Source organism: Pseudomonas sp. 1, from assembly GCF_056626735.1.
In genome coordinates this window covers 169,568-227,238 of the sequence record NZ_JBWXMQ010000005.1, presented here as the reverse complement: position 1 = coordinate 227,238, position 57,671 = coordinate 169,568, and the positions used below count along the sequence as shown (strand labels likewise).

Here is a 57,671-nt window from a genome sequence, read left to right as displayed (position 1 = left end):
GGCGAGAGCATCATCAAACCTGCCGACGGGCCGGTCGAACACTTCTACATCGTCAAGCAGGGCCGGGTGGTCGGCGAGCGTCCGCATACGGCCAAGGGCGGCACCGAAACCACGTTTGAAATCACTACCGGCGAGTGTTTTCCCCTCGCCGCGCTGCTCGGCGAACGGGCGACCCGCACCGAACACCTGGCCGGCGAAGACACCTTCTGCCTGCAACTGAACAAACTGGCATTCATCAAACTGTTCGCCCTCTCCGGCACCTTCCGTGATTTCGCCCTGCGCGGGGTCAGCAGCCTGCTCGATCAGGTCAATCAGCAAGTCCAGCAAAAAGCCGTGGAAACCCTCGGCACCCAATACTCGCTGAACACCCGTCTCGGCGAATTGGCCATGCGCCATCCGGTGATTTGCAGCCCTGCCACCCCACTGCGCGAAGCAGTGAAGCTGATGCACGAACAACAGGTCGGCAGCATCGTCGCGGTGGACGAACACAAGGCGCCGCTGGGGATTTTCACCCTGCGCGACCTGCGGCATGTCGTGGCTGAAGGGGTTGGCGATTTCAGCGAGCCGATCGAACGGCACATGACCCGCTCGCCGTTCTATCTGTCGCCGGATCACAGCGCCTTCGACGCGGCGATTGCCATGACCGAACGGCACATCGCTCACGTATGTCTGGTCAAGGATCGACGTCTGTGCGGCGTGGTTTCCGAGCGGGACCTGTTCTCGCTGCAACGGGTCGATCTGGTGCACCTGGCACGGACCATTCGCAGCGCCCAACGGGTTGAACAACTGGTGACCCTGCGCGGCGAAATCGGCCAACTGGTGGAGCGCATGCTCGCTCACGGCGCATCTTCCACCCAGATCACCCACATCATCACCCTGCTCAACGATCACACCGTGAGCCGGGTTATCGAACTGACCCTAGCCGAAAAAGGCGATCCGGGCGTGCCATTCAGTTGGCTGTGCTTCGGCAGCGAAGGCCGGCGCGAGCAGACCCTGCACACCGATCAGGACAACGGCATTCTGTTCGACGCGCGGGATGCAGCGCATGCGGCGGAGATTCGCGGCAAGTTGCTGCCGATCGCCCAGCAGATCAATAACAGCCTGGCGCAATGCGGCTTCACCCTGTGCAAAGGCAATGTCATGGCCGGCAATCCGCAGCTGTGCCTGTCCCGCGCCGAATGGGCCCGACGCTTTGCCGCGTTCATTCGCGAGGCGACGCCGGAGAACCTGCTGGGCTCCAGCATTTATTTCGACCTGCGGGTGGTCTGGGGTGATGAACAGGGCTGCGAGCAATTGCGCCGGGGAATTCTCGATCAGGTCGGCGACAACCGGCTGTTCCAGCGGATGATGGCCGAGAACGCCTTGCGCAACCGCCCGCCGGTCGGCCGCTTCCGTGAGTTCGTGCTGACGAAAAAGAACGGCGAGAAAGCCACGCTGGACCTGAAAATCCAGGGCCTGACCCCCTTTGTCGACGGTGCCCGTCTGCTGGCGCTGGCCCATGGCATCGACGCCAACAACACCCTCGAACGCTTCCGCCAGCTGGTGGATAAACAAGTCATCGACCGGCTGGATGGCGCCGCGTACGAAGAGGCCTACCATTTCATCCAGCAAACGCGCATGCAGCAGCATCAACTGCAGAGCCGGGAAAACCTGCCGTACTCGAACCGGGTCGATCCCGACAGCCTCAATCATCTGGACCGGCGCATCCTGCGTGAATCCCTGCGCCAGGCCCAGCGCCTGCAAAGCAGCCTGACCTTGCGGTATCAGCTATGAGCCTGTTTTCGTGGATGCGCCCGGCCAGCCCCGTTGTGCCGGTCGACTTGCAACAACGCCTGACGAAACTCCCGGCCATCGGCGAACTGCGCGAATGCAGCCTGCGCGAACAGCGCTGGGTGGTGCTGGATCTGGAAACCACCGGGCTGAACCTGAACAAGGATCGGGTGCTGTCGATCGGCGCGGTGGTGATCGAGGACGGTGCGATCGACTTCAGCCAGCAGTTCGAACGCACCCTGCAATGTCGCGAGCTGAAACTCGGCCCGAGCGTGTTGATTCACGGCCTGGCCCCGAGCGCGATTGCCGCCGGCAGCGAGCCCACTGAAGCTCTGGTCGAGTTGCTGGAGTTTATCGGCGACAGTCCGGTGCTGGCGTTTCACGCCTCGTTTGACCAGCACATGCTCGGCCGCGCATTGAAGGAACATCTGGGGCACAAGTTGCAGACGGTGTTCCTCGATGTGGCGCAGATCGCTCCGCTGCTATGCCCGCAGGCACACATTCGCGAGGCGGGGCTGGACGAGTGGATCGACTGGTTCAAGCTCGAAGTGTTCGAGCGTCACCATGCAAGTGCCGATGCGCTGGCCACGGCGGAACTGGCGCTGATCCTGTTCAGCCGGGCACGCCAGCAGCAGATCCATAGCCCGCTGAATCTGCAGCAACGCCTGAGTCAGTGGAAACGCCGCCAACAGACGCATTCGTTCTGAATCCGGGTTGTCGCCCGACAACCCGACCGGTGGCCAATTGCTAACCATTCCCACCTCTGCCACAATCGCGAACAATTCTCGTTAGTTAACACTTCCCAGTCGGTGTCGTCGTGTCTTCAGCCCAAAGCCCTCACAGTGAGCTCGTCGGTGCGTTGTATCGCGACCACCGCGGCTGGCTGCTGGCCTGGCTGCGCCGCAACGTGGCTTGCCCGCAACGCGCCGAAGACCTGAGCCAGGACACCTTCGTGCGCCTGCTCGGCCGCGACGAGTTGCTGACGCCCCGCGAGCCCCGCGCGTTTCTGGTGGCAATCGCCAAAGGCCTGCTGTTCGACTACTTCCGCCGTGCAGCGTTGGAACAGGCGTATCTGGCCGAACTGATGCTGATCCCCGAGGGCGAACAGCCCTCTGTCGAAGAACAGCAACTGATCCTCGAAGACCTCAAGGCCATCGACCGCATGCTTGGCAAGCTGTCGACCAAGGCCCGCGCCGCTTTCCTCTATAACCGTCTCGATGGCCTGACTCATGCCGAGATCGCCGACAAACTCGGTGTGTCGGTCCCGCGCGTGCGCCAATACCTGGCCCAGGGCATCCGCCAGTGCTACATCGCGCTGTACGGTGAGCCGACATGAGCCCGGCCAGTTCCCGACCGGTTCCGGCCCATGTGCTGGACGCGGCGATTGCCTGGCAATTGACCCTCGATTCCAGCACGCCACTGGAGCGCGAAGAGTTCGCCAAATGGCACGCGGCCAACGAAGAACACGCACGCGCCTGGCGCCAGCTGGGCATGCTCGACCAGCGTTTGAGCGTGGCCAATGGCCCGGCGCGCAGCGCATTGCTGCAATCGCGCGAAGGCATTCGCCGTCGGGTGCGCAAGCTGGGCAGCGGGCTGGCCAGTGTTGTCGCGGTGATCGGTCTGGCGTTGTTTGCCGGCGAACGTTATCTGCCGCTGGATTACTGGCTCGCCGACCAACGTACCGCCACCGGCGAACAGCGCACCGTGCGCCTGGCCGACGGCACCGTGCTCAACCTGAATACCCACAGCGCGGTGGATGTCCGCTTCAATGAAAAGCAGCGGCTGATCGTGTTGCAGGAAGGCGAAATTCTCGTCGAAACCGGGCACGGCGATGCGCGGCCGTTCATCGTTGAAACCGCCGAGGGCAGCATGCGCGCCCTGGGCACGCGGTTCCTGGTCAAGCGCGAAGACGCCGGCACCCGTCTGAGCGTGCTGCAATCAGCGGTCGCGGCGCATCCGCAATCCGATCCGAAGGAACAGATCCTGCGCGAAGGCCAGCAAGTGCTGATCCGCCACAACGGTCTGGATTCGGTGCTGGCGCTCAACCCCGGCGCCGATGCCTGGACCCGCGGCATGCTGGTGGTGGACAACGCGCGCCTGGAAGACCTGGTGCATGAACTCGGTCGTTATCGTCGCGGCCATCTGGGTATTGCGCCGGACGTTGCCGACCTGCGCATCACCGGCAGCTTCCCCCTGCACGACACCGACAAGGCGCTGAACGCCTTGCTGCCGACCCTGCCGGTGCAGATCGAGCAGCACACACCGTGGTGGGTGACCGTGGCCAAGGCTGATCCGAAGCCCTGACACCACCGCGTTGCCTGCTCGCCCCCATGAAAACGGACTTTCTGCTGACTCGCGCAGCGATGTCGTTCGCTAATCGAAATTATTTTCATCCAGCCCTATCACTTTTCGAATCTCGTCCGGCACACAGGCAATTGAGAAATATTTCCATTCAGGAGCCGCCGTATGTCCCGTTCGCTAGACACCTTGTTGCGCCCCAGTTTGCTGGCGGTCGCCATCGCCCTTTGCACCCCGCTGGCCAGCAGCCAACTGATCGCCGCTGAACAGGCGTCGAGCATGCGCGCCTACAATCTGCCGGCGGCCCCGCTGTCGACCACCCTGAACCAGATCGCCAGCCAGGGCGGCCTCACGCTGTCGCTGAACCCCTCGCTGGCGGCGGGCAAGACCTCGGCGCCGGTCAACGGCCAATATGACGCGGCCGGCGCCCTGCGCGCGGCCCTGCGTGGCACCGGTCTGCAACTGGAACAGAGCAGCGCCGGCACTTACACCCTGGTCGCCGTGCCGGAAGGCGTGATGGCTCTGCCGGAAACCTCGGTGATCGGCGTGGAAAACTATGAAAGCGCCTGGGGCCCGGTCGAAGGCTACACCGCCACTCGCACCGCCGCCGGCACCAAGACCGACACCGCGCTGGTCGAGGCGCCGCGTTCGATTTCGGTCGCCACTCGCCAGCAAATGGAAGACCGTGGCGTGCACAGCCTCGATGACGCCGTGCGCTACATGCCGGGCATCACCGCCAGCAGCTACGGCAGCGACACCCGGATCGACTGGCTGCGCGTGCGCGGTTTCGAACCGACCCAATTCCTCGACGGCCTGCCGCTGCCTCGCGGCATTTATGCCAACCCGAAACCGGAAACCTGGAACCTCGACCGCCTCGCCCTGCTGCGCGGCCCGGCTTCTTCGGTATACGGCCAGACTCCGCCGGGCGGACTGCTGGACATGGTCAGCCGTCGTCCAAGCGATGTGCAAAGCAGCGAAATCCAGTTGCAGTACGGCAGCGACAACCACCGTCAGATCAACTTCGCCAGCACCGGCAAGATCGACGACGCCGGTCAGTTCCTGTATGGCATCAGCGGCGTGGTGCGTGACAGCGACACACAGATCGACCACATCGAAAACAAGCGCTACAACATCGCCCCGAGCCTGACCTGGAACATCGACGAAGACACCAGGCTGACCTTGCTCTCGCAGTTCACCCGCGACGATACCGGTGTCACCAGCCAGTTCTACCCGATCCAGGGCACCAAGATCGGCATGCCGTTCGGCAAGATCTCCCATCACAAGAACCTGGGCGATCCTGACTACGACTTCTACGACCGCACTTACTACGCGCTCGGCTATGCCTTTGAACACCGCATCAACGACGTTTGGCAGTTCAAACAGAATCTGCGTTACACCAAGTCCGACCTGTCGTTCCAGACGGTAACCGTCAACAGCTACAACCCATCCTTCGCCGGCTTCACCGTCGACGATCAGGGCAATGTCGGTCGCGGTACCACCAACGTCGATGAGGACATCAGCCAGTTCGCCGTGGACAACAACTTCCAGGCGGACTTCGCCACCGGCGATATCCGTCACACCTTGCTGCTCGGTCTCGACCATCAGCGCAGCAACGACAACTACACCTCGATCTTCGGCTCCGCACCGGACATCAACGTCAACAACCCGGTCTACGGCCAGACGATCATTCGTCCACCGCGTTCCTCGGCGTTCTATGACTACAACCAGAAAACCTACCAGAGCGGCCTCTACGTGCAGGACCAGATGGCCCTGGACCAGTGGCGCCTGACCCTGGGCGGCCGCGAAGACTGGGTGCACACCAGCACCAGGTTCTTCAACAAAGGCGACGCCACCAACACCCAGCGTGACAAGGCGTTCAGCGGTAACGCGGCGATCAGCTATGTGTTCGACTCGGGTTTCGTGCCGTACCTGTCGTACGCCGAATCCTTCCAGCCAACCAGCGGCGCCGATGCCACTGCCACCGACTCGTTCAAGCCGACCGAAGGCAAGCAGTGGGAACTGGGTATCAAGTACCAGCCACCGGGCAGCAAGACTCTGCTCAGCGCAGCGGTGTATGACCTGACCCAGAAGAACGTCTCGGTCAACTCCATCGTCAACAACGTGACCATCACCAGCCAGACCGGTGAAGTGAAAGTCAAAGGCCTGGAGCTGGAAGCCGTCTCCGACGTTACCGATAACCTGAAAGTCATCGCCGCCTACACCCTGGCCAAATCCGAAGTGCAGAAAGGTGTCGACAAGGGCAACCGTCTGCAACTGATGCCGAACCAGCAAGCCTCGCTGTGGACCGACTACACCTGGCACAGCGGCGTGCTCGACGGCTTCGGCATCGGCGGCGGTGTGCGCTACACCGGCAACACCTACGGCGACAAGGCCAACACCTGGCTGGGCAAGGCGGACGCCTACACCGTGTTCGACGCCGCTGTGCATTACGACCTCGGCCGTCTGGACAACAGCCTCAAAGGCGCGTCGCTGGCACTCAACGCGACCAACCTGTTCGACAAGGACTACATCTCCACCTGCGACGGCTTCTATTGCTACTACGGTGACCAGCGTAGCGTCATCGCCAGCGCCACCTACAAGTGGTAAGCGCCTGAGCTGAAACAGGCCCTGCAACCAGGCCGTTCCTCGTGGACGGCCTGGGTGTTTTTGAAGGTCATGAAATGAAAAGTAAAACAATCCGTCGCTGGTCCTTCGTCCACACCTGGACCAGCCTCATTTGCACCGTGTTTTTGCTGCTGTTGGCCCTGACCGGCCTGCCGCTGATTTTCCATCACGAAATCGACCACCTGTTGGGCGATGCGCCCGAGTTGCGGGTGATGCCGGCGGACACGCCGCATCTGAACCTGGCGCAACTGGTCGAAGCGGCGGAGAAGCATCGGCCCGGTGAAGTCGTGCAGTATTTCGGCTTCGAAGACGACGAGCCGAATGCAGTGCTGACCATCATGGCCAAGACCGCCGGCACCGAGCCCAACTCCTCGCACACCTTCATGCTCGATGCGCGTACCGGCGAAGCGCTGGAGATGCCATCGGCCAACGGGGGGTTGATGCTGTTCATCCTGCGTCTGCACGTCGACATGTTCGCCGGGCTGCCGGGCAAGCTGCTGCTGGCGTTCATGGGCTTGCTGTTCGTAGTTGCGATCGTGTCCGGCACGGTGTTGTACCTGCCGTTCATGCGCCGTTTGAAGTTCGGCACGGTGCGCCAGGACAAATCCACCCGCCTGCGCTGGCTCGACCTGCACAACCTGATCGGCGTGGTGACCCTGACCTGGGCGCTGGTGGTGGGTGTGACCGGCGTGATCAGCGCCTGCGCCGATCTGCTGATCGCCGCATGGCGCGCCGATGCGCTGACCACCCTGATCGCGCCCTACCGCGATGCCCCGCCGCTGACGCAACTGGCCCCGGCCACCCGGGTGCTGGACATCGCCGCAAGCGTCACACCGGAGATGAAGCCGGACTTCATCGCATTCCCCGGCACCCGCTTCTCCAGCGAGCACCATTACTCGGTGTTCATGAAAGGCGGCACTCACCTGACCTCGCACCTGCTGACCCCGGTACTGATCGACGCCAGCACCCTGCAAGTCACGGCGGTGGCAGAACGACCGTGGTACATGGACGCCATGGGCATGTCGCAGCCGCTGCACTTCGGTGACTACGGTGGCATGCCGATGAAAATCCTCTGGGCCACGCTGGACGTGCTGACCATCATCGTCCTCGCCAGTGGCGTGTATTTGTGGGTGGTACGGCGCAAGGCTGCGAAACCGGTACTGGAAGCGGCGGAGGCCTCTGCATGAAGCCGCGTCAGTCGAATTTCTGGAAGGTCTTCAGCACGCCGCTGGTGATCGCGCTGCTGAGTGCGGCGGGCCTGTTCGCGGCGCTGCTGGGCGACGGGATCTGGGATGGCTTGAGCTGGATTGGCCTGGGCGTTCCGGCCGCCATTGCCCTGCGCGGATTGCTGCAACGTCGCTGAACGGCTTGAGCCTGACGGGCAACGCGCTATGCTGCCCGTCATTGCCCCTGACCGAGACCCTGCCGATGTCCGCTCCCAGCATGACCCTGTTCCACAACACCCTGTCCCCGTTCGTGCGCAAAGTCATGGTGCTGCTGCACGAGACCGGCCAGCAGGATCGCGTCGCGCTGCAGGACTGCGTGCTCAGCCCTGTCAGCCCGGACGCCGCCCTCAACGAAGACAACCCGCTGGGCAAGATCCCGGCCCTGCGCCTGGCCGACGGCAACGTCATCCATGACAGCCGGGTGATCCTCGATTACCTCGACCACCAGCACGTCGGCAACCCGTTGATCCCCCGCGACGGCTCGGCCCGCTGGCGGCGCCTGACCCTGGCCTCGATGGCCGACGGAATCATGGACGCCTCGGTCATGGTGCGTTACGAGCAAGCGCTGCGTGCCCCGGAAAAACACTGGGACGAATGGCTCGAGGCCCAGCGCGAGAAAATCCGCCGCGCCCTCGCCCTGCTGGAGCGCGACGCGATTGCCGAGCTGACCTGCCACTTCGACGTCGCCTCGATCAGCGTGGCCTGTGCGCTGGGTTATCTGGATCTGCGCTTCCCGGATCTGGGCTGGCGTGACGCCAACCCGCAGCTGGCCAACTGGTTCTTTGAAGTGAGCCAGCGGCCGTCGATGATTGCGACCATGCCGAAGGTCTAGGCCGACTGTTCCGGCCCCTTCGCGAGCAAGCTCGCTCCCACACTGGTCCTGGATGCGACGGAGCAATCTGAAGCAACACCCTTCCTGTGGGAGCGAGCTTGCTCGCGAATGCACCAGCGCGGTCCAACTGGCAGAAACCCGATAATCCGCGTCATCAACACCTCGGCCTCCCGCTGCTCCTCACGCAACCCCACGAACCGGCTCATTGCACCGCTCCGATATCGAATTCCAGCGGTTTGGCCGGTTTCTGCCCGATCCCGTACCAGTCCAGATTACGGGTCAGCACCATGAACACACCGAGCAGACCGAACAGCAGCAACGAGCCCATCAGCAGCGCGTAATCCTCGGCACTCAGCAGGCCATAGAGCAAACCGTACAACGCCGCCAACCCCGCCGAAAAACTCAAGCCATGCCGCACGCTGCGCAGTACGTGGCAGACATAGAAGCCGATCAACAGCACGCAACCGCTGGCCGACAACAGATACGCCAGGGCAAATCCGATGTGCTCGGACAACGACAGCAACAACAGATAAAAGAACGCCAGCGCTACACCCACCAACGCGTACTGCACCGGGTGCACCGCCAGGCTTTTCAGCACTTCGAACAGGAAGAATCCGGCGAACGTCAGAACGATGAACAGCAACGCATATTTGATCGCCCGGTCACTCTTCAGATATTGATCCACCGGATCGATGAAGCTCACGCCGAAACTGCGCCCGTTGAACGCCTCGCAATCATTGCCCGACACGCAACGGCTCATCGCTTCTTGCAAGTTGGTGGAGAAAAACGAGGTCTGCCAATCGGCGGTGAACCCCTGATCCGTGATCTCGCGCCTGGCCGGGAGGAAGTTGCCGATGAAGCTTGGGTGCGGCCAGTTGGCAGCGAGGTTAACCCGGCTGGTCTTGCCCACCGGCAGCACCTGCAACGAGCCGGTGCCTTGCAGGCGCAGGTCGAAGCCGAAGGCCAGTTCCGTGGTCCTGCCGGTGTCCAGCGCCGGCAGCGTCACTCGCACCCCCTCGCCCAGCCAGCCGACCTGAGTGCCGGGCACGAAGTCCAGGCGTTGCGCACCCAGTTCCAGCTTCAGCGCGTTTTCGATCCCGCGAATGTCGCTGATGCCGACCGCCAGGAATGGCGCATCGAAGGTGTAATCGACGAAGTCTTCCTTGATCCCCAACTGTGCCGGCAGCGAAAAATGCCCGCTGATGCGGTTGTCGGCATGGAACAGCCGCGCCTCATAAATGCCCCGGGCGCGCAGCTCGGTCTGCACCTGGCCGTCGAGCTCAAAACGCTCCGGCAGGAAATACAGGCGCCCACGTTCTTCGCCGATTTCCTGGTATCGCTCGTCGCTCTTCTCTTTGGTCTTCCAGGTGCGCACCACTTTGCGATACGGCACAACCATCACCGGCCCGCTGAGTTGCTGGCTGTAGCTCGAGCTTCTGGCGATGTCTTCCAGCACACCGTCACGCAGTTGCTGGCGATCATCGATGATGCCGTCGATCATCAGCAGCGGCACCAGCAACACCAGGATCAGCAGGGCAATGGCCCCGAGTTTTATCGTCAGACTTTTGTTCATGGGACTCTCCCTGTTTCGATGGGCAGAGTCTGCAAAGGGGATGTGGGGGTTTTGTGGGAGGAATGTGGAGTTTGTGTGGAGACTACAACTGCAGAACGACTTCCACCCCGCCTTCAACGTTGCCGATGCGCAGCGAACCACCGTGCAACTTGACCACCTCTTCGACGAAGTTGAGCCCGAGACCGGTGCTTTTACGTCCGCTGTCCGGACGGGGCAAAGAGTAGAAGCGCTCGCTCAAGCGGGGTAAGGCATAGTCGGGAATCGGCGTGGTTTCGTTGAACAGTCGAAGCACGATCTGCTCGCCAACCCGCTCGGCACTGAAGCGCAGCAAACCGTTTTGCGGCGTGAAATCCAGCGCGTTTTCCAGCAGATTGGCCAGCGCCTGACGCAGCAGAAACGGCTCGCCGATCAACGCCAGATCCGGCGCGATAGTTTGCTCGATCCGCAGTTGCCGGCCTTCGATACGCGCCATTTGTGCCTGTAGCAACTCATTCACCAGCGCTGCCAACGGCACGGCGACGCGCTCCTCAAGGCCCTGCCGCTGCTCGACCTGGGCAAGGTTCAGCAGGCGTTCAATCAACTGCTGCATGCGGGCACTTTCACTGTCGATATTGCCGACGAAACGCAGGCGCTGATCCGTCGGCATCTCGCCCTGCAACAACTCGGCGGCACCGCGAATCGCCGCCAGCGGGCTCTTCAATTCATGGGTCAGGGTGTGCACATAGCGTTCGACGTAGGCCTTGCCTTCGAGCTGGGTGCGCATCTGTTCCACGGCGGTCGCCAACTGCTCCAGCTCGCCACCGCGATAGTGCGGCACCGCCACCCGACGGCCCTCGCTCACCGCCTGGGCGTACACGGTCAAGCGGTGCAGCGCGCGGCTCAGCCACCACGACAGCACGGCGCCCAACAGCAGGCCGAGGCCGATCAACCCAGCGCCGTAACCGAGCAAACGCCGTTCCGTGCGATCGACATAGGGTTGCAGTGAACTGTTGGGTTTGGCCACGGTGACCACGCCGATGATCGCGCCGTTGTCGCGGATCGGTGCGCCGACGTGCATCACTGAAGAGTTCGGGTCATTCGGGTCGCTGCGGCTGGAGCGTGCGCCGTACTCGCCGCGCAGGGTCAGGTAGACGTCGTTCCAGCGCGAGTAGTCCTGACCGACGGCCAGACCACTGGAGTCCAGCACCACAATGCCCTTGGCGTCGGTGACGTAGATTCGGTGGTTGACCTGGTTCTTCGCCAGGCCCCAGATTGTCGCCTTCGGCTGGCGCTCACCATAGGCGCGGAGCAATTCGGGCCAGCGGTTCTGATTGAGCGTGCCGGCCTTGAAATCGTCCCGCAGGATTTCCGCCATCAGGTTGGCGGTATCGACCAGGGTTTCTTCGGTGGACTGGCGCACGCCGGGGCGGATTTCTTCCATCACGGTGTTGAGCACGAAATACCCGGTCAGGCCGATGAACAGCACGTACACCAGGAAAATCCGCAGCCCCAGCGACATCAGCTGTGCCCCGGGCTGTAGCTGTAACCGAGGCCGCGATGGGTCTGGATCGGCTCGGCCTCGGCGCGCACCAGACGCAATTTGGCGCGCACGCTTTTTATATGGCTGTCGATGCTGCGCTCGTAACCGGCATCCGCCGCCACGCCCAGCGCATCAAGCAGTTGCTCGCGGCTGAACACCCGCTCGGGCTGTTCGAGCAGGCATTGCAGCAGGCGGAATTCGTGGCGGGTCAGGCTCAGGGGTTGGCCGCGATAGCTGATCTGTACGCGCTCGGGATCGATGCGAAACACTCCCGACCAGGCATCAGCTGGCGGACGTGGCGCCATGCGTTTGAGAATCGCCCGGACCCGGGCCGCCACTTCACGGGGGCTGAACGGCTTGACCACGTAATCGTCGGCACCGATCTCCAGCCCCACCACGCGATCGATTTCGGCGTTGCGCGCGCTGAGAAACAGCACCGGCACTTCACTGAAACGACGCAACTGCTTGCAGGTTTCAAAGCCGCTGATGTCCGGCAGACCGATGTCGAGGATGATCAGATCCGCCGGGGTCTGGCGCTGATGCTCCAGCGCCGCCGCACCCAGATTCAGCCAGGTCGTGGTGAAGCCCTCGCCCTGCAAGGCAAAAATCAGCGTGTCGGCAATCGCCGCTTCGTCTTCGACAATCAGGATATGAGGCATGGCGTCCGAGCCTGTGGATTAAGTGCGCGAACGGTGCCCCAAGCCCGGCGTTACGTCAATGAGACCACCAGCGTCGCGTCTCACAAGTGCGTTCCTTTTTTGACGAGTGGCTGTTGTCGTCAGGCAAGGCGCCGCGACCAGTCATAGCCCGCTATGGCGAGGAGCGGCAACGCAGCATGACGGCAACAGACACCATCAAGAAGGAACAGCATTTGCGAGACACGACGCTCGATCAGCAATCAGGTTTGTCCGCCGTGAAGCGCCGCGCCGGGTTCACCGCCGCGCCAAACTCACGCAGAGCCTTGGCGCCGATCAGCAACGGGTAGTTGAAGTTGCTGCGGTCGGTCAGGTTGACCTCCACGGTACGCTTGACGTCGCCCAGGCACAGCTCCAGATCGACCACCGGGCGCTTGGCCACTTCGGTGCTTTCGCCCTCGTCTTCTTCATCCGAGCGGCTCTTGATCTTGCTGATCCGCGCGACCTTGTGTTCGTACACCTTGTTGCTCGCGTCCTTGGTGGCCAGGCGGAAACGCACCCAGTCTTCGCCGTCGCGTTTGAACGTCTCGATGTCCTTGGCCGACAGCGAGGCGGTCAGCGCGCCGGTGTCCATCTTGGCCTTGAGCACTTCACCGCCGATTTCCGGCAGCGCGATGTATTCGTAACGACCGTACAGGGTCGGCTCGGCGGCGAGAACCGGCAGGGCGACGAGGGAAAGCAGTGCAAGGAGGGATTTCACGTAAAGGCTTCCTTGGGAAATGGGGGCGTCAGACGCGAGATTTTAGACCGTTGTTTACTTGATCGTTCCCACGCTCCGCGTGGGAATGCATCAGGTGACGCTCCGCGTCACAGGGACGCAGAGCGTGGGGACGATCAGGCTAACGCGCCAAAGGTGAAACATTCGTCACCGGACGATTTGGCCTGCTGGCCGAAGCCACTTATCATGGCGCGCCCATCCGTTTTCCAAGAGTTGCTTATGCGCCGCTTGCTCACCGGCTGTCTCGTCACCCTGCTGCTGTTGTCCAACACCCTCGTGCTCTTCGGCCCGCTGATGGTGTTCGCCCTGCTCAAGCTGGTCCTGCCGGGGCGCTTTCGCGACTACGCCTCGTGGGCGGTGATGTGGATCGCCGAAACCTGGGCAGAAATCGACAAGCTGATCTTTCGCCTGTGCATCCCCACCCAATGGGACATTCGCGGCGGAGAAGACCTGCGCAGCGACACTTCCTACCTGGTGATCAGCAACCATCAATCCTGGGTCGATATTCCGGCGCTGATCCAGACCCTCAACCGGCGCACGCCGTTCTTCAAGTTCTTCCTCAAGAAAGAACTGATCTGGGTACCGTTCCTGGGCCTGGCCTGGTGGGCGCTGGATTACCCGTTCATGAAGCGCTACACCAAGGCGTTCCTGGCGAAGAACCCGGAGCTGGCCGGCAAGGATCTGGAAATCACCAAGGCTGCGTGCGAGCTGTTCAAGCGCCAGCCGGTGACGGTGGTGAATTATCTGGAAGGCACGCGTTACACGGCTGCCAAAAGCACTCAGCAGCAGTCACCGTTCAGCCACCTGCTCAAGCCCAAGGCGGGCGGCGTGGCGTTCGTACTGGCGGCGATGGGCGAACAGCTGGACGCGATTCTCGATGTGACCGTGGTTTATCCACAGCAGAAGATTCCGGGGTTCTGGGACCTGATCAGCGGCAACGTGCCGCGCGTGATCATCGACATCCAGACCCGCGAGCTGGATCCGGCCTTGTGGCAGGGCGATTACGAAAACGATCCGGTGTTTCGCGAGAAGGTCCAGAACTGGGTCAATCAGCTCTGGACCCTCAAGGATCAGCGCATCAACGAACTCAAGGACGAGCGCCGCTGAGTCAACCGTTGGTGCCGGTGCCCCAGATGCTGCCCAGGCTTTGCAGCAACGAACCACCGACACCCTGCTGACCAAGGTATTGAAGGAGGATCGGGGCAAACTGGCCGACCATCCCGCTGTCCATGCCCAACGCACCGAAGGCGTTGTTCAGGTCATTGGTGTCTTTGACGTTGCCCAGCGCATTTTCCAGCCCGGCTGACTTGCCCGACGAGCCGAGCAAGCCGCTCAATGCCGCCAGACTGCCAGCGCCGCCCGACAATTGGTCGATACCGGGCACTTCCTTGGCCAGTTCGGAATAATCAGTGCTGCTCAATTGGTTCTTCGCCAGGCCCAACATGGCACTGGTGCCACCCACGGCTTGTTGGGGCGTCAGGTCCAGCGCGCTCAGCGCACTCAACAAGCCAGCGGTTTCCGAGGTCGGCGCTGCGGTTGCAGCCTTGTCCCCGCCCTGCATGCCCGATACCACGCCGGCCACGTCGTTCAAACTGAAACCGGCAAACACCGGTCCTGCCGCCAGGGTCAGGAGCGATGCCAGGGCAAAACCGCGTGAAATCTTCATTCAGACATCCTCTTGAAAAACGGCCACCGGACAACGGCGGCGAAACTTCCGATTTGACCGGGGATATGGCGGCGCGTTCCGGTCATTCCAATTCGAAGTCTGAGTTATTCCAAATGGTTTCGAAAAACTGTCAAACCTGACAGTTACCGGCTGAATTCAAGTGAATTACATTGAATTCGAGACAAGTTTGCCGCGGATTTCTAGGGAGATGCTGCGATGGAGAAGCGATTGGCAGACCGCGACGACTCGATCATCCCGCCGGCGAAGAATCCGTCGAAGGACGATACAAGGAAGATGAATGCCCAACCCTCACCAATCGTCTTTTGCATTGATTCTGACGATCCAATCATTGGAAAAATCAGGGCCGGAGGAAAGGTCAGTCATGAAGTGATGAAAAGTGATACAGGGCAGGATTACGCAATCAACGTTCAACTGGTTCGCGACAAAACTACAGGGAAATCCTGGTCGTGAACGGTGAAACCGTGGCTTCGGACAGCAAACAGGATGCATGGAAATGTCAAACAGACAAAACGGCACTGTAAAGTGGTTTAACGAGGCAAAAGGCTACGGCTTTATTACCCCTGATGGCGGCGGCGGCGATCTTTTCGTCCACTTCCAATCCATTCAATCGGCTGGATTTAAAACTTTGCAAGAAGGACAGTCTGTGACCTTCATTGCTGTGAAAGGAGAGAAGGGAATGCAAGCGGAACAAGTTCAGTACGTATAGAAATCCGTTCAAAAAGTACGGCGCCTCAATGGCGTCGTTTTCGTACTGCGTAAGCCCTGCGCTGCATTTATTCCAATCAGTGCTAAATAAATACGGGAGCATAGTGAAGCAACATAATCAACTGTCACTTCTGACAGGTGCCAAAACAACCGCCACTTCATAGCATGAATGCTCCATTTATCAAAAAAGGAACTTCCCATGCCACTTTCCAATGATAAAAAGAGTGCATTGAAAGGCACAACGCTGAGCATCTTCGCCATGTTCACAATGGTGATCAGCACTTATACGCTTGCTGAGAGCTGCCCCCCATTAAGTTCGATATCCTCGCAAGACGTCAACGGCACCTTTCACTACTCCGCTGGTGCATTCAAGGGCTCAAATGCGGATACGGGCGTGGAACCAGAAAATGTCGACTACTCAAAGAAAAGTGGAGTCAAGTTCACAACGGCTACCCTCGCACAGCGTAAAGTAGGATCAGAGGGAGAAGATCCGGCAGATAAGCCTGGTAGCATTATCAGTTATGTCAAATGTGATTACGAAGGCTCTGGGGCCGACGACCGTGTACGTCTTTCCCAAAGAACGACAGCATTTGCTACCGAAGCCAAAGGCACTTGGGAAAAAGACACACAGGAAAACAGTGCTAATACTCATAACAAAAAGTGTAGTGCATCTGATGTAACCGACTGCGAGTTCAACCTTCCTTAATCACCACTGGAAATAAAAAACGGCGCCTGACCAGGCGCCGTTTTTTTGTTGGCTTACGCCGCACTGAACAACTTGTGCGGATCAATCACAAACTTCTTAGGTACACCCGCATCGAATTCGCCGTAGCCTTCCGGCGCCTGGTCGAGGCTGATGACCTGCACGCCCACCACTTCGGCGATGTTGATGCGGTCCCACATGATCGCCTGCATCAGCTGGCGGTTGTACTTCATCACCGGGGTTTGTCCGGTGTGGAAGCTGTGGGATTTGGCCCAGCCAAGGCCGAAACGAATGCTCAGGCTGCCCATTTTCGCGGCGGCATCGACAGCGCCCGGATCTTCGGTCACGTACAGGCCCGGAATACCGATCTTGCCGGCGACACGCACCACGCCCATCAGCGAGTTGAGCACCGTGGCCGGGGCTTCGGATTTGACGCCGTCGTGACCATGGCCGCGAGCTTCGAAGCCGACGCAGTCCACCGCGCAATCCACTTCAGGCTCGCCCAGCAATGCAGCGATCTGTTCGTGCAACGGGGTGTCTTTCGACAGGTCAACAATCTCGAAACCCTGAGCCTTGGCGTGGGCCAGGCGGATGGTATTGACGTCTCCGACGATCACCACCGCCGCGCCGAGCAAACGGGCGGAGGCGGCTGCGGCCAGACCGACCGGACCTGCACCCGCGATGTAAACGGTGCTGCCCGGACCAACGCCGGCGGTAACGGCGCCGTGGTAACCGGTCGGCAGAATGTCGGAGAGGCAGGTCAGGTCACGGATTTTCTCCATGGCCTTGTCGCGGTCCGGCAGTTTCAGCAGGTTGAAGTCGGCGTACGGCACCAGCACGTATTCGGCCTGGCCGCCGGTCCAGTCGCCCATGTCGACGTAACCGTAGGCACCGCCGGCGCGGGCCGGGTTGACGGTCAGGCAGACGCCGGTGTGTTGCTCCTTGCAGGAACGGCAGCGCCCGCAAGCCACGTTGAACGGAACGGACACCAGGTCGCCGATTTTCAGGTTTTCGACGTCGCTGCCCTTCTCGATCACTTCACCGGTGATCTCGTGCCCCAGCACCAGACCGACCTGGGCGGTAGTACGGCCGCGCACCATGTGCTGGTCGGAGCCGCAAATATTGGTTGAAACCACACGCAGGATGACGCCGTGCTCGATCTTCCTGCCGCGCGGGTCCTGCATTTTCGGATAGTCGATTTTCTGTACTTCGACCTTGCCAGCGCCGAGATACACCACACCACGATTGCCAGACATGCTTTCACCTCGCTGTTGTTTTTATGGAACCGCGCCGCCCAGGCAGGCAGCGCGTTAAGTGCTCGGGTACAGATGCTGATTCTTGTGTTGCCTGTTATGGCCTCATCGCCAGCAAGCTCGCTCCCACAGGGGTACGCATTCCAATGTGGGAGCGAGCTTGCTCGCGAAAGCGATCTAGAGAACGACCGTGCGATTGGCGTTCAAAAACACCCTCCGCTCAATGTGATACCCCACCGCCCGGGCCAAGGTCAGGCCTTCGATATCACGCCCCTTGGCGATCAGGTCTTCGGGGTAATGACTGTGATCCACCGCCTCGACGCCCTGGGCGATGATCGGCCCCTCGTCGAGGTCGTTGTTAATGTAATGCGCCGTGGCGCCCACCAGTTTCACGCCCTTGTTGTAGGCCTGGTGATACGGCTTGGCGCCCTTGAAGCCCGGCAGCAGCGAGTGGTGAATGTTGATCGCCTTGCCATCGAGCTTGCGGCACAGCTCCGGTGACAGCACCTGCATGTAGCGGGCGAGAATCACCAGTTCAGCGCCGGCCTCCTCGATCACCTGCCACACCTGCCGTTCCTGGGCGGGTTTGTCGTTGGGGTCGAGGGGGAAATGGTAGTAGGGAATCTGGTGCCAGTCGGCCAGCGGCTTGAGGTCCGGGTGGTTGGAGACCACCGCCGCCACATCCATCGACAACTGGCCGATGCGCTGGCGGTAGAGCAAGTCGTTGAGGCAGTGATCGGCCTTGGAAACCATGATCACCACTTTTGGCCGGTAGTTCGGCGCGGTCAGCTCGAAGATCATGCCGAACGCCTGACCGCGTTCGGCGAGGCCGGCGCGGAAGGATTGCTCGTCGAAGCCTTCGGGCTGACGGAATTCCACCCGAATGAAGAACCGGCCCGAAAGCCGGTCATCGAACGAGTGGTGCTCGGTGACGTAACAGCCCTGCTCGAACAGAAAACGCGTCACCGCGTCCACGGTGCCGAGAACGCTGGGGCAGTCGGCGGTCAGAATCCATGTATCCGGGGCGCGGCTCATCGTTTTCTCCTGGGTCTGGCCTCTGATCGTTCCCATGCTCTGCGTGGGAATGCCGCAATGGACGCTCTGCGTCCGTTCTTGGGACGCGGAGCGTCCCGGGATGCATTCCCACGCAAAGCGTGGGAACGATCATTACGCCTGAACGCTTAGGCCGTATTCGGCAGACGCATCCTGCAACCACAACCACCAGTAATCCGAGAAGCTGCGACGGATCAGCAGTTCCCAGGTGTCTTCGGCGGTGTGGCGAATCATCAGCTGCGACTTGGCGAACACCGTGCCAACGGCCTTGCCGACCGGGAAGTTGTTCGGGTGAACGTCGTAGCTGGTGGATTTCATCAGCACCTGACGCACGTTCGGGCCGCTCAGTTCAAGTATTTGCTGCCCGCCGCTGACGTTGACGATTGCGATGTGCAGATCGCCCAGCGCTTCGCGCAGTTTCTGCTCGGCGGCGAATTCTTCACCGCTCGGCACGATCAGCAGCCACTCATCCGGCCCCATCCATTGCAGGCTGGTTTCGCCTTTGACGATCACGCTCAGGGCGCCCGGCAATTCGATGCCCAGCGCTTTGTGCACGCCGGCAGCGAACGCGGCATCGTGACCGTCGCCACGGATGGTCAGATGGCCGAGGAGTTTCTTCTCGCGCACGGTCACGCCGGCGGTCTTGCGGCCCTTGCCGACCAGGCTGGCGAGGTCGGCGTGATGCAGCGACGACTCGGCCTTGGCCCCGTTAGTCGGGCGTTGTTGGTAAACGTTGGCTGCGGTCATAAAGCACCTATTCTTTTGTTTGATCGTTCCCACGCTCTGCGTGGGAATGCCGCCATGGACGCTCTGCGTCCGCTCTTGGGACGCGTAGCGTCCCGGGATGCATTCCCACGCAGACGGTTCGACGCCTCGACGTGGGAACGATCAGTGTCAAATGTTCTGGCGATCGCCTTTCGGATCGAAGAACACCGAAGAAACGATTTCCGCCTCGATCACGCTGCCGTCCGCCAGCGGTGCGAACACCCGCTCGCCCATGCGCTTCAGACCGCCCTTCACCACGCCCATGGCAAACGAATAGCCGAGGGAGTTGTGCGCGTAGCTGGAGGTCACGTGGCCGACCATGGTCATCGGGATCGACTGCTTGGTGTTGAACACCAGCTGTGCACCTTCCGGCAGCCACACGTTCGGATCGATCGGCTTCAGGCCCACCAGTTGTTTACGCTGGTCACGCACGCAGTCTTCACGGTTCATGCCGCGCTGGCCGATCCACGAGAACGGTTTGGTGCGGCCGACGCACCAGCCCATGTTCAGGTCGTCCGGGGTCATCGAGCCGTCGGTGTCCTGGCCGACGATGATGAAGCCCTTCTCGGCCCGCAGCACGTGCATGGTCTCGGTGCCATACGGGGTCAGGTTGTACTGCTTGCCCGCCTCGACGATTTTTTCCAGCACGCCCATCGCGTAGTCGGCCTGGACGTTGACTTCGTACGACAGCTCACCGGTGAACGAGATGCGGAACACCCGTGCCGGCACACCGCCGACCAGACCTTCTTTCCAGGTCATGAACGGGAACGCTTCGTTGGCCAGATCGATGTCGGTCACGGCGCTGAGCAGCTTGCGGCTGTTCGGGCCGGACAGGGTCATGGTCGCCCAGTGGTCGGTGACGGAGGTGAAATAAACCTTCAGGTCCGGCCATTCGGTCTGGTGGTACAGCTCCAGCCACTGCAGGACGCGAGCCGCGCCGCCGGTGGTGGTGGTCATGACGAAATGGTTGTCGGCCAGACACGCCGTCACACCGTCGTCGAAGACCATGCCGTCTTCCTTGCACATCAGGCCGTAACGGGCCTTGCCCACGTCGAGCTTGGTCCAGGCGTTGGTGTACACGCGGTTGAGGAACTCGCGGGCGTCCGGGCCCTGGATGTCGATCTTGCCCAGGGTCGAGGCGTCCAGCAGGCCAACGCTGTCGCGCACAGCCTTGCATTCGCGTTTGACCGCGGCATGCATGTCTTCGCCGTTTTTCGGGAAGTACCAAGGACGCTTCCACTGACCGACGTCTTCGAACTCGGCGCCGTTTTTCAGGTGCCATTGATGCAGCGCGGTGTAACGCACCGGTTCGAAGATGTGCCCGCAGTGACGGCCGGCTACCGCACCGAATGTCACCGGCGTGTAGTTCGGACGGAACATCGTGGTGCCCATCTGCGGGATGGTCACGTTCAGCGAACGGGCGGCAATCGCCAGGCCGTTGACGTTGCCGAGCTTGCCCTGATCGGTGCCGAAGCCCAGCGCGGTGTAGCGTTTGACGTGCTCGACCGATTCGAAACCTTCGCGGGTCGCCAGTTCGATGGCGGCGGCGGTCACGTCGTTCTGCAGGTCGACGAATTGCTTCGGCGCCCGGGAAGTACCTTTCTCGTGCGGCACCTGGAACAGCGCCAGGGTGGGTTCTTCGAGACGGCTCAGGGCTTTCGGCAACACGGCTTCAACGGTCTGGAAACCGGCTTCGGACGCAGCGCGCACGCCGCCTTCAAAACCGTCAGCCAGCGAATCGCCAAGACCGTAGACGCCGTTGATGCCACCGACGCACACGCGTTTTTGCGGTGCTTCGCCCGGTACGAAACCGAGGATGTCTTCGCGCCAGATCGGCTTGCCGCCAAGGTGCGACGCCAGGTGAACCACCGGGCTGTAACCACCGGAGCTGGCGATCAGGTCGCAGTCGAGCCATTCGCCCGGGCTGGTGACCTTGTGGCCTTTGACATCGATCGCCGCCACGCGGGCAGCGGTGACGTGCTTGCTGCCACGGGCCTCGATCACGGCGCTGCCAGTGAGGATGCGAATGCCTTTGGCGCGCGCTTCTTCCACCAGTGCACCACGCGGATTGCTGCGCGCGTCGGCGATGGCGACCACTTGCAGGCTGGCGTCGAGCCAGTCCAGCGCCACCCGATAGGCGTGATCGTTGTTGGTCGACAGCACCAGCTTTTTGCCCGGTGCCACGCCGTAACGGCGCACGTAGGTCGACACTGCGCCGGCGAGCATGTTGCCCGGCACGTCGTTGTTGCCGTAGACCAGCGGACGCTCGTGAGCGCCGGTCGCCAGCACCACACGCTTGGCGCGGACGCGGTGAATGCGCTGACGCACCTGGCCGATCGGAGCACGGTCACCGAGGTGATCGGTGAGGCGTTCGTGAATGGTCAGGAAGTTGTGGTCGTGGTAACCGTTGACCGTGGCGCGCGGCAACAGCAGCACGTCCGGAGTGTTCTTCAATTCAGCGATGACACTGGCCACCCACTCCATCGCAGGCTTGCCGTCGAGGCTTTCGCGGGAGTCGAGCAGGCTGCCGCCGAACTCTTCCTGTTCATCGGCGATGATCACCCGCGCACCGCTGCGCGCAGCCGCCAGGGCAGCGGCCAGACCGGCCGGGCCGGCGCCGACGATCAGCACGTCGCAGTGCTGGTTCATGTAGTCGTAGGTGTCCGGATCGACCTCGGTCGGCGAGCGACCTAAACCTGCAGCCTTGCGGATGTACTTCTCGTAAGTCATCCAGAACGATTGCGGATACATGAAGGTTTTGTAGTAGAAACCCGGTGGCATCAGCTTGCCGCCGACCTTGCCGAGAATTCCCATCATGTCGTTGTTGACGCTCGGCCAGCCGTTGGTGCTGGTGGCGACCAGGCCCTGGTACAACGCCTGTTGCGTGGCGCGCACGTTGGGAATCTGGGTGGCTTCGGTTGCACCGATCTGCAGCACCGCGTTCGGCTCTTCGGCACCGGCGGCGAAGATGCCGCGTGGACGCGAATACTTGAAGCTGCGGCCAATGATGTCGACGCCGTTGGCCAGCAGGGCTGCGGCCAGCGAGTCGCCTTCGAAACCTTTGTAGGTCTGGCCGTTGAAGGTGAAGCTCAGCACTTTGTTGCGGTCGATCCGTCCACCGTTGGACAGGCGATTGGTCTGGCTCATACCTTCTCTCCCAGCGCCGTCGTGGCTGTTTTCGCAGTGTCAGCCTTGTCGGTGAATTGCGGCTTGGTGCCGATCTTGTAGGTTTCGAGAATCTCGTAGGTCACGGTGTCGCGGGTGACGTTGAAGTACTGGCGGCAACCGGCGACGTGATCCCACAACTCGTGGTGCAGACCGCGAGGGTTGTCGCGGAAGAACATGTAGTCGCCCCACTCCTCGTCGGTGCAGCTGTTCGGATCCAGCGGACGCGGAATGTGCGCCTGGCCGGATGCATGGAATTCCTCTTCGGAGCGCAGTTCGCCGCAGTGAGGACAGAAGATATGCAACATGGGGATTTCTCCTGTTAGTGGGCGACAGCCGCAGCGCCGTGTTCATCGATCAACGCACCGCTGTGGAAACGGTCGATGGAGAAAGGTGCGGCCAGCGGGTGCATTTCACCTTTGGCCAGACTCGCGGCAAACACGTTGCCCGAGCCAGGTGTGGCCTTGAAGCCACCAGTGCCCCAACCGCAGTTGAAGAACATGTTCGGCACCGGGGTCTTCGAGATGATCGGGCAGGCGTCCGGCGTGGTGTCGACGATGCCGCCCCACTGACGGTTCATGCGCACCCGCGACAGCACCGGGAACATCTCGACGATGGCCTGGATGGTGTGCTCGATCACCGGATACGAACCGCGCTGACCGTAGCCGTTGTAGCCGTCGATACCGGCGCCGATCACCAGGTCGCCCTTGTCGGACTGGCTGATGTAACCGTGCACGGCGTTGGACATGATCACGCTGTCGATGATCGGTTTGATCGGCTCGGACACTAGCGCCTGCAACGGGTGGGATTCGATCGGCAGACGGAAACCGGCGAGTCTGGCCATGTGCCCGGAGTTACCGGCGGTCACCACGCCGACGCGCTTGGCGCCGATGAAACCCTTGTTGGTTTCAACGCCGATGCACACGCCGTTTTCCTTGCGGAAACCGATCACTTCGGTCTGCTGGATCAGGTCCACGCCCAAGGCGTCGGCGGCACGGGCAAAGCCCCACGCCACGGCATCGTGACGGGCCACGCCGCCGCGACGCTGAACGGTTGCGCCCATCACCGGGTAGCGGGTGTTTTTCGAGCAGTCGAGGTACGGAATTTCGTCCGCGACTTGCTTGGCGTTGAGCAGTTCGCCGTCCACGCCATTGAGGCGGTTGGCGCTGACCCGACGCTCGGAATCACGGATGTCCTGCAGGGTGTGGCACAGGTTGTAGACGCCGCGCTGGGAGAACATCACGTTGTAGTTCAGGTCTTGCGAAAGGCCTTCCCACAGTTTCATCGCGTGTTCGTACAGGTGCGCCGACTCGTCCCACAGGTAGTTGGAGCGGACGATGGTGGTGTTGCGCGCGGTGTTACCGCCGCCCAGCCAACCCTTCTCGACCACGGCCACGTTGGTGATGCCGTGTTCTTTGGCCAGATAGTAGGCCGTCGCCAGACCGTGCCCGCCGCCGCCGACAATGACCACGTCGTAGACCTTTTTCGGGGTCGGCGTGCGCCACATGCGCTGCCAGTTTTCGTGGTGGCTGAGGGAGTGTTTGAAGAGGCCGAAGCCCGAATAGCGTTGCATAGTCATGTACTCCAGAACGCTCAGCGATAAACCGGGAAGTCAGCGCACAGGGCCGAAACCTGCTGGGCGACATTGGCCTCGACATCGGCATCGCCGAGGTTGTCGAGGATGTCGCAGATCCAGCCGGCCAGCGTCACGCACTGGGTCACCTTGAAGCCGCGGGTGGTCACCGCCGGGGTGCCGATGCGCAGGCCGGAGGTGACGAACGGCGACTGCGGGTCGTTCGGTACGGCGTTCTTGTTGACGGTGATGTGCGCGCGACCGAGGGCGGCATCTGCGTCTTTACCGGTGAGGCCCTGACGGATCAGGCTGACCAGGAACAGGTGGTTGTCGGTGCCGCCGGACACTACATCGTAGCCACGTTTGATAAAGACGCTCGCCATCGCCTGGGCGTTGTCGATCACTTGTTGCTGATAGGCCTTGAAGCCAGGCTCAAGCGCTTCCTTGAAGCACACGGCCTTGCCGGCGATGACGTGCATCAGCGGGCCGCCCTGGGCGCCGGGGAATACCGCCGCGTTGAGCTTCTTCTCGATCTCTTCGTTCGCCTTGGCCAGGATCAGGCCGCCACGCGGACCGCGCAGGGTCTTGTGGGTGGTGGTGGTGACCACATCGGCGTACGGCAGCGGGTTCGGGTACAGACCGGCGGCCACCAGACCGGCAACGTGGGCCATGTCGACGAACAGCAGCGCGCCAACCTTGTCGGCGATCTGACGGAAGCGCGGGAAGTCGAGGGTTTTCGAGTAAGCCGAGAAACCGGCGACGATCATTTTCGGTTTGTGCTCGACGGCCAGACGCTCGACTTCGTCGTAATCGATCAGGCCGGTGTTGGTGTCGATGCCGTACTGCACGGCGTTGTACAACTTGCCCGAGGACGAAACCTTGGCGCCGTGGGTCAGGTGACCGCCGTGGGCCAGACTCATGCCGAGAATGGTGTCGCCTGCTTGCAGCAGGGCCAGGTACACGGCGCTGTTGGCCGAGGAACCGGAGTGCGGCTGGACGTTGGCGTAATCGGCGCCGAACAGTTGCTTGGCGCGTTCGATGGCCAGCGCTTCGACCTTGTCGACGTGCTCGCAGCCACCGTAGTAGCGCTTGCCCGGATAGCCTTCGGCGTATTTGTTGGTCAGGCCGCTGCCTTGCGCTTCCATCACGCGTTTGCTGGTGTAGTTCTCCGACGCGATCAGCTCGATGTGATCTTCCTGACGTTGCTCCTCGGCATTCATCGCCGCCAGCAGTGCATCGTCGTAACCCTGGATCCGGTCTTGCTTGCTGAACATCGCGTCTCTCCCAGCGGCATCTGTGCGCCATTCGTCTCGGTAAGGCACGGCGTTCAGCCAGTGCCCTTTGATGCGATGGTATGGCCGGCGCAGGGAGGTCAAATGCCTACGGACGCCACGCAAAGGTGCGTTTACGACATGGCGGGGACGACGGACTCAAACAAGCAGCTGGCGCAAGGCCAGAAGGACCATGAAATGCGCGGGATAGAGCGCATACGCCCAGCGCCGCATGGGTGGCGCGTGGAGGTAAGTGGCGTGTCGCAACAGGATCATTCCGAGCAGTGGCGCCATCAGGCAGGTCGCAATGCCGAGGATGGCGACGATGTTGCCGAACTGCGCGGCTTCGTACAGCACCCGCCATTGATTCGCGGCCACACACACCAGCCCTGGTAGCAGGCTGAAATACCAGGGCCGATGAAATACCAGCAACATCGCCAGCGGCAGCAGGACGCCGAACAGACCGAACATCAGCCGCTCCGGGAACATCGCCGCCGCCAGTAAGGCTCCGACTCCCAGCAGGCGTGAAATCAGCACTCGATCCTGCCAGCCTCGCGCCACCAGCAAACCCAGCGCCAGCGTGGGCATCACGTTCAAGGTGTCGGGCGCGGGAATGTACAGACGGTAGGGAATTTCACTGATAGCGCTGAACAGCAGCAACCAGCCCAGATAGCGCCATTCGGTCTTGCGTGCGCCGTCCCGGGTCAGATTCGCCGCCATCGCCAGGCAGAACCACGGGAACGCCAGCCGTCCCGGCACATACAGCCAATCGGCGCTGATCCCGACATATCGCAGGTGATCGAGCAGCATGCTCAGCAGCGCCAGCCACTTGAGCAGATCGAGTGCGCCGTCGCGCCGGCTCAGGTGCATAATCGGCTCGCATCCTTGTAAAGTTTTGACAGCGACATCCCGTGTGCTCCCCGGATGATCTTCGGTACAGTGCGCACCATCATTGACCCCACGAAGCGCCACAAGCGCCTCGATTACGGAAGCCGGCCATGACCGACAAGAGCCAACAATTCGCCAGCGACAACTATTCCGGTATCTGCCCTGAAGCCTGGGCTGCCATGGAACAGGCCAACCACGGCCACCAGCGCGCCTATGGCGACGATGAGTGGACAGCACGCGCCTCCGATTATTTCCGCAAGCTGTTCGAGACCGACTGCGAAGTGTTCTTCGCCTTCAACGGCACCGCCGCCAACTCCCTCGCGCTGTCGTCGCTGTGCCAGAGTTACCACAGCGTCATCTGCTCGGAAACCGCCCACGTCGAAACCGACGAATGCGGCGCACCGGAATTTTTCTCCAACGGTTCGAAACTGCTGATCGCCGGCACTGAAAACGGCAAGATCACCCCGGCCTCGATCCGCGAGGTCGCGCTCAAGCGCCAGGACATCCACTACCCGAAACCGCGCGTGGTGACACTGACCCAGGCCACCGAAGTCGGCAGCGTCTACACCCCGGAAGAAGTCCGCGCCATCAGCGACACCTGCAAGGAACTGGGCTTGAACCTGCACATGGACGGCGCGCGCTTTTCCAACGCCTGCGCCTTCCTCGGCTGCTCGCCGGCGGACCTGACCTGGAAGGCCGGTGTCGACGTACTGTGCTTCGGCGGCACGAAAAACGGCATGGCGGTGGGTGAAGCTATCCTGTTCTTCAACCACAAACTGGCCGAAGACTTCGACTACCGCTGCAAACAGGCCGGGCAACTGGCTTCGAAGATGCGCTTCCTGTCGGCGCCGTGGGTCGGCATCCTGGAAAACGACGCCTGGCTCAAATACGCCCGCCACGCCAACCACTGCGCGCAACTGCTGGCTGAACTGGTCAGCGACATCCCGGGCGTGGAACTGATGTTCCCGGTCCAGGCCAACGGCGTGTTCCTGCAACTCTCGGAACCGGCCATCGCCGCCCTGACCGCTCGCGGCTGGCGCTTCTACACCTTCATCGGCAAGGGCGGCGCCCGCTTCATGTGCTCGTGGGACACCGAAGAAGAACGCGTACGCGAACTGGCGCGCGACATCCGCGAAGTCATGTCGGCCTGATCGCCTCCCCGTGGCGTTGATCGTTCCCACGTCGAGGCGTCGAACCGTCTGCGTGGGAATGCATCCGGGGACGCTCCGCGTTCCTCTCAGCAGCACCGCAAGATTCAAGGATGAATCCCATGGGCCGAAGCCGCTACACCATCACCGAATCCGACAAACCTCACTTCCTGACCTGCACGCTGGTGGAGTGGCTGCCACTGTTCGTCCGCCCTTATCTCGTCGACCACCTGCTCAACTGTTGGCGCTATCAACAAACCCATCAGGAGCTGAAGCTCTACGGCTACGTGATCCTGGAAAACCACCTGCACTTCGTCGCCCAGGCGCCTGACCTGAGCAAATGCCTGAGCCAGTTCAAATCCTTCACCGCCCGACAGATCATTGATGATCTGCAAAGTAAGGGTGCAGAAAGAGCATTGAATCGGCTTCGCTTCAGCAAACGGGCACACAAGGAAGATCGGGTGTATCAGATGTGGCAGGAAGGTGCTCACGCAGAGATGGTCTACAGCGAAGAAGTCATGCGCCAGAAACTCGATTACATCCACAACAACCCGGTAAAGCGCGGTTATGTCGAGCTGCCTGAGCACTGGCGGTATTCGAGTGCCCGAAATTATGCAGGGCTGGAGGGGTTGATCGAGGTTCAGCGCTGGTACTGAAGCCCCCGATATCCCACCCGCAGATCGTTCCCATGCTCCGCGTGGGAATGCCTCCCGGGACGCTCCGCGTTACTGCCACACCACCGACGCAACGCCTGCCACCGTCATGACGCGGAGCGTCAAAGGCTGCATTCCCACGCAGAGCGTGGGAACGATCACTACTCAAAGCGACAACTGAATTCCCTACCGTCGCCACAGACATCGGCCTCCCTACTCCGATCGTTCCCATGCTCCGCGTGGGAATGCATACCGGGACGCTCCGCGTTCCTGCCGCACCACCGACGCAACGCCTGCCACCGTCATGACGCGGAGCGTCGAGGGCTGCATTCCCACGCGGAGCGTGGGAACGATCACTACTCAAAGCGACAACTGAATTCCCTACCGCCGCCACAGACATCGGCCTCCCTACTCCGATCGTTCCCATGCTCCGCGTGGGAATGCCTTCCGGGACGCTCCGCGTTCCTGCTGCACCGCCGATGCAATGCCAGGCACCGTCGTGACGCGGAGCGTCAAAGGCTGCATTCCCACGCGGAGCGTGGGAACGATCAGGCTCCCCCCTTCCATTTCAGCTCCATCGTCTACATTGTTTGTCGAGCCTTCGCTCGCATAACAATAAGCAGGAGCTTGCGCATGTCGCTAAAAGGCAAAACCTTGTTCATCACTGGCGCCAGCCGTGGCATCGGGCGCGAGATTGCGCTGCGGGCTGCGCGGGACGGGGCCAATATCGTGATCGCGGCCAAGAGCGCCGAACCGCATGCCAAATTGCCCGGCACCATTCACAGTGTCGCGGCGGAAGTCGAAGCGGCCGGCGGCAAGGCACTGGCGTTGCAAGTGGATGTACGCGATGAAGACGCGGTGCGTCAGGCGCTGGCCCAGGCCAATGAACATTTCGGCGGGATCGATGCGCTGGTGAACAACGCCGGGGCGATCAAGTTGACCGGTGTGCAGCACATCGAACTCAAGCGTTTCGACCTGATGCATCAGATCAACACCCGTGCGGTGTTGCTGTGCAGCCAGGCGGCGTTGCCCTATTTGAAGAAGTCCTCTGGACACATTCTCAACCTGTCACCGCCGCTGAACCTGGCCAGCAAATGGTTCGCGCAATACAGCCCCTACACGGTGACCAAGTACGGCATGAGCATGCTGACGATCGGGATGAGCGAGGAATTCGCCCACTACGGGATCAGTGTCAATTCGCTATGGCCGCAGACCATGATCGCCACGGCGGCGATCGAGTTTCAGCTGGGCAATCGCGAGTCGTTCAAGCATGCGCGCACGCCGGCGATCATGGCGGACGCGGCACATGTGATTCTGAACAGCAGCGGACGGCGGATTACCGGGCGGTTGTTGATTGATGAGGAGGTTTTGCGGGAGAGCGGCGTGACCGAGTTCGATCATTACCGTTTTGAACCGGGAAGTGATGCGAAGTTGATGACGGATTTGTTTGTCGACTGAACGACAACCCCTGTGGGAACGAGCTCGTTCCCACAGGATTCATGCCTCCATCAATATTCGATCCGTACATCCCCCTTCGGCACGCTGCAGCAAGAAAGAATGTACCCCTCCGCCTCGTCGTCCTCGGTGATCCCGCCGTTGTGATCCATCTCTACCTCGCCGCCGAGCTTGAGCACCTTGCACGTCCCGCAGATCCCCATGCCACAGGCTTTCGGGATCATCAGGCCGACCTTGGCCGCCGCCGCATGCACGGTCTCGCCCGGAGCCACGCGGATGCTCTTGTCCGATGAGGTGAATTCCACCAGGTGCAGATCCGCCGCCGGGATTTCCGGTGCTTCGGCGGCCTGCTCGGCCTGTTCCACCGCATCGGCGCGGGCTTCCGGCGGCGTGGCGCCGAAGGACTCCTCGTGATAGCGCTTCATGTCGTAGCCGGCGTTTTCCAGCAGGCGCTTGACCGCTGTCATGTATGGCGTCGGGCCGCAGCAGAAGACTTCACGCTCAAGGAAGTCCGGCACCATCAGTTCCAGCATCTTGTGGTTGAGATAGCCGCGATAGCCGGCCCACGGCTCGCCCAGCCCGTGCTTCTCGCAGATCAGGTGCAGGCTGAAGTTGTCGATCCGCGACGCCATGTGTTCCAGCTCGCGGTGGTAAATGATGTCCTTCGGTGAGCGGGCGCTGTGGATGAACGTCATGTCGACGTTGCCGTTGGTGTCGTAGAACCAGCGCGCCATGGACATCACCGGGGTGATACCGACGCCACCGCTGAGGTACAGCACTTTCGGGCTCGGGAAGTCGATCGCGTTGAACAGCCCGACCGGTCCGTGCACCGCCAGCTCCTGACCTTCGTGCAGGGTGTCGTGCAACCAGTTGGACACCTTGCCCCCCGGCACGCGCTTGATGGTCACCGAAAAGCTGTACGGCACCGACGGCGAGCTGGAGATGGTGTACGAACGCATGATCGGCTGGCCTTCGATTTCCAGCTCCAGGGTCACGAACTGCCCGGGCTTGAAGAAGAACAGGATCGGCTGGTCGGCCATGAAACAGAAGGTGCGCACGTCCCAGGTTTCCTGGATGACTTTGACGCAACGGACGATGTGTCGGCCATTGGCCCAGGTCTGGGTGGTGACCGGATTCAGGAAGCTGTTCGACATGCTGTTCTCCACGGCCGACTGTCGGCCTTCATGTGGCGATTCTGCGTATAGCGTGAACGCCCCGTTTACCTATCCGCGACATTCACATACTTATCGCGACCAGCCCCCAACCACCGGGGGTTGCGCGTCGGGAACAGATTGCACCATGTCGCCCATGGATAAGGTTCCCGCCTGCGCCGGCCCCACACTCGCCCCAACACAAACGGTTTCTTTACACCTTGCGTAGCACCCTTTAGCCGCACACCCGATCAGCCACTTTCGCGGCCACGCAGATGGCCTTGAGGAATTCATCGATGGACACCGCAAAAATCAGCCTGGGCGACCTGCTGGAACCCGCACGCAAGGCCACCGCACAAATGCTGCAGGAGCGCGAGCGCACCTTTTCGCTGCCGCAACCGTTCTACAGTGACGAGCGCCTGTTCGATATCGACATGCAGGAGATCTTCCAGAAAGAGTGGTTGATCGCCGGCATGACCTGCGAGATCCCGGCCAAGGGCAACTACCTGACCCTGCAGATCGGCAAGAACCCGATCATCGTCATTCGCGGTGCCGAAGGCGTGGTGCATGCGTTCCACAACGTCTGCCGCCACCGTGGCTCGCGCCTGTGCACCAGCGACAAGGGCAAGGTCGCCAAACTGGTCTGCCACTACCACCAGTGGACCTACGAACTGGACGGCCGCCTGCTGTTCGCCGGTACCGAGATGGGCGCCGATTTCGACATGAATCAGTACGGCCTCAAACCGGTGAACGTGAAGACCGCCGGCGGCTACATCTTCATCAGCCTGGCGGAAAACCCGCCGGCCATCGATGACTTCCTGTCGACCCTGAACCACTACATGGAACCCTACGACATGGAGAACACCAAGGTGGCGGTGCAAACCACCTTGATGGAAAAGGCCAACTGGAAACTGGTGCTGGAAAACAACCGCGAGTGCTACCACTGCAACGGTTCGCACCCGGAGTTGCTGAAAACCCTGCTGGAGTGGGACGACGTCACTGACCCGCGCGCCGACCAGGCGTTCAAGGATCACGTCGCCGCCTCTGCCGCTGCCTGGGAAGCCGAGAAGATCCCTTACGCTCACGCCAGTTTCGGCCTGCGCAACCGCATCGTGCGCATGCCGCTGCTCAAGGGCACCGTGTCGATGACCATGGACGGCAAACAGGGCTGCGCCAAGCTGATGGGCCGGATCAAGAACCCGGACCTGGGCTCGATGCGCATCCTGCACCTGCCGCACTCGTGGAACCACTGCATGGGTGACCACATCATCGTCTTCACCGTGTGGCCGATCAGCGCCCAGGAAACCATGGTCACCACCAAATGGCTGGTGCACAAGGATGCGGTCGAAGGCGTGGATTACGACGTCGAACGCATGCGCAAGGTGTGGGACGCGACCAACGATCAGGACCGTCGTCTGGCCGAAGAGAACCAGCGCGGGATCAACTCCACCGCGTACCAGCCGGGGCCGTACTCCAAGACTTATGAGTTCGGCGTGGTCAACTTCGTGGACTGGTACAGCGAGCGGATGCTGAGCAACCTCGGCGCCGAGCCTGCACCCTACCTCAAAGGCGTCCCGGTTCAGGGTTAAACCCGCGCCGTACAACAAAACCCGCAGACGTCGTCCGACGCTGCGGGTTTGTTTTTTCATGCCTTACTTCGCCATGATTCTCATGCTCGAAACCTTGCCATCCAGCGTGTTGCTCGGACCGCCTCGAATGACGCGGTAGGCACCCGCGTCATAACTCCTCTCGAAGCTGCCAATAATCACCGGCGTAGTAATGTCGCTTATAAAATCCACCCGTGCGTAGCCCTGGTTTTCATTCACGTTCTTATTTCCATAGACCATGAAACTGGAGCCGCCCTTGGCTTTCACAACCTTCGCGGACCGCGCTTCATCGTTATCACAGTCACCGCTGAAGTTGAATGTCCGGGTGGTCGCGAGGTTCACCGTACAAACAACATTTTCAGTGGCGGAATTGCCCTCGTAGAACACCACACTTGCGTCACGAAAGTCGCCTGGCGCCGGTGATTTTCCTATCGAAATACGCGAGATCTTTCCATCCAGACCGTTATTACGAACATGGGTTACTTTGATATCGGCGCTTTCAAAGTTGGCCTCGAAACTGCCAAGTCTTACTGATTCATTGATCCCGATATCACGTTTAACATCAACAAAGGTGTAATCGTCACTGGTATTGCCACCGGACGAGTCATAAACACTCAGACGTGTACCTTTGGCGATACCACGCAACTCAAGCGAGCGCGCTTCATCATTCTCACAACCCCGTGCAGGCAAACTGAAATCGAGATCCTGCCCCGCCGGAACGACACAGACACTGTCACCGGTCTTGTCCACATTGTTTTTCGAGTAGAAGTAGAAACCACCCTGAGTCAATGCGGCTGCGTAGGGGAAGGCATCCCCCGTCTGATTGAAATCAATCGTCAGGAAGCTGGGGGCGGTGCGCTTGCCCAGTGCGCTTGCACAATGGTTATCAACACGGCGCTCAAGCCAGGTCAGGTTGTTATCGGTACTGCCCGCATGCAGTGATGTCGCGCCCCAGCCGTGGAACTGGTTCATCACGAACAGCCTTGGCCATTGAGTGAATCCAGTGACTGACACGGTCGGATGGTAATTCGTCCAGCGCGAAGGGCAACTCCATTCATGCTTGAGCGAAGTAATGCCCAGATCCCAGTAGTTCTGGCTTTCCCATTGACTGTCCTGCAGCACATTGATGGTCTTGCCATTGACGTTGTACTCCCCGGCATTTCGGTCGGTGAGAATAACCAGTCGCTTGCCGCTGCCGATCATCTGCTCAAGCGTCGGCCATGTACGGGTGTTCGGATAGGCCTTGGGATCGAATACCCAATCAGCCAGACCTGGCACCCGATTCATCGCATTGTTGAATTCGGCCCTTCCCACAAGGTTTTCCAGCAACAGCGTCACGACAGCGTTGGGATTACTGCGCAGATAAGGCAGAAATACATTGTTCAATGCATCGGCAAATTTCATGTCCGTACGTATGTCGCAAGTACCTTTTTCTCCGGTGTGACACAGATAGGCATCGGCCCCACCCGTCAGGTTTCCGGGGTGCAAGTCCAGCATGAAACCACGAACGCCCCGGTTGAGCTGAGTGCGCATGTCATCCAGATAACCATTGTGAGCAGTGACCCACGAATATTCGTTGAACGGCTTCTTGAAGTCAGTGATACCCGGCGCTGTTTCAGCGGCGGACACTAACGACAAAGAACCAAGCTGGGCACACAAGAGCCCCAGCGAAAGTGCTGTTTTCTTGATAGCAAACATTGTTCAATCTTCCATGATAAAAGTCCCGACAATCGAATGACTGCCGGCAACTTATTTACCGAAAAATCAAACAAGTCGCATATCGAATATATAGTTCCGAATGTTTTTATAATTTTGAAAAACAAAAATGCGCCCAACCGGGCGCACTTGAGTTAAATACACTAGATTGATCGCCAGCGAACTTCCCCATTCTCGGCGATAAATTCTTCAACGATATTTTCGCCATCCAGCCGAACTTTCGCATATCCGTTCAACACCCGCAGCGGGTAGTCCGGATCGTTCGCATCCTGCGTCTCCGAAAACAGCACCCGCGAATGTCCGTTCAGCTCGCTGGTGGTGCCGTAAGGAATCGCGCCGTGCCCGGCACAGCGCGCATGCAGCCCACCTTGTGGTGCGTAGACGATGCCGTTGTGCAGATGCCCCCAGTACCAGTAATCCGGCTCGCGCCCCAGTGCATCGCACACCGGCTGATACAGCGCGGTCTTGTTGTGCCCGGTGATGTCAAAGCCCTGATGGTGGCTGAGCACCATGAGTTTCTTGCGTTTCGGCAGGCCCTTCATCCACTCGATCTGCGGCTTGTTCAGAGTGCCGTCCATGTACAGGTTCATGACGTCCGAGGCATACGCCGTGTCCAGACCGACAATCAGCCAGTCGTCGTTGATCAGGGCAAAGTAGCTGGTGCCCTGCTGCCCCGGAAAACGCGCGGCCAGTTCCTTGAAATAGCCGTGGGCGCCGCTGTACATCTCGTGGTTCGAATTAAGGGTGAACGAGCCGCGGGTACCCATCGGCCAGCCCGCCATGTCGGTGTCTTCCTGAGAATGGGTGCCGGCGTAATAAACGTCCCCCAGGTGAATGGTGAAATCGGCATTGGCCAGTTGCATCTGGTTGGCCACCGACACCGCCGGCGCATGGCTGTTGAACGGACCGGTGCCCCAATCGCCGGCAATCGCCAGCGTTACCTGGCGATCCATTTTCACCAGTGCCGGATCGGTGCCGAAGGTCGCGTGATGGCGCAGGTTTTCAATCCACTTGAGCAGCGCCTCGCTCCACAGCAGATCCAGCAGTTCCCACTTGCGACAGCCCAGCAGCGTGCCGTCCTTGAGCACTTTGGTCTGCAGTTGATCGGGCGATTGCGGCAGCGGCGTCGCGTTGCCGATGCGCAGGATCGACAAGCCGTGGGACAGCTCCCACGGCACCGCCGGTTCGTCGTCCGGCAGCTCGCCGTGCTTGAGCACGTATTGCGCCTGATCGTGACCGCGCTGGAGCAATTTGATGATGGCTTGAAACTCCTGCGGCTCGAGTTCGCTGATGAGCTTCATCCAGGCCATTTCGATGCGCGTGAACAGGCCATGCAGGCGCACCTTGACCTTGTCGTATTCGTGTTTCAGATGACCGACCGCTGACATGACGTAATCCTCTATCCGTAAGGGTTCACAGGGTTTTCATGAATTCGATCAGCGCACGCTTGTCGTCGTCCGACAGCGTCGTGCCGTACAGGTGACCGCTGTTGTGGTTGCCTTCCAGGCGCGTGTCGTAGGTGAAGTCCGCCGAGGCCTTGGCCTGGGCGCCGCTGGTCACGAAACCGACGTTGACCGGGTCGTAGACATCGGAGCCGGTGATGAACACCTGCGGACGTTTTTCCGGCGGTTGCAGCAAGTCCCACAGGGTCGGCACCGAACCGTTGTGCAGGTACGGCGCGCGCAGCCAGATGCCGTCGGTGGGCGTGTTGCTGTAGCTCTGGGTCTTGCGGTAGGCGCCAAAATCGAACGGCGGTTTCTTGAAGGTATGGAACGCCGCCACCAGCCCGGTAGTGAACGAGTTCAGCCGGTGCGGATCGGTGCCGAGCTGGTCGATGTTGGTGGTGACCTGCCCGGTGTCGGCGCGACCGAAGTCGTGACAACCCGCGCAGTTGGCCTCCCACACCGGTTTGCCCTGAGCGACCCTGGCCTGATCCAGTGCCCACGGCCACGCCGGCGCCTTGTGTCCGAGCAGCCAGTTGGTCACCCGGTTGAAACTCGGCGGCAGCACCGATTCCGGCGTCGCGCCCACGGCCATCGCGGCGGCGTAGTTGCGTTCGTGGATCTTGTTGTTATTGCCGTCCCAGTGCAGGTACATCGATTCCCGGGGTTTCTGGTTCCACACTTGCGGCAGGTCGACGGTGCCGATGGTCGAGTCATCCGGGAAGCCGAACACCACCATTTTCGTCGGGTTGAAGGTGTCGGTGCGTCCCGGCCCCTGTTGCGGGCGCAGCTTCTGCCAGGCGTAGGCCTGCTTCTGTTTGAGCAGCGCGGTCTTGGCCATCGGGATGATCAGGTAACGGTTGTAGAGCTTCTCGAAAAAGCCCAGCTGGAACTTGCTGTTGATCGCCGCCATCACCGCGTCGGTGGTGAATTTCGGATCGCTGGCGCAATCGTAGGCGAACCACTGGAAGGCTTGCAGTTGCAGGGTATTGGCCGGCGCGCTCGGCACATTGACCGCGACGTCGCTGGCATTCGCCCGGTAGGAGCCGGTGTGGCACAACGCGCAGTTCGGCTCGACGGTCGGGTAGCCGATCTGCCGCTTGGCCATCCCGATCGGCAGGTCCTTGCCGTTCTCGAACAGGAAACCGAAGACTTCCCAGCCGCCGGGTTTCGGCAGTTTTTCCGGGCACATCTGCGGCAATACCGAGAACAGGTAATAGGGAATCCGCGCTTCGATGCCCAAACCAATCGCGGCGTATTTGTAGTGATCTTCGTCGGAGGCGTACTCCTGCTCCGGCACCACGCGCAGCATCTGATACCAGGTCTGGTAACCGATGAACGCCAGCAGCGCGACCACTACCAGCGTACCGACCTTGAACGCGTGGTTCTGCCAATGCCGCGCCCACGCCGCGCGCCATTCGCGCCAGCCGTCACAGAGCAGCGCCAGTGGCCGGTTTTCAGGCGTGGTGCCGAGGTACAGCAGAATGCCGAGGATCAGGAAAAAGCTCAGGTCGCCCATCAGCATCGGCACGAACACCGAACCCTGACTGCTGGTGTTGATCAGGTAGATCCAGAACGCCACGGCGATCAGCCGCGTCAGCACGCACAGCCAGGAATGCACCACGTAGCGCGGCGCGTTGAAGCCCGAGGGCATGTAGAACACGCTGATACCCACCAGCAGCATCCCGGCGTTTTCCAGCCACGGGTCGGAGAGTTGCGGCGGCAGGCCGACCACCGATGTCAGCAACCCCGGCGCAAACAGCGCCGGGATCGCGAACACCATGTTCATCGCAATGCCTAGCCAGATGAAGCGTTGAAACCAGCGGATGTAGCTGTCCATATCAGTTCCCCAGATCCTACCCACGTCGACGCGTCGAACCGTCCGCGTGGGAATGCATCTCGTGACGCTGCGCGTCACAAAAGCGGACGCAGAGCGTCCATGGCGGCTTTCCCACGCAGAGCGTGGGAACGATCGACGGCTATCCGAGGGCGGTTTTCTCCAGGTGTTCAAGGATGATCGGATACACATCGACCACCGCGTTCTTGCCGAACATGCAATCGATGTGACCGTAACCCGGCACCACATGCCGGCTGTAGCGCTCCGGCCCGTGCTTCTCGCAAACCCGCTGATAGGTCTTGAGCGTACTTTCCGGCAGATAACACTGGTTGTCGGCGCCGCTGATGAAGCAGATCGGCATGGTCAGCCGATCGAAGTGCGGCATGTACACATCGTGCCCTTTGAAATCCACCAGATGCCCTTTGCGCACGATCAGCGCCAGGTGTTCGAAGGTCTCGATGTTGGACTCGCCGAACAGCTCGTGCAGGTTGTCGTGCAGTGTCTCGTTGAGGGTGTCGTGGCGATACAGCGAGGCGTACATGAAGGTGATGCGGTGGCACACCGGGTTGGTGCAATAGCCCTGGGCTTCGATCCGCGCGTAGCCGTTGAGCGCCTTGTCGTAGAGCCGGTTGAACCAGTTCTCCTTGCTGTCGGCGTAGGCGGTCATCGATTTGATACCGATCGCGTCGAGCATCCCCGGCAAGTGCAGACCGGCCTTGAGCCCCGTCGCCGTCGCGACCACCGTGTCGGCGGCGATCTGCGAGCAGACCACCGAACGCACGCCTTGCAGCCCGGCGAGCAGCGACATGAAGAACGTGGTCGCGCCGTAGCAATGCACCACGCATTGCACGTCCTTCGCGCCGGTCTTCTGCTGGATCTGCGCAATGGCGGCCTTGAAGTCGTACTGGGCGATCTGGTCACCGTTCCATTCCTTCTTGCTCGCCGGCAGCAGGATGCTCACCCGGAAATCCAGCAGCCACACGTCGTAGTCGTGCTTGCAGAGAAACTCCAGCAGGTTGGTCTGGATGGTATCGGTGGAAAAGATATTCGAGCCCACGCCCAGACCATGCACCAGCATCACCGGGCCTTTGCTGCCAGCCTGATAGCGGGTCAGACGCAACTGCACGCCATCTTCGGTGGAGAAGAAATGCACGGCCGGCGTCGGCGCATCCAGCGGCCGTTTCAACCGTGGCGGCGCGTCGGGGTTGAAGTATTTGTCACCGGCGAACACCCCGCCGTAACTCTCCCAGAGAATCCCGGCAAAGAACTTGCCGAACCGCGCCAGCCCTTCGATGCGCTCGCGCTCGTTGCGCGCATTGAGGACCTTCATGGTGGTCATCTGTTTGGCGAAGTCGGTCGGCTTGATGTGCATCACGCCAGAGCCGATCACTTCGCCGGTCTTGTCCGGCCCGCGATACAGCGTGACGTAGAGGGTGCTGGTGTCGTGCCAGATATTCAGCACGCCGTTGTCTTCCGGCACGGTCTTGAAGGCGCTGAAGAAGTAGTCGTTGCCGTCCTCGGCGGTCAGTTTCATGTCGTACTTCATGTGGCGCGTGTCGACCTGCTGCTCGAACTGCTCGAACAGGTTGAACACGCCGTTGCTGGCGGTCAGCGGCTGCGGCGACAGCGCCGGGGCGATCACCGTGCCGACGATGGTCGCGGCGTGCTCCGGCTCCTTGATCATCCGGTTGAGGTCGTTGGCGGTGATGGTCAGGGTGAAGTCGATCGGCGAGTTGTCCGCCTCGCCGCGCTTGGCTGCCGCCTCATAAACCTTCAGGTCGGTGCTTTGTGCGGCGGTGAACGCGCGGGAGAAGTAGCCCTTCATGGTCTCGGTGAATTGCACGCCAAGGGTCGGTGGCACCGGTTGTTTGCGCGGTGCCGAGGGCAATGTGTAATCGATCTTCCAGCCCCGGTCGGCGGCCAGCAGGCCCATGTTGCGCTCGCTCACGGCGGAGATGGTCAGCAGCGGGTTGACCGCCAGTGACGTCGGGATCACCGCGCCGTCGGTCACGTACAGATTGGCGTAGACGTCGGTGCCGGTCGCACCACTGAACACCTGGCCCTTGTGGTTGACCACGCCTTGCGCGGCGTCATCGCCCATCACGCAACCGCCCAGCGGATGCACCGAGACGATGCTGTGCTTGAGCAGCTTGGTCCAGATCGGGTTCTCGACCCAGATCCCGCCCAGGGCCTTGGTGCTCTGGTACAGGCGTTCGTTGCCGATCTTGAAGTTTTCCTGCTCGCCGACGCCCGGCCAGTCGATACGCAGTTGATCCTTGCTGTCGAGGACCATGCGTCCCTGACCATTGTCGTGGCTCATGATCAGGTAGGTCTGCATGTTGTGCAGCGCGCCGTGATACGGGCCGCGCAGAAAGCTTTCCGCTTCGCGCTCCTTGTACTTCACTTTGCCGCTGAAGCTGTCGTCGGTGGGCTTGCCGATCATCTCGGCGAACCCGGCCATCGCCGGCACCATCGGCCGGCCGAGCGCTCCGGGGATCGAACCTTCCTCGATGACCATGCGACTGCTGCGGTCACCCTCGGTGCGCATGTCGATGATCGAGGTGATGCACGGGCCGACCGGTTGCAGTTCCTTGGCCGAATGCGCGCCGAAACCGATGCCGTTGATGGTCTGCTCGCAGTTGTGGCCGAAGCCGAGGATGTCGCCGTTGCCGCTCATGTTCTCGCCGATCTGGCCGGACATCACCAAGCCCTTGTCCCGCGAGCGCAGCAGAATTTCGGTGGAGCCGAGGGTGCCGGCGGACACCACCACGATGTCGGCTTTCACGAACAGCGTCGGCGCGTCGAACTTCTCGCGGCCGCTGTCGAGGTATTGGAAGTGCACGATCCAGCCGTTGCCGTCGCGCTCCAGATGCCGCACCTGGGCCTGGCAGAAAATCTCCGCGCCGTGATTGGTGGCGTCCGGCAGGTAGTTCATCAGCGTGGTGTTCTTGGCCTTGTTGTTACAGCCCGAAACGCAGTCGCCGCAGTGGTTGCACGGCAGTTGCTCGACGCCGACGTGGTTGAGGTTGTTGGGCAGTTTGTCGAAGGTCACGTTGATTGGCGGCTTGTAGAAGTGCGCGCCTTGCTTGAGGAAGTCTGCGGATTTTTTGTTGGCGTCGAGTTTCGGCAGGTTTGGCGCGGTGCTCGGGTAGGGGTTGGGTTTGAGCATCTCCCGGGCCCTTTCGTAACCCGCCTTGAGCAGGCCGTCGTGGTCCTCGCGCACCGCCAACGGCCAGCGTGGATCCTTGAACACATCGGCTGTCGGTTCCAGCGAGACGTTGGCATTGATCAGCGACGTACCGCCGAGGCCGCAACCGACCACCACGTTCTGCTGCGCGTTGACGTGCAGATCGAACAACCCGGTGCGCGAGCCGATATGGCCGTCCGGGTCGTGCACCTGCAACTCCTCGGTCGCGGCGATCATGGTATTGGGATATTCGCCGGGCTGAATCTCCCGACCGCGTTCCAGCAGACAGACCCGTTTACCGGCCCGGGACAGGCGCGACGCGGCAATGCCGCCGCCATACCCGGAGCCGATGACGATCACGTCGTAATGTTCCTTGATTTCGCTGATGGGCGTTGCGATCCGTGTCATGAGGGGGTTCCTCTCTCAGGCAGATGGGGCAACTCTGCGGTTGCCTGCAATCAATGGGCGAACGGGCACCTGGCCTCCGGGAAATCCCGACGGCAGTACAGCGGTTTGGGCAGGAATCAGGCGCTACAGACGGGCGTGCTGATTGGCGGCACGACGCAACGTGCGCTTGCGCGGCGAAGGTGCCGGCAGCGCGCGGAGCGTGCAGGGACTGAGGGGTAAGCGGTGGGGCCGGGTATCCATCACGCGTTCTCCCTGAACCAGATGTGGATAAGTGACAGCTGTCCTTGTGCCATTGCAGTGAAGACAGGCACCGGATCGAAGTCAAGGCAGGCTCTTAGAACTGTATGAAATGTGATCAATTGCCGTTTGGACTAAGCGCGCCGGGGGCTGCAGAGTTCAGCGAACAAGTTATCCACATAGCCACCCACAGCTAATGGGGACAACTGTGGATGACATGCAAAAATGATCGGGGTTTTGTGAAGAAAAACCGTGACTTATTCAGAAACAGGGTTTCCACTTGCGATTGATTGTTTTTTGATCAAATCTCTGCACATCCCGGATTACTTGGCTTTCAAGGGATGGCAAACACCTTATCCACAGAAGCGCCAACAGAGTTCGGGGGTAACTTGGCGTGCGCTGTGGAAAAACGCTGGAGGCGTTGATAAATCGGGGTTTGCGAGGGAATTGACGGGTTGAAAGGCTGAATTGAACGTTTTTTGATCAAACCTCTGCAAGCCACGTTTTATATGGCCCCTGGCGGATAGCGAACATCTTATCCACAGAAGCGCCAACAGAGATTGGGGGCAAGTCTGCAAGTTGCCCAAGGGAAAAAGCTCGTAAAAACCGCGAGTCAGGCTGGTTGTTTTTTGATCTGATGGCTGGAGCGCTTGATTGGCGTGGGGTGCAGGGAGGGGCGAACACGTTATCCACAGATCCGCCAACAGGGATTGTGGGTAAACCGCCCTCTCCCGTGGGAGAGTGTCAGCAACGTTTGTTTAGCGGACCACACCTTCTTCGATCAGCAGCTTCAGAATGGCTTGCGCACCGGCCTGCGCGGTAACGCCTTTGAGCACCTGCCCACCACCACCGCTGGCCTTGGCCGTCGCTGCCTTCATCCGGTCCGCCCCGCTCTTGGCCTTGATCACCTTCAACCGTTTCGGCCGGGGCTTGGCCGGTTGCAGGGTCGCCACCGCAAGCAATTCGTCCTCCACCACTTCCACGTCTTGAGCCTGGAGAACACCGCGCCGCGCCGGGCCGTAAGCACTCTGCCGAGGTTTGGGTGCGGCGTTATCCACAGTCGCCAGAAACGGCAGGCGCACCTTCAACCGGCGCCGCTGCCCACGGGGCAACGCTTGCAGCACCAGTGCCGAACCGTCGTTGATCGACTCGACCTGCGCCAACCCAACCACCAGCGGCCAGCCCAGTCCTTCGGCCAGCAGAAACGGCAGCATCCCCGAGCCTTCGCCGGTTTCCGCCTGGCTGCCAGTCAGTACAACCTGTGCACCGGCATCACGCAGATACTCGGTCAACGCCGGCAGCGCATCGGCGCCAGCCGGTTGTTCCAGCACGTGCAACTGTTCCAGTCCCATGCCCAGGTAGGCGCGCAGCGCCGGTTCCGCGATGTCGCCGGCGTGCAGCACTTGCAGGTTGTCGCCCGCCAGTTGCAGGCCGAGTTCCACCGCGCGGGCGTCCTGATCGGCACGGCGCGGGCGGCCGGAGGTCGGGTGGGCGCCGATTGAAACCAGACTGATGATCTTTGTGCTCATAACCGTTCCTTAAGCCGCATCGCGCTTGGCTTCGTTGCGGTAAGCCTCTACCGCCGCGATCAAGGCCTGAAGAATTTCCGCGCTTTCGCCGATCACCGACAGGTCGGCACGCTTGATCATGTCGCAACCCGGATCGAGGTTGATCGCCACCACCTTGTCGCAGGCACCGATGCCTTGCAGGTGCTGGATCGCCCCGGAAATCCCCACGGCCACGTAAACCCGCGCGGTGACCCAGGTGCCGGAAGCGCCGACCTGACGGTCGCGGGCCATGAAGCCATCGTCCACCGCCACCCGCGAAGCGCCTTCGGTGGCACCGAGGGCGGCAGCGGTCTTGTGGAAAAGCTCCCAGTCCTTGACCCCGTTGCCGCCGGAGAAGATGAACTCGGCTTCGGCCATTGGAATCGCTGCCGGGTCCACCGCCACCGCGCCCAGATCCTCGATCCGCGACAGGCTGCGCGCGACGGGTGTGGATAACTCCACCGGCAGCGCTTCGTGACGGGTTTCGCTGACCGGTTCGGCGCACTCGGCGGACGCCAGAATCAGCCGCGCGACCGGGCGGGCCAGATCCTGCAACCCGGCACCGGCGCGGCCAATGCACTCCTGATCCTTGACCTGCCACACCCGCGTGGCCGGGCGCTCGCCCAGCGCCGCCGCGAAGCGCCGACCCAATTCGCCACCACCGCTGCGGCTGTCCGGCAGCAACCAGTGACGCGGGTTGAACTGGTTATCCACAGCCCGCAGACCCTGGATCCGTTGTTCCGGTGCATAACCGCTGAATTCTTCGCCTTCCAGCACCAGCAAGCGGTCAACGCCGGCCGTGGCGAAAGCGTTTTCCTTGTGCTCGCCGAACACCACGGCCAGCACCGCACCATCGCTGCCGGCCAGTTGACGGGCCAGGCCGAGCAGATCGCGGTCGTGGCTGCTCAAACGGCCACCGACCATGTCCGGCACCACGCTGATATAGAACGCCGGAGCCGGCACCTGATGCAGCGGCAATTGCACTTCGACCGCTGCCGAGCGTTTGACCGCCCCGCCCTGCTGGGCGCCGCTGCGGTCGATGCGCTTGATGCCGTTCGGCCCGATAAAGCCGATGCCGTGCAGGTTCTTGCGGATGATCCCGTTCGGGCCCATCCAGCTGTGTTGCGCCGGTTGCATGGCCGCGTGCAGCGGGTGCAGGCGGTTGCGTGCGATCCACTCGGCGCGGGGGTCGCGGCGGATAATGTCGCTCATCAGTGGGCCTCCGCAGGTTCACGTTTGGCCGGGGTGGCAGGCTTGTTCGGCGCGGCGTCTTCGAGCAGCGCGTCGGCCACCAGTTCGGCGATGTCCTTGATCAGCGGACGCGGTTCGACCACGCCTTCGAGCATCGCCGTGCACTGTGGACAACCCACGGCCACCAGCTCGGCGCCGGTCTCGCGGATGTCTTCCATGCGCATGTCGGGGATCCGCTGCTTGCCCGGAATGTCGGTGATCGGCGCCCCGCCACCGCCGCCGCAGCAGCGCGAACGGAAGCCGGAACGTTGCATTTCCTTGATCTCGATGCCGAGGGCGCGCAGCACTTCGCGCGGCGCCTCGTACTCGCCGTTGTAACGGCCGAGGTAGCACGGGTCGTGATAGGTCACGCTGTTGCCTTTGTGCTGACCGAGGTTCAGCGCGCCGACCTGGATGATTTCCGCCAGATAAGTGCTGTGATGCTGCACGAGATAATTGCCGTCGAACGCGCCGTACTCGTTTTTCAGCACATGGAAGCTGTGCGGATCGCAGGTGACGATGCGGTTGAAGCTGTATTTGGCCAGGGTCTGGATATTGCGTTTGGCGAGCAGCTGGAAGGTCGCTTCATCGCCAAGACGCCGGGCCACATCGCCGCTGTCGCGCTCTTCCAGCCCCAGCACCGCGAAGTCGACCTTGGCCGCTTTCAGCACTTTGACGAAGGCGCGCAGGGTGCGCTGGTTGCGCATGTCGAAGGCACCGTCGCCCACCCAGAACAGCACGTCGGTGGACTTCTTCTCGCTGAGCAGGTTGAGGTTCAGGTCCGCCGCCCAGTTCATCCGCCCGCCCGGGGCGAAACCGCCAGGGTTGTCGGTGGCAATCAGGTTTTCCAGAACTTCGGCACCCTTGTTCGGGGTCGCGCCTTTTTCCAGGGTCAGGTGACGGCGCATGTCGACGATGGCATCGACGTGCTCGATCATCATCGGGCATTCCTCGACGCAGGCGCGGCAGGTAGTGCACGACCACAGGGTTTCGGCATCGACCAGACCGTTGACGATCGGTTGATGCGGATTGCCGCTGTGTTCGCCCACCGGTTTGCCCGGATACGGGCTGCCGGCGAACTGGGCATCGGTGCCGCCGGCGAGGCCGACGACCATGTCCTGAATCAGTTTTTTCGGGTTCAGCGGCTGGCCGGCGGCGAATGCCGGGCACGCGGCTTCGCACTTGCCGCACTGCACGCAGGCGTCGAAACCGAGCAGTTGGTTCCAGGTGAAATCCTTGGGCTTTTCCACACCCAGCGGCGCGGTCGGATCATTCAGGTCCAGCGGTTTCAAACCGGTGGAACGGCCGCCACCAAAACGTTCGGCGCGACGGTGCCAGGCCAGGTGCAACGCACCGGCGAAGGCGTGCTTCATGGGGCCGCCCCAGGTCATGCCGAAAAACAGCTCGGACACGCCCCACAGCACACCGACCCCGAGAATCGCCGCCAGCACCCAGCCACCGAAGTTCTCCGGCAGGATCCCGGCCACCGGCAAGGTCACCAGGAAGAACGAGGCCGAGAACGCCAGCAGGCTTTTCGGCAGGCGCATCCACGGGCCTTTCGACAGCCGCGACGGCGGGTTGAGCCGACGCCGATAGACGAAGATCGCGCCGACGAACATCACCGCCGTCATCAGCAGCAACGCGTAGCCAAGAATGCGGTTATGCAGGCCGAAACCGTGCACCAGAATCGCCAGCACGATCGACGCCACCGCACCGCCCGCCGTGGCGACGTGGGTGTTGGCAATGTATTTGTCCCGCGCCACCACGTGGTGCAGATCGACCATGTAACGCTTGGGCATGGCGAACAGGCCGCCGATCAGATCGACCTTCGAGGCCCGGCCCCGGCGCCACATGGCCACCCGCCGCAACGCACCCAGCACCGCAAGGGCCAGGGCTGCGAACAACAGGATTGGAAGAAGGGTGTTCAACATGGTGAAGCTCCCACCAGTACAGCCTGGAGAAACACGTTCGGCGTGTTCCTGTGGGAGCGAGCTTGCTCGCGAAAGCGCCGGGTCAGTCGATGCAGCGGTGACTGACAGAATGCATTCGCGGGCAAGCCCGCTCCCACAGGGTCATGTGCAAGCTTTTAGAAATCCTTGCAGAGGCGCAGGGCGTCATAGATCGCAGCGTGGGTATTACGCTGCGCCACGCAGTCACCGATGCGGAACAGCAGGTAACCGTCGCCATTGCTGCTCAACGAAGGTTGCGGCTGGATCGCGAACAGCGCCTCGACATCGATCTGGCCCTTGTTGCGCGAGCCGTCCTTCAGCGCGTAGTAGATTTCTTCGTCCGGACGCACGCCGTTCTCGACGACCACCTGATCCACCACCCGCTCCTCTTTGGCGCCGGTGTATTCGTTCTCCAGCACCGCGACGAGTTTGTCGCCTTCGCGGTAGACCTTCTCCAGCATCATGTCGCCGGTCATGATCACTTCTTTCGGGTACATGCTGCGGTAGTAGGTCGGGAACGACGTACCGCCGATGGCCACGCCCGGCTTGATGTCGTCGGTGACAATCTCGACCTGGCTGCCCTTGTCCGCGAGGAAGTCGGCCACCGACATCCCGGTGAACTCGCAGATGGTGTCGTAGACCAGCACGTTCTTGCCCGGCGCAACCTTGCCGTCGAGCACGTCCCAGCTGCTGACCACCAGCCCTTCGGCAGCGCCCCAGTGTTCGTTCTGCTCCAGGTAAGGGTGACCGCCAACAGCCAGCACGACGATGTCCGGACGCAGGTCCATGATGGTGTCGGCATCGGCGGCAGTGCCCAGACGCAGGTCGACTTTCAGCCGCGCCAGCTCCAGCTGGAACCAGCGGGTGATGCCGGCGATCTGGTCACGCTGCGGCGCTTTCGAAGCCGTGGTGATCTGCCCGCCGATGAATTCCTTCTTCTCGAACAGGGTCACGTCGTGGCCACGTTCGGCCGCCACGCGGGCAGCTTCCATCCCCGCCGGGCCGGCACCGACGATCACCACCTTGCGTTTCGGCCCGGTGGATTTCTCGATGATGTGCGGCACGCCCATGTATTCACGGGAGGTCGCGGCGTTCTGGATGCACAGCACGTCCAGACCCTGGTACTGGCGGTCGATGCAGTAGTTGGCGCCGACGCACTGTTTGATCTGGTCGACCTGGCCCATCTTGATCTTGGCGATCAGGTGCGGGTCGGCGATGTGGGCGCGGGTCATGCCGACCATGTCGACGTAACCACCCTCCAGAATCCGCGTGGCCTGGTTCGGGTCCTTGATGTTCTGCGCGTGCAGCACCGGAACCTTGACCACTTCCTTGATCCCGGCCGCCAGGTGCAGGAACGGCTCCGGTGGATAACTCATGTTCGGAATCACGTTGGCCAGGGTGTTGTGGGTGTCGCAACCCGAGCCGACGACGCCGATGAAATCGAGCATGCCCGTATCGTCGTAATACTTGGCGATCTGCTTCATGTCTTCGTGGGACAGACCGTCCGGGTGGAACTCGTCGCCGCAGATGCGCATGCCGACGCAGAAATCGTCACCCACTTCGGCGCGCACGGCTTTCAGAACTTCGAGACCGAACTTCATCCGGCCTTCAAAGGTGCCGCCCCATTCGTCGGTACGCTTGTTGACGCGCGGGCTCCAGAACTGGTCAATCATGTGCTGGTGCACGGCCGACAGTTCGACGCCGTCCAGACCACCGGCCTTGGCGCGGCGAGCCGCTTGCGCGTAGTTGCCGATCACCCGCCAGATTTCTTCCGGCTCGATGGTCTTGCAGGTGGCGCGGTGCACCGGTTCGCGGATGCCCGACGGCGACATCAGGGTCGGCCAGTGAAAACCGTCCCAACGCGAGCGACGGCCCATGTGGGTAATCTGGATCATGATCTTGGCGCCATGCTTGTGCATGGCGTCGGCGAGATTCTGGAAGTGCGGAATGATCCGGTCGGTGGACAGGTTCACCGAACTCCACCATTGCTGCGGGCTGTCGATCGCCACCACGGACGAACCGCCACAGATCGCCAGGCCGATGCCGCCCTTGGCTTTCTCTTCGTAATACTTGACGTACCGTTCGGTGGTCATGCCGCCGTCGGTCGCGTAGACCTCGGCGTGCGCGGTGCTGAGCACGCGGTTGCGGATGGTCAGTTTGCCAATTTGAATTGGCTGAAACATTGCTTCGAAAGCCATGGCGGGTTCCTCGACTTACAACGGCTTGACGGTGAACAGGCCGTCGTCGTGGCCTTCTTCGGAGCCACCGTAGACCTGCTCGGCCACGGTGCGGATCTTGCTGCCGCGAGCGGCGAGGATCTGATCCATCGCTCCGGCAAACCAGCCGGTGAACATGTAGTCGACCTTGCGCCCGACCTTGCCGTAGACGTAGACGAACGCCGAGTGTTCGAGCTTGACGCTGGCGGTGCCTTTGTCGAGGTCGATGTCCTGGATCTTGAACAGGCCCCAGCCGCGCTGCGACAGGCGCTTCATGTAGTGCTCGAACACCGCGACGCCTTCCAGACCGTGGCACTCGGCTTCTTTTTCACACCAGTGCCAGGCGGATTTGTAGCCGGCCTGGTAGAGGATTTCGGCATAGGCCTCGGCGCCCAGCACTTCCTCGATGCCCATGTGGTTGTTGACGAAGAAATGCCGTGGCACGTACAGCATCGGCAGGGCGTCGGAGGTCCAGACACCGGTCTCGCTGTCGACTTCGATTGGCAATTGCGGGGCGATCTTGGCCATGGAAACTTAACTCCAGAAAAATTTTGGTGTTGCCCCCGGCGCGGACGGCCGGGGGAAAGTATTCGGGAAGCGGCGGCTTACTCGCCCCAGACGTCTTTCAGGACGTTCACCCAGTTTTCACCCATGATCTTGCGTACCACGCGCTCGGAGTGGCCGCGCTTGAGCAGGGTTTCGGTCAGGTTCGGGAACTCGCCGACGGTGCGGATGCCCAGCGGGTTGATGATCTTGCCGAAGTTGGTCAGACGGCGGGCGTAGCCCTTGTCGTGGGTCAGGTATTCGAAGAAGTCCTGACCGTGACCCTGGGTGAAGTCGGTGCCGATGCCGATGGCGTCTTCGCCGACCAGGTTCATGGTGTATTCGATGGCTTCGGCGTAGTCGTCGATGGTCGAATCGATGCCCTTGGCCAGGAACGGCGCGAACATGGTCACGCCGACGAAACCGCCGTGGTCGGCGATGAATTTCAGCTCTTCATCGGATTTGTTGCGCGGGTGCTCTTTCAGCCCCGACGGCAGGCAGTGGGAATAGCAAACCGGTTTTTTCGATTCGAGGATGACTTCCTCGGAGGTCTTGGAGCCGACGTGGGACAGGTCGCACATGACGCCGACACGGTTCATTTCGGCGACGATTTCGCGACCGAAGCCCGACAGGCCGCCGTCACGTTCGTAGCAACCGGTGCCCACCAGGTTCTGGGTGTTGTAACACATCTGCACGATGCCGACGCCGAGCTGCTTGAACACCTCGACATAGCCAATCTGGTCTTCGAACGCGTGGGCGTTCTGGAAGCCGAAGAGGATGCCGGTCTTGCCCTGCTCCTTGGCCTTGCGGATATCGGCGGTGGTGCGGACGGGGATCACCAGGTCGCTGTTTTCACGAATCAGTTTCTGGCTGGCGGCGATGTTGTTGACCGTGGCCTGAAAACCCTCCCACACCGACACGGTGCAGTTGGCCGCCGTCAGACCGCCCTTGCGCATGTCTTCGAACAGCTCGCGGTTCCATTTGGCAATGATCAGACCGTCGATAACGATGCTGTCGGCGTGTAATTCGGCTGGGCTCATCAGGCGTCCCCTTATTGGCGATTCATGCGCCGAATCGTCTGCCGGCGCTTTGGGGCCAGCATATGCCTCGGTGCGCGACCAGCCGGGTGCAAAAACGACAGGGGAATTGCCGAAAGCGTCAATCCGCGACAAACGAGACTACCTTTTTCCCAAAGGAGCCATTCGTTCCATTGAAGGCTTCATGAGGAAGCCATATCTTCGCGTTGTTCAGCATGCCTGATCGGAAGCGGCCACCTAACTAGATGTTTTTTATACAAAATACCCTCAGAATGAAATCGTGCGGCGCCGCCCCAAACGAAGCGATCAGCGCCTTGATCATTAAATAATCAAATTGTCGAAAAATCTAATGTCAGGGAGGAGATATCAAAGATGATTAAGAAAAGCGGAGGTGGCGCAGCCACCAACAGCGGAATAGATTTCCAACAACGTACAGCTGCATTTTTTACCTTATCGATGGCCCTCGACTTGGACTGCAGCAGAATTCTGGATCGCACTGAAACAACTAAAGTCATACAAGTTTCATTCGAGTCAGATGACGAAATCGATGACATAGTACTTACTCACGACAAATCGAAAAGCTACCTACAGGTTAAAAGAAAGCTTTCTTTATCCGACAATAAGCAATCAGAATTCTATAAAACAATAGAGCAATTTGTAAGACAACATAAAATCTCTCAAAATAAAGAAGATTGTTTTTGCATCGTAACAAGTCGAGACTCCTCAAGAAGAATTCTTTCAGAACTAAAAAAAATAACAAAATCTTCTCGACTTGCCCAAGACTATCTTTCAAGCAGCCCTTTATCACAGAGCGAACGCTTGGTTTTAGACACCGTCTACAAATGCATAAACAAGGCTTATGCAGATAACAACCTAAAGCACCCGACTGACTTAGACAGGAAAAACCTTTTAGCGAAGTTCCACATCATAGAACTCGATATCGAAAGTGGCGGCGTGTACGAAAATGCTTTTCTAACCTCTATCGCCAGCAATCTGTCTACAAAGCCAGACTTAATCTGGAACATGATTATTTCAAAAACGCTCGACTGGTCAAAAAAGCGATCATCCGTAGATATACTCGGCATTAAATCCCAGCTAAATCAATTCATAAACAACAATTCCGACGAATCGGAAAACCCTCAAAAAACAGAAAACTTTTTCGAGCTCGTTTTCGATCCTAACAACTACAGGATATGCTCTGGCAGAGAAGTTTTGCTAATTAAAACCTCAGAAGAAGACAAGCATACCACTTTGATATCCTTCGCCCGTTTTGATGACAGCGGGCATCCCTATCTAAAATTCCATGATAACTGCATCGAGCTAAAAGACGGTTCCACTCGTAGACTTTACGGCCGCTTCTCTACATTCAAAGGTGCAGAAAGATATCTACTGGACAACAAGCTAGACGACAAAAAGCTACTTATAGTAGAAAACGAAAATCAGCACGACTTCGACAGTGACCATGTGTCAATTGCACACTCTGAAAAAGTTAGAAATAAAATGCTGGAAAACACTGAGATTTCTAAGTGCATGCACTGTGGCCAAGGGTTATCGCAAGAAATCTTAAATGTTGAGATCGATGAAGAACATATTCCTTTTGATGTTGGCCTAATTCATAAAGAATGCCAGAGGCCATCAGACCGAGTACTGGGTCGATCAACAAATCCCGGTATGGAAAAGCATCCAGAACTGAAAAATTTCGATTACAAAAAATGGTTCTCCGCACTAACTAGAAGTCAATCACTTTGGGGCAGTTATACGAACCTCAACGAGTCAATAAAAAATATACTCTGGAATTCCAGCGCCGCATTTACTCAGAAAGGAAATTTTTGCATTAAGGTTAGCCTTGCAGACGGGTCAATCAAATTCATACTGCAACGTGGAAAGGTTCACCGATTCTCATCTGAAAATGCTGATGCCGCGTGCAATAGCTTCAAAAGAATGCTTATGGAGGCAAAAAAAAAGAAAAACCCTCTTTGTTACTCTGAAAACGGGGAAATGTTTGCCACAAGAGATCAAATACTAGGACTTTCACGTTCTTCTTTTGACGCTATAGAGTGCAAAAGCTTTGAGAAAGTAACGTATACACGTGGGATTTCAACATTTTATGATACGTGCGAAAATTTTTATGCCCCTCTAATAGCACTTACAACATCAGACGAAGAATATATTTTATTTAACGAAACACTATTCCTACTCACAAACCCTATGGAGCTTGGATCTTTTTTAAAAAACTGGAAGTCAATAGACTTCAACCCACTTTCCTACCGTATAAAAATAATTGAAAACGACTCTCAATTCGACGAGCTGGTAATATCACTAATAGCAAAAGATCATAAAATCCTAGTAGATCCACTATTTGATAGCGAAGCCTCACTTGCGAAAGGATCTGTCATTCTGGAAATGGAGATGTTCAAGCTATCAAATGCAAAATTCGTACTCCACTCCTTTACCAACAAAGATAAAGCCACACAAACAATAATATTGAAAAACCAACACAGAGACCTAAGCTTCTTACTTTCGAATGAGTGCAAAATCTCTCAATGCACATGCTTTGGATGCCAAACTTTAGATTCCATGACCAAACTTCATGGATTAGACAACATCACTATTCATCAGACTGGCCCTACCAGTTCTGCTGTCGTCATAGATGAAGCAGCAATTGCAGTCGACGAAGACGACTTATTCAATATGGTAGTCGACTGGGAACCTTGGGAAGTAACAAGCCAGAATCCTGAATAGAAAAATCAAATTAAATAGATGTGCCTTTTACCAAGAAGGCACATACAGATAACCGGCGGCGAGCATCCCAGGGCCACCTAACAACAGACAATGTAAAGATGGCTGTATATTGACTGGAAGCCTACTCCCATCTATTTTTCCTAAACTCCCATACTCATTGGGTATATGTTCCGCCAAGGGCTTTCTCATGCCCATTAAATCCGCTGTGCTTAATATAGAGCAATGCAATGAAATCGATCTTCCTGGCCCTGGCCCTGATTGCGACCGGCGTACACGCCGCCGAAGAGTCCGACAACAACCCGTGCGACGCGGTGGAAAACGACATCCAGACCCTGGAATGCTCGACCTACAGCCGCACCACCGCCGAGGACCTGCTCAAGGACAACTACAAAAGCCTGAACGAGCGCATGCAGTCGACCTACGGCAAAAACCCCGCGCAACTGGCCGACATCACCGCCAAACTCAAGGCCGCCCAGCAACAATGGCTGAAAACCCGCGACGCCGACTGCGCCGTCGAAGCCTTCCCGGCGACGGACGGCAGCAAGGCGTTCAAGATTGCGCAGAATGACTGCGTGGCGCGGATGAGTGACGAGCGGTCGGAGTTTTTGGAGTCGATCGGGCAGGAGTGAGTTGAAGATGGAAAGCATGATTCCCCACGAAGTCGTTAGCCGCATCGTTGATGGCGCCCTCCCGGTTCGCGCCTGGCGCGAACATCTCAACCTGACTCAGGAAGAAGTGGCGAAACGCATGGGCATTTCACAGCCTGCCTTTGCCCAGCAGGAAACCGTTGCAAAGCCGCGCAAGGTCACTCGCGAAAAGATTGCAGCGGCGTTTGGTATCACCGCCAACCAGCTTGAGCTGTAAGCTGCACCTCTTCCGCCAATCAAGGGATTCACATGAACATCTGCGGTATCGAAATCAAAGGCAGTGAAGCGATCATCGCCGTGGCGTCCCTCGACGGTTCGGTGCTGAGCCATGTCGCGCTGAACACCAAGAAAATCGCTCTGGACGATGACGACGAGGCGGCCAACGTCAAACTGTTCGCCGCGCAGGTCGCATCGTTTGTGCGCGAGAACTCCATCGATCGCATCGCGATCAAGAAGCGCAGCAAAAAAGGCGAGTTTGCCGGTGGTCCGACCACGTTCAAGATCGAGGGTGTGTTTCAGTTGCTGGACGGTTGCGAAGTGATGTTGCTGTCGCCGCAGACGATCAATGCCCAGGCCAAGAAGCACCATTTCGAACTGCCGGGGACGCTGAACAAGTATCAGCATGAAGCCTACAAGGCAGCGTGCTCGGCGCTATTGAAGAAGTAGGAATTTATCCAGCCAACACAAACCACTGTGGGAGCGAGCTTGCTCGCGAAGAGGGAGTATCAGTCGACATATTTGTTGTATGACCCGCCGCATTCGCGAGCAAGCTCGCTCCCACAGGTTCTTTTTCTGACCTCAAAATCAAGCCTGAGCGGTACGCCGATCCTCTCTCGGACACCGGGCAAACTTCGCCCGGTAGCTGCGGGTGAAGTACGACGGGGATTCGAACCCGCAGGCGATGCTGACTTCCAGCACGCTCATGTCGGTCTGGCGCAACAGCTGCCGGGCCTTTTCCAGCCGCAAGCGCAGATAGAAATTGCTCGGTGTGTCGTTCAGGTGCAGGCGGAACAACCGCTCCAGTTGCCGCCGCGTCACCTTGATCGATTCCGCCAGTTCGAGGGTGGTCAGCGGCGGTTCGCTGTGCTGCTCCATCTCGCCAATCACATGCACCAGCTTCTTGTTGCTGATGCCGTAGCGCGTGGCGACTTCCATGCGCTGGTGGTCCTTGCGCGGACGAATCCTTCCCAATACAAACTGCTCGCTGACCTGGATCGCCAGTTGCGGGCCGTGGGCCTGGGCGATCAGATCGAGCATCAGGTCGATGGACGCGGTGCCGCCGGCCGACGTGATGCGCCGACGGTCGATCTCGAACAGCTCCTGGGTGACGCTGAGCTGTGGATAAGATTCCTTGAAGGCGTCGATGGCTTCCCAGTGCAGGGTCAGGCGATGACCATCAAGCAGGCCTGCTTCGGCGAGGACGAAGCTGCCGGTGTCGATCGCGCCGAGGGTTACGCCTTCGTTGTCCAGCCGTCGCAGCCAGTGCTCCAGCGCCGGAGTGGCAAATTTCAACGGCTCGAACCCGGCGACCACCAGCAGCGTCGCCCCTTTCTTCAGCGGCTCCAGCGCCGCATCGGCGTTGACCGACATCCCGTTGCTCGCCAGCACCGCTCCGCCATCGGCGCTCAAGACGTGCCAGCGGTACAGCTCACCGCGAAAGCGGTTGGCCACCCGCAGCGGTTCGATCGCAGAGATGAAACCGATGGCCGAAAAACCCGGCATCAACAAAAAGTAGAAATCCTGGGACATGGTGCGCACTCGGTCAGCGGGTAGCGTGCAACGTTGATACGCCAGTTGTCGGCGGCATTCAAGAGCACAGGTCGCTACAGTGCAAGAGCCAGTCGCCGCAGTGCGTTTTCACAGGGGCATTGCTGCGTAACTTGGCATCACCGGCGCGACAGACGCCGGGACCCACAATAACGACCTGCCGAGGAACCCGACATGAAACGACTGATCAGCAGCTGTGTTCTCGCACTCAGCGGTACCGCGTTATTAAGCGCCAGTGTCATGGCGGCCGATTCCGCATCGTGTCAGAACGTGCGCATGGGCGTGGTGAACTGGACCGACGTGATCGCCACCAGCGCCATGGCTCAGGTGCTGCTCGACGGACTCGGCTACAGCACCAAACAGACCAGCGCCTCTCAGCAAATCGTTTTCGCCGGCATCCGCGACCAGCGTCTGGATCTGTTCCTCGGCTACTGGAACCCGCTGATGACCCAGACCATCACCCCGTTCGTCGACGCCAACCAGGTCAAGGTGCTTGAAGCACCGAGCCTCAAGGACGCCCGCGCCACCCTCGCCGTGCCGACTTATCTGGCGGACAAGGGCCTGAAAACCTTCGCCGACATCGCCAGATTTGAAAAGGAACTGGGCGGCAAGATCTACGGCATCGAGCCAGGCTCGGGTGCCAACACCCAGATCAAGGCAATGATTGCGAAGAACCAGTTCGGCCTCGGCAAGTTCCAGCTCGTGGAATCCAGCGAGGCCGGCATGCTCGCCGCCGTCGATCGCGCGGTGCGCCGCAAGGAAGCCGTGGTGTTCTTCGGCTGGGCGCCGCACCCGATGAACGTCAACGTGCAGATGACTTATCTGACCGGCAGCGAAGACGCCCTCGGCCCGAACGAAGGCATGGCCACCGTGTGGACCGTCACCGCGCCGAAATACGCCGAACAATGCCCGAACGTCAGTCGCCTGCTGAGCAACCTGACGTTCACCGCCGAAGACGAGAGCCGGATGATGCAGCCGCTGCTCGATCACAAGGACGCTTTCGAATCGGCCAGGCAATGGCTCAAGGATCACCCGCAGGACAAACAGCGCTGGCTCGAAGGCGTCACCACGTTCGATGGCAAACCGGCGGCTGAAAACCTCCAGCTCACCAGCAAATAAACCGCAACGAAAGAACCACTTCGCAGCCCGCCACGGGCTGCGAACAGACCCATCACGCCTGAAGGAAAACGCACCATGAACCACGACGTCATCATCACCTGCGCACTCACCGGTGCTGGCGACACGACCGCCAAAAGCCCTCACGTGCCGGTCACTCCAAAGCAAATCGCCGCCGCCGCAGTAGAAGCGGCCAAGGCCGGCGCCACCGTCGTGCACTGCCACGTCCGCGACCCGCAGACCGGCAAGTTCAGCCGTGACGTGGCGCTGTACCGCGAAGTCATGGAGCGCATCCGCGAAGCCGACGTCGACATCATCGTCAACCTCACCGCCGGCATGGGTGGCGACCTGGAAATCGGCCCGGGCGAGCGCCCGATGGAGTTCGGTCCGAACACCGATCTGGTCGGCCCGCTGACCCGCCTGGCCCACGTCGAAGAACTGCTGCCGGAAATCTGCACCCTGGATTGCGGCACCCTGAACTTTGGCGACGGCGACACCATTTACGTCTCCACCCCGGCCCAACTGCGCGCCGGTGCCAAACGCATCACCGAGCTGGGCGTGAAGGCCGAGCTTGAGATTTTCGACACCGGTCACCTGTGGTTCGCCAAACAGATGATCAAGGAAGGCCTGCTCGACAACCCGTTGTTCCAGCTGTGCCTGGGCATCCCGTGGGGCGCGCCGGCCGACACCACCACCATGAAAGCCATGGTCGACAACCTGCCGGCCGACGCTGTGTGGGCCGGGTTCGGCATCGGTCGGATGCAGATGCCGATGGCCGCGCAAGCGGTGCTGCTCGGCGGCAACGTGCGGGTCGGTCTGGAAGACAACCTGTGGCTGGACAAGGGCGTGCTGGCGACCAACGGCCAACTGGTCGAACGCGCCACCGAAATCCTCAGCCGCCTCGGCGCCCGTGTGCTGACCCCGGCTGAAGGTCGCAAGAAGATGGGCCTGACCCAGCGCGGCTGACGGCCACACATCAAACCCTGTGGGAGCGAGCCTGCTCGCGAAGAGGCCGGTACATCCGAAGCATCTTCATCAGCAGTGCCGCCGCATTCGCGAGCAAGCTCGCTCCCACAGGGAATCACCGAATTTTCCTAGGAAATCACCATGAGCTTTATCACCGAAATCAAAACCTTCGCAGCACTGGGCAGCGGCGTCATCGGCAGCGGCTGGGTCGCCCGCGCCCTCGCCCACGGCCTCGACGTGGTGGCCTGGGACCCGGCGCCGGGTGCCGAAGCGGCGCTGCGCAAACGCGTCGCCAACGCCTGGGGCGCGCTGGAGAAAAACGGCTTGGCGCCGGGCGCTTCGCAGGATCGCCTGCGCTTTGTGGCAACCATCGAAGAGTGCGTGCGCGATGCGGACTTCATCCAGGAAAGCGCCCCGGAACGCCTCGAACTGAAACTGGATTTGCACAGCAAAATCAGTGCGGCGGCCAAGCCGAACGCCCTGATCGGCTCCAGCACTTCGGGCCTGTTGCCGAGCGAGTTCTACGAGAGCTCGACCCACCCGGAACGCTGCGTGGTCGGTCACCCGTTCAACCCGGTTTACCTGCTGCCACTGGTGGAAGTGGTCGGCGGCAAGAACACTGCGCCGCAAGCCGTTCAAGCGGCGATGAAAGTCTACGAATCCCTCGGCATGCGCCCATTGCATGTGCGCAAGGAAGTGCCGGGCTTCATCGCCGACCGCCTGCTCGAAGCGCTGTGGCGCGAAGCACTGC

The 57,671-nt window shown here is 60.3% G+C and carries 47 protein-coding genes and 1 pseudogene (2 of these 48 running past the window's edge); 23 read left to right on the top strand and 25 right to left on the bottom strand.

Annotated features, from left to right (window positions below; genetic code table 11):
- The 8 genes from AC1MDC_RS10035 to AC1MDC_RS10000 all read left to right on the top strand — a co-directional run.
- Positions 1–1,773, top strand: partial view of a putative nucleotidyltransferase substrate binding domain-containing protein gene (locus AC1MDC_RS10035; protein WP_085702853.1) — the 3' portion only. It extends 168 nt beyond the left edge of the window; 1,773 of the gene's 1,941 nt are visible here — the last part of the coding sequence; its start codon lies off the left edge, out of view; it ends in the stop codon at positions 1,771–1,773.
- Positions 1,770–2,477, top strand: coding sequence for a 3'-5' exonuclease (locus AC1MDC_RS10030; RefSeq protein ID WP_480392932.1), 708 nt, complete (start codon positions 1,770–1,772; stop codon positions 2,475–2,477). Before AC1MDC_RS10035 ends, AC1MDC_RS10030 begins: the two co-directional genes overlap by 4 nt.
- A 110-nt stretch (positions 2,478–2,587) precedes the next feature.
- The gene (locus AC1MDC_RS10025) at positions 2,588–3,106 is read left to right on the top strand and encodes an RNA polymerase sigma factor (protein WP_085697750.1); all 519 of its coding nucleotides are present in this window, start codon (positions 2,588–2,590) and stop codon (positions 3,104–3,106) included.
- A complete protein-coding gene (locus AC1MDC_RS10020; RefSeq protein ID WP_480392931.1) occupies positions 3,103–4,074 on the top strand; it encodes a FecR family protein in 972 nt (323 codons plus the stop codon). The genes AC1MDC_RS10025 and AC1MDC_RS10020 overlap by 4 nt, the downstream gene beginning before the upstream one ends.
- A gap of 162 nt (positions 4,075–4,236) precedes the next feature.
- Complete coding sequence (locus tag AC1MDC_RS10015) at positions 4,237–6,675, top strand: TonB-dependent siderophore receptor (protein WP_480392930.1); 2,439 nt, start codon at positions 4,237–4,239, stop codon at positions 6,673–6,675.
- A gap of 74 nt (positions 6,676–6,749) precedes the next feature.
- Positions 6,750–7,880 (top strand): PepSY-associated TM helix domain-containing protein, encoded by a 1,131-nt coding sequence (locus AC1MDC_RS10010; RefSeq protein ID WP_480392929.1) that lies wholly within the window; start codon positions 6,750–6,752, stop codon positions 7,878–7,880.
- A complete protein-coding gene (locus tag AC1MDC_RS10005) occupies positions 7,877–8,056 on the top strand; it encodes a hypothetical protein (protein ID WP_085697754.1) in 180 nt (59 codons plus the stop codon). The genes AC1MDC_RS10010 and AC1MDC_RS10005 overlap by 4 nt, the downstream gene beginning before the upstream one ends.
- Before the next feature lie 65 nt (positions 8,057–8,121).
- A complete protein-coding gene (locus tag AC1MDC_RS10000; protein WP_085697755.1) occupies positions 8,122–8,751 on the top strand; it encodes a glutathione S-transferase in 630 nt (209 codons plus the stop codon).
- Between the two features lie 202 nt (positions 8,752–8,953).
- Here the strand turns inward: AC1MDC_RS10000 and creD are convergent, their stop codons facing one another.
- The 4 genes from creD to rloA2 all read right to left on the bottom strand — a co-directional run bounded on the left by creD (position 8,954) and on the right by rloA2 (position 13,238).
- Complete coding sequence (gene creD, locus AC1MDC_RS09995) at positions 8,954–10,324, bottom strand: cell envelope integrity protein CreD (protein WP_085697756.1); 1,371 nt, start codon at positions 10,322–10,324, stop codon at positions 8,954–8,956.
- Positions 10,325–10,406: 82 nt separating this feature from the next.
- Positions 10,407–11,822, bottom strand: a complete 1,416-nt coding sequence (creC, locus tag AC1MDC_RS09990) for a two-component system sensor histidine kinase CreC (RefSeq protein WP_480392928.1) — start codon at positions 11,820–11,822, stop codon at positions 10,407–10,409.
- Positions 11,822–12,502, bottom strand: coding sequence for a two-component system response regulator CreB (gene creB, locus AC1MDC_RS09985; protein WP_085702861.1), 681 nt, complete (start codon positions 12,500–12,502; stop codon positions 11,822–11,824). The genes creC and creB overlap by 1 nt, the downstream gene beginning before the upstream one ends.
- A 232-nt stretch (positions 12,503–12,734) precedes the next feature.
- Positions 12,735–13,238: a retropepsin-like aspartic peptidase RloA2 gene (gene rloA2 / locus AC1MDC_RS09980; RefSeq protein ID WP_007959815.1), complete on the bottom strand. Its 504-nt coding sequence runs from the start codon at positions 13,236–13,238 to the stop codon at positions 12,735–12,737.
- 237 nt (positions 13,239–13,475) lie between these two features.
- Between rloA2 and AC1MDC_RS09975 the strand changes: the two genes are divergently transcribed.
- Entirely contained in the window at positions 13,476–14,363 is an 888-nt protein-coding gene (locus AC1MDC_RS09975) for an acyltransferase (protein ID WP_085697760.1), read from the top strand.
- A 1-nt stretch (position 14,364) separates the two neighbouring features.
- Here the strand turns inward: AC1MDC_RS09975 and AC1MDC_RS09970 are convergent, their stop codons facing one another.
- Entirely contained in the window at positions 14,365–14,922 is a 558-nt protein-coding gene (locus AC1MDC_RS09970) for a DUF2780 domain-containing protein (protein WP_039768021.1), read from the bottom strand.
- Between the two features lie 216 nt (positions 14,923–15,138).
- Between AC1MDC_RS09970 and AC1MDC_RS09965 the strand changes: the two genes are divergently transcribed.
- From AC1MDC_RS09965 to AC1MDC_RS09955, 3 genes are all read left to right on the top strand, one after another.
- The gene (locus AC1MDC_RS09965) at positions 15,139–15,393 is read left to right on the top strand and encodes a hypothetical protein (protein ID WP_480392927.1); all 255 of its coding nucleotides are present in this window, start codon (positions 15,139–15,141) and stop codon (positions 15,391–15,393) included.
- Positions 15,394–15,436: 43 nt separating this feature from the next.
- Complete coding sequence (locus tag AC1MDC_RS09960) at positions 15,437–15,649, top strand: cold-shock protein (RefSeq protein ID WP_085697761.1); 213 nt, start codon at positions 15,437–15,439, stop codon at positions 15,647–15,649.
- 198 nt (positions 15,650–15,847) lie between these two features.
- Positions 15,848–16,354: a DUF3757 domain-containing protein gene (locus tag AC1MDC_RS09955; protein ID WP_170929722.1), complete on the top strand. Its 507-nt coding sequence runs from the start codon at positions 15,848–15,850 to the stop codon at positions 16,352–16,354.
- A 53-nt stretch (positions 16,355–16,407) separates the two neighbouring features.
- On the opposite strand, the gene fdhA is transcribed toward AC1MDC_RS09955, so the two are convergent.
- The 8 genes from fdhA to AC1MDC_RS09915 form a co-directional block, all read right to left on the bottom strand.
- On the bottom strand, positions 16,408–17,607 hold the full coding sequence (gene fdhA, locus AC1MDC_RS09950) for a formaldehyde dehydrogenase, glutathione-independent (protein WP_085688554.1): 1,200 nt from the start codon (positions 17,605–17,607) through the stop codon (positions 16,408–16,410).
- A gap of 174 nt (positions 17,608–17,781) precedes the next feature.
- Positions 17,782–18,639 carry a formyltetrahydrofolate deformylase gene (purU, locus tag AC1MDC_RS09945; protein ID WP_085688556.1) on the bottom strand — a complete coding sequence of 286 codons (858 nt, stop codon included), beginning with the start codon at positions 18,637–18,639 and terminating at the stop codon, positions 17,782–17,784.
- Positions 18,640–18,771: 132 nt separating this feature from the next.
- The gene (locus AC1MDC_RS09940) at positions 18,772–19,404 is read right to left on the bottom strand and encodes a sarcosine oxidase subunit gamma (protein WP_085697764.1); all 633 of its coding nucleotides are present in this window, start codon (positions 19,402–19,404) and stop codon (positions 18,772–18,774) included.
- A 147-nt stretch (positions 19,405–19,551) separates the two neighbouring features.
- Positions 19,552–22,569 carry a sarcosine oxidase subunit alpha gene (locus AC1MDC_RS09935; protein ID WP_085654007.1) on the bottom strand — a complete coding sequence of 1,006 codons (3,018 nt, stop codon included), beginning with the start codon at positions 22,567–22,569 and terminating at the stop codon, positions 19,552–19,554.
- Positions 22,566–22,895 (bottom strand): sarcosine oxidase subunit delta, encoded by a 330-nt coding sequence (locus AC1MDC_RS09930; RefSeq protein WP_011336273.1) that lies wholly within the window; start codon positions 22,893–22,895, stop codon positions 22,566–22,568. Before AC1MDC_RS09930 ends, AC1MDC_RS09935 begins: the two co-directional genes overlap by 4 nt.
- A gap of 14 nt (positions 22,896–22,909) precedes the next feature.
- The gene (locus AC1MDC_RS09925; RefSeq protein WP_065260219.1) at positions 22,910–24,160 is read right to left on the bottom strand and encodes a sarcosine oxidase subunit beta; all 1,251 of its coding nucleotides are present in this window, start codon (positions 24,158–24,160) and stop codon (positions 22,910–22,912) included.
- Positions 24,161–24,180: 20 nt separating this feature from the next.
- Complete coding sequence (glyA, locus tag AC1MDC_RS09920) at positions 24,181–25,434, bottom strand: serine hydroxymethyltransferase (RefSeq protein WP_085697766.1); 1,254 nt, start codon at positions 25,432–25,434, stop codon at positions 24,181–24,183.
- 156 nt (positions 25,435–25,590) lie between these two features.
- The gene (locus AC1MDC_RS09915; RefSeq protein WP_480392926.1) at positions 25,591–26,301 is read right to left on the bottom strand and encodes a TraX family protein; all 711 of its coding nucleotides are present in this window, start codon (positions 26,299–26,301) and stop codon (positions 25,591–25,593) included.
- A 128-nt stretch (positions 26,302–26,429) separates the two neighbouring features.
- Here AC1MDC_RS09915 and AC1MDC_RS09910 point away from each other — a divergent pair, with 128 nt between their 5' ends.
- The 3 genes from AC1MDC_RS09910 (at position 26,430) to AC1MDC_RS09900 (ending at position 29,578) form a co-directional block, all read left to right on the top strand.
- Positions 26,430–27,470 carry a threonine aldolase family protein gene (locus tag AC1MDC_RS09910; protein WP_007959802.1) on the top strand — a complete coding sequence of 347 codons (1,041 nt, stop codon included), beginning with the start codon at positions 26,430–26,432 and terminating at the stop codon, positions 27,468–27,470.
- Between the two features lie 119 nt (positions 27,471–27,589).
- Entirely contained in the window at positions 27,590–28,123 is a 534-nt protein-coding gene (locus tag AC1MDC_RS09905; RefSeq protein WP_085702864.1) for an REP-associated tyrosine transposase, read from the top strand.
- A 630-nt stretch (positions 28,124–28,753) separates the two neighbouring features.
- On the top strand, positions 28,754–29,578 hold the full coding sequence (locus tag AC1MDC_RS09900) for an SDR family oxidoreductase (protein WP_480392925.1): 825 nt from the start codon (positions 28,754–28,756) through the stop codon (positions 29,576–29,578).
- 50 nt (positions 29,579–29,628) lie between these two features.
- Here AC1MDC_RS09900 and gbcB read toward each other — a convergent pair whose 3' ends face one another.
- On the bottom strand, positions 29,629–30,729 hold the full coding sequence (gbcB, locus tag AC1MDC_RS09895; RefSeq protein ID WP_085697770.1) for a glycine-betaine demethylase subunit GbcB: 1,101 nt from the start codon (positions 30,727–30,729) through the stop codon (positions 29,629–29,631).
- Between the two features lie 293 nt (positions 30,730–31,022).
- Here gbcB and gbcA point away from each other — a divergent pair, with 293 nt between their 5' ends.
- Positions 31,023–32,315, top strand: a complete 1,293-nt coding sequence (gene gbcA / locus AC1MDC_RS09890) for a glycine-betaine demethylase subunit GbcA (RefSeq protein WP_085697771.1) — start codon at positions 31,023–31,025, stop codon at positions 32,313–32,315.
- A 63-nt stretch (positions 32,316–32,378) separates the two neighbouring features.
- Here the strand turns inward: gbcA and AC1MDC_RS09885 are convergent, their stop codons facing one another.
- The 10 genes from AC1MDC_RS09885 to AC1MDC_RS09840 form a co-directional block, all read right to left on the bottom strand.
- On the bottom strand, positions 32,379–34,031 hold the full coding sequence (locus AC1MDC_RS09885) for a phosphoinositide-specific phospholipase C-related protein (protein ID WP_480392924.1): 1,653 nt from the start codon (positions 34,029–34,031) through the stop codon (positions 32,379–32,381).
- Between the two features lie 161 nt (positions 34,032–34,192).
- Positions 34,193–35,437: a metallophosphoesterase family protein gene (locus AC1MDC_RS09880; RefSeq protein WP_085702867.1), complete on the bottom strand. Its 1,245-nt coding sequence runs from the start codon at positions 35,435–35,437 to the stop codon at positions 34,193–34,195.
- A gap of 25 nt (positions 35,438–35,462) precedes the next feature.
- On the bottom strand, positions 35,463–37,331 hold the full coding sequence (locus AC1MDC_RS09875) for a c-type cytochrome (protein ID WP_480392923.1): 1,869 nt from the start codon (positions 37,329–37,331) through the stop codon (positions 35,463–35,465).
- 139 nt (positions 37,332–37,470) lie between these two features.
- Positions 37,471–40,923: an alpha/beta fold hydrolase gene (locus AC1MDC_RS09870; RefSeq protein ID WP_480392922.1), complete on the bottom strand. Its 3,453-nt coding sequence runs from the start codon at positions 40,921–40,923 to the stop codon at positions 37,471–37,473.
- A 995-nt stretch (positions 40,924–41,918) separates the two neighbouring features.
- Positions 41,919–42,689, bottom strand: coding sequence for an electron transfer flavoprotein subunit beta (etfB, locus tag AC1MDC_RS09865; RefSeq protein ID WP_085697776.1), 771 nt, complete (start codon positions 42,687–42,689; stop codon positions 41,919–41,921).
- A 9-nt stretch (positions 42,690–42,698) separates the two neighbouring features.
- Positions 42,699–43,919: an electron transfer flavoprotein subunit alpha gene (etfA, locus tag AC1MDC_RS09860; RefSeq protein ID WP_227233731.1), complete on the bottom strand. Its 1,221-nt coding sequence runs from the start codon at positions 43,917–43,919 to the stop codon at positions 42,699–42,701.
- Complete coding sequence (gene dgcB, locus AC1MDC_RS09855; RefSeq protein WP_480392921.1) at positions 43,919–45,868, bottom strand: dimethylglycine demethylation protein DgcB; 1,950 nt, start codon at positions 45,866–45,868, stop codon at positions 43,919–43,921. Before dgcB ends, etfA begins: the two co-directional genes overlap by 1 nt.
- 155 nt (positions 45,869–46,023) lie before the next feature.
- Positions 46,024–48,084 carry a dimethylglycine demethylation protein DgcA gene (gene dgcA, locus AC1MDC_RS09850; protein WP_085688582.1) on the bottom strand — a complete coding sequence of 687 codons (2,061 nt, stop codon included), beginning with the start codon at positions 48,082–48,084 and terminating at the stop codon, positions 46,024–46,026.
- Between the two features lie 15 nt (positions 48,085–48,099).
- A complete protein-coding gene (locus AC1MDC_RS09845) occupies positions 48,100–48,630 on the bottom strand; it encodes a DUF5943 domain-containing protein (protein ID WP_480392920.1) in 531 nt (176 codons plus the stop codon).
- A 77-nt stretch (positions 48,631–48,707) separates the two neighbouring features.
- Positions 48,708–49,685, bottom strand: coding sequence for a dipeptidase (locus AC1MDC_RS09840; protein ID WP_039768004.1), 978 nt, complete (start codon positions 49,683–49,685; stop codon positions 48,708–48,710).
- Positions 49,686–50,054: 369 nt separating this feature from the next.
- On the opposite strand from AC1MDC_RS09840, the gene AC1MDC_RS09835 reads away from it, so the two are divergent.
- From AC1MDC_RS09835 to AC1MDC_RS09820, 4 genes and pseudogenes are all read left to right on the top strand, one after another.
- Complete coding sequence (locus tag AC1MDC_RS09835; protein WP_480392919.1) at positions 50,055–52,424, top strand: hypothetical protein; 2,370 nt, start codon at positions 50,055–50,057, stop codon at positions 52,422–52,424.
- A gap of 227 nt (positions 52,425–52,651) precedes the next feature.
- Complete coding sequence (locus AC1MDC_RS09830; protein WP_480392918.1) at positions 52,652–53,053, top strand: lysozyme inhibitor LprI family protein; 402 nt, start codon at positions 52,652–52,654, stop codon at positions 53,051–53,053.
- A 16-nt stretch (positions 53,054–53,069) separates the two neighbouring features.
- A pseudogene (locus tag AC1MDC_RS09825) lies at positions 53,070–53,288 on the top strand (helix-turn-helix domain-containing protein); the annotation flags it as partial.
- Between the two features lie 32 nt (positions 53,289–53,320).
- A complete protein-coding gene (locus tag AC1MDC_RS09820; RefSeq protein ID WP_234206072.1) occupies positions 53,321–53,737 on the top strand; it encodes a DUF3010 family protein in 417 nt (138 codons plus the stop codon).
- Positions 53,738–53,875: 138 nt separating this feature from the next.
- Here AC1MDC_RS09820 and AC1MDC_RS09815 read toward each other — a convergent pair whose 3' ends face one another.
- Positions 53,876–54,820, bottom strand: coding sequence for a GlxA family transcriptional regulator (locus tag AC1MDC_RS09815; RefSeq protein ID WP_085688589.1), 945 nt, complete (start codon positions 54,818–54,820; stop codon positions 53,876–53,878).
- A gap of 192 nt (positions 54,821–55,012) precedes the next feature.
- Between AC1MDC_RS09815 and choX the strand changes: the two genes are divergently transcribed.
- The 3 genes from choX to AC1MDC_RS09800 form a co-directional block, all read left to right on the top strand.
- Positions 55,013–55,957: a choline ABC transporter substrate-binding protein gene (choX, locus tag AC1MDC_RS09810; RefSeq protein ID WP_085697782.1), complete on the top strand. Its 945-nt coding sequence runs from the start codon at positions 55,013–55,015 to the stop codon at positions 55,955–55,957.
- A gap of 75 nt (positions 55,958–56,032) precedes the next feature.
- On the top strand, positions 56,033–56,920 hold the full coding sequence (gene cdhC, locus AC1MDC_RS09805; protein ID WP_085697783.1) for a 3-dehydrocarnitine:acetyl-CoA trimethylamine transferase CdhC: 888 nt from the start codon (positions 56,033–56,035) through the stop codon (positions 56,918–56,920).
- Positions 56,921–57,061: 141 nt separating this feature from the next.
- Positions 57,062–57,671: the 5' portion of an L-carnitine dehydrogenase gene (locus AC1MDC_RS09800; RefSeq protein ID WP_085697784.1), read on the top strand. Its footprint extends 356 nt past the window's final position; only the first 610 of its 966 coding nucleotides appear in the window; the start codon lies at positions 57,062–57,064; the stop codon falls past the right edge of the window.

Excerpts from the sequence above, each read along its gene's own strand:
- AC1MDC_RS10030 (WP_480392932.1), top strand. The coding sequence starts at position 1,770 with ATGAGCCTGTTTTCGTGGATGCGCCCGGCCAGCCCCGTTGTGCCGGTC.
- AC1MDC_RS10020 (WP_480392931.1), top strand. The coding sequence starts at position 3,103 with ATGAGCCCGGCCAGTTCCCGACCGGTTCCGGCCCATGTGCTGGACGCG.
- AC1MDC_RS10015 (WP_480392930.1), top strand. The coding sequence starts at position 4,237 with ATGTCCCGTTCGCTAGACACCTTGTTGCGCCCCAGTTTGCTGGCGGTC.
- AC1MDC_RS10010 (WP_480392929.1), top strand. The coding sequence starts at position 6,750 with ATGAAAAGTAAAACAATCCGTCGCTGGTCCTTCGTCCACACCTGGACC.
- AC1MDC_RS10005 (WP_085697754.1), top strand. The coding sequence starts at position 7,877 with ATGAAGCCGCGTCAGTCGAATTTCTGGAAGGTCTTCAGCACGCCGCTG.
- AC1MDC_RS10000 (WP_085697755.1), top strand. The coding sequence starts at position 8,122 with ATGTCCGCTCCCAGCATGACCCTGTTCCACAACACCCTGTCCCCGTTC.
- creD (WP_085697756.1), bottom strand. The coding sequence starts at position 10,324 with ATGAACAAAAGTCTGACGATAAAACTCGGGGCCATTGCCCTGCTGATC.
- creC (WP_480392928.1), bottom strand. The coding sequence starts at position 11,822 with ATGTCGCTGGGGCTGCGGATTTTCCTGGTGTACGTGCTGTTCATCGGC.
- creB (WP_085702861.1), bottom strand. The coding sequence starts at position 12,502 with ATGCCTCATATCCTGATTGTCGAAGACGAAGCGGCGATTGCCGACACG.
- AC1MDC_RS09975 (WP_085697760.1), top strand. The coding sequence starts at position 13,476 with ATGCGCCGCTTGCTCACCGGCTGTCTCGTCACCCTGCTGCTGTTGTCC.
- AC1MDC_RS09970 (WP_039768021.1), bottom strand. The coding sequence starts at position 14,922 with ATGAAGATTTCACGCGGTTTTGCCCTGGCATCGCTCCTGACCCTGGCG.
- AC1MDC_RS09965 (WP_480392927.1), top strand. The coding sequence starts at position 15,139 with ATGGAGAAGCGATTGGCAGACCGCGACGACTCGATCATCCCGCCGGCG.
- AC1MDC_RS09960 (WP_085697761.1), top strand. The coding sequence starts at position 15,437 with ATGTCAAACAGACAAAACGGCACTGTAAAGTGGTTTAACGAGGCAAAA.
- AC1MDC_RS09955 (WP_170929722.1), top strand. The coding sequence starts at position 15,848 with ATGCCACTTTCCAATGATAAAAAGAGTGCATTGAAAGGCACAACGCTG.
- fdhA (WP_085688554.1), bottom strand. The coding sequence starts at position 17,607 with ATGTCTGGCAATCGTGGTGTGGTGTATCTCGGCGCTGGCAAGGTCGAA.
- purU (WP_085688556.1), bottom strand. The coding sequence starts at position 18,639 with ATGAGCCGCGCCCCGGATACATGGATTCTGACCGCCGACTGCCCCAGC.
- AC1MDC_RS09940 (WP_085697764.1), bottom strand. The coding sequence starts at position 19,404 with ATGACCGCAGCCAACGTTTACCAACAACGCCCGACTAACGGGGCCAAG.
- AC1MDC_RS09935 (WP_085654007.1), bottom strand. The coding sequence starts at position 22,569 with ATGAGCCAGACCAATCGCCTGTCCAACGGTGGACGGATCGACCGCAAC.
- AC1MDC_RS09930 (WP_011336273.1), bottom strand. The coding sequence starts at position 22,895 with ATGTTGCATATCTTCTGTCCTCACTGCGGCGAACTGCGCTCCGAAGAG.
- AC1MDC_RS09925 (WP_065260219.1), bottom strand. The coding sequence starts at position 24,160 with ATGCAACGCTATTCGGGCTTCGGCCTCTTCAAACACTCCCTCAGCCAC.
- glyA (WP_085697766.1), bottom strand. The coding sequence starts at position 25,434 with ATGTTCAGCAAGCAAGACCGGATCCAGGGTTACGACGATGCACTGCTG.
- AC1MDC_RS09915 (WP_480392926.1), bottom strand. The coding sequence starts at position 26,301 with ATGCACCTGAGCCGGCGCGACGGCGCACTCGATCTGCTCAAGTGGCTG.
- AC1MDC_RS09910 (WP_007959802.1), top strand. The coding sequence starts at position 26,430 with ATGACCGACAAGAGCCAACAATTCGCCAGCGACAACTATTCCGGTATC.
- AC1MDC_RS09905 (WP_085702864.1), top strand. The coding sequence starts at position 27,590 with ATGGGCCGAAGCCGCTACACCATCACCGAATCCGACAAACCTCACTTC.
- AC1MDC_RS09900 (WP_480392925.1), top strand. The coding sequence starts at position 28,754 with ATGTCGCTAAAAGGCAAAACCTTGTTCATCACTGGCGCCAGCCGTGGC.
- gbcB (WP_085697770.1), bottom strand. The coding sequence starts at position 30,729 with ATGTCGAACAGCTTCCTGAATCCGGTCACCACCCAGACCTGGGCCAAT.
- gbcA (WP_085697771.1), top strand. The coding sequence starts at position 31,023 with ATGGACACCGCAAAAATCAGCCTGGGCGACCTGCTGGAACCCGCACGC.
- AC1MDC_RS09885 (WP_480392924.1), bottom strand. The coding sequence starts at position 34,031 with ATGTTTGCTATCAAGAAAACAGCACTTTCGCTGGGGCTCTTGTGTGCC.
- AC1MDC_RS09880 (WP_085702867.1), bottom strand. The coding sequence starts at position 35,437 with ATGTCAGCGGTCGGTCATCTGAAACACGAATACGACAAGGTCAAGGTG.
- AC1MDC_RS09875 (WP_480392923.1), bottom strand. The coding sequence starts at position 37,331 with ATGGACAGCTACATCCGCTGGTTTCAACGCTTCATCTGGCTAGGCATT.
- AC1MDC_RS09870 (WP_480392922.1), bottom strand. The coding sequence starts at position 40,923 with ATGACACGGATCGCAACGCCCATCAGCGAAATCAAGGAACATTACGAC.
- etfB (WP_085697776.1), bottom strand. The coding sequence starts at position 42,689 with ATGAGCACAAAGATCATCAGTCTGGTTTCAATCGGCGCCCACCCGACC.
- etfA (WP_227233731.1), bottom strand. The coding sequence starts at position 43,919 with ATGAGCGACATTATCCGCCGCGACCCCCGCGCCGAGTGGATCGCACGC.
- dgcB (WP_480392921.1), bottom strand. The coding sequence starts at position 45,868 with ATGTTGAACACCCTTCTTCCAATCCTGTTGTTCGCAGCCCTGGCCCTT.
- dgcA (WP_085688582.1), bottom strand. The coding sequence starts at position 48,084 with ATGGCTTTCGAAGCAATGTTTCAGCCAATTCAAATTGGCAAACTGACC.
- AC1MDC_RS09845 (WP_480392920.1), bottom strand. The coding sequence starts at position 48,630 with ATGGCCAAGATCGCCCCGCAATTGCCAATCGAAGTCGACAGCGAGACC.
- AC1MDC_RS09840 (WP_039768004.1), bottom strand. The coding sequence starts at position 49,685 with ATGAGCCCAGCCGAATTACACGCCGACAGCATCGTTATCGACGGTCTG.
- AC1MDC_RS09835 (WP_480392919.1), top strand. The coding sequence starts at position 50,055 with ATGATTAAGAAAAGCGGAGGTGGCGCAGCCACCAACAGCGGAATAGAT.
- AC1MDC_RS09830 (WP_480392918.1), top strand. The coding sequence starts at position 52,652 with ATGAAATCGATCTTCCTGGCCCTGGCCCTGATTGCGACCGGCGTACAC.
- AC1MDC_RS09820 (WP_234206072.1), top strand. The coding sequence starts at position 53,321 with ATGAACATCTGCGGTATCGAAATCAAAGGCAGTGAAGCGATCATCGCC.
- AC1MDC_RS09815 (WP_085688589.1), bottom strand. The coding sequence starts at position 54,820 with ATGTCCCAGGATTTCTACTTTTTGTTGATGCCGGGTTTTTCGGCCATC.
- choX (WP_085697782.1), top strand. The coding sequence starts at position 55,013 with ATGAAACGACTGATCAGCAGCTGTGTTCTCGCACTCAGCGGTACCGCG.
- cdhC (WP_085697783.1), top strand. The coding sequence starts at position 56,033 with ATGAACCACGACGTCATCATCACCTGCGCACTCACCGGTGCTGGCGAC.